The organism is Halomonas sp. YLGW01 (assembly GCF_014840935.1).
Lineage (GTDB): Bacteria > Pseudomonadota > Gammaproteobacteria > Pseudomonadales > Halomonadaceae > Onishia.
Genome location: NZ_CP062005.1, coordinates 450,923 through 506,776 on the forward strand (window position 1 = coordinate 450,923; position 55,854 = coordinate 506,776).

Here is a 55,854-nt window from a genome sequence, read left to right on the forward strand (position 1 = left end):
CACGGTCTGGATCTGCTTCTTCTCGTTGCCGAACACCTCGAGCTGGCGGCGCAGCGCCTGCTCGTCGTGGGGCCGGAAGGTGTCGATGGTGTGCTGGGCCTGCTCGCGGGTCACGTCCAGCGCGACAAGCACCTCCCGAGTCAGCTCCAGGCTCGCCGGCAGCAGCTCACGCACCAGGTGCTCGACGCCGGCGCGCATCAGCAGGTGCGCATGGTAGCGGTTGCGGGCCCGGGCATAGAGGCGCAGATGCGGGAACTGGCGCTGCACCTGGGCGACGATGCGCATCGAGGCCTCGGTGTCGCCCACCGCCACCACCATCACCCTTGCCTTGTCGGCGCCGGCGGCCTCGAGCAGGTCGATACGCGAGGCATCGCCATAGTAGACCTTGTTGCCGTAGCGGCGCACGAACTCGACCTGATCGGCATTGATGTCGAGCACCGTGTAGGGGATCTTCAGCCCCTGCAGGGCGCGGCCCATGATCTGGCCGAAGCGCCCGAAGCCGGCGATGATGATCTGCGGCGACTCGTCCACCGGTTGATCGAAGCTGGGTTTCTTGCGCTTGACCTTGAAAAGCGGCCGGATGCCGCGCACGTGGATAAGATACAGAAGCGGCGTGGCCGCCATCGACAGCGAGACCACCAGCACCAGCAGGTGAACCAGTTCGAGATCCAGCAGGGCGGCGCTGCCCGCCGCCGTGAGCAGCACGAAGCCGAACTCGCCGCCCTGGGAAAGCAGCATGGCAAGGGTGGTGGCTTCCTTCCAGCTGGTGCCATAGCGCTTCGCGGCTACAAGAATCGAGAGCCCCTTGGCCAGCAGCAGGGCGGCGGTCAGGCCGAGAATGATCAGCGGCATCTCGGCGAGCAGGCCGATCTGGGCGGTCATGCCCACCGCCATGAAGAAGAGCCCCAGCAGCAGGCCGCGGAAGGGCTCGATATCGGCCTCGATGTTGTGGCGATACTCGGAGTCGGCCAGCAGCACCCCGGCGATGAAGGCGCCCAGCGCCATCGACAACCCGGCCAGCGCCATCACCAGCGCCGCGCCGATCACCACCAGCAGCACCGTGCCCGCGAAGACCTCCCGGCTCTCGGTGCCGGCGGCAAAGCGAAACAGCGGACGCAGCAACAGTCGGCCGCCGATGATCAGCCCGGCGAAGGCGCCGATGGCGATGGCCATCTCGGTCAGCAGCGGCATGAGGCCCTGAGCCAGCAGCGAGCCGGCGCCGAGGATCGGGATCGCCGCCAGCACCGGGATCGCCGCCAGGTCCTGGAACAGCAGGAGCGAGAAGGCGTTGCGACCGTGGCGAGTCTGCAGCTCGTGACGCTCGCCGAGCAGCTGCAGCACCAGCGGCGTGGAGCACAGCCCCAGGCTGAAGCCGACCACCAGCGCCGTGATCGGCGGCAGGCCCAGCGCCCAGGCGAGGCCCGACAGCGCCAGGGTGGTGATGGCCACCTGCAGGCCGCCGAAGCGAAGGATGGACCGCTGCATCAGCTTGAGGCGCGAGGGCTTGAGCTCGAGACCGATCACGAACAGCAGGAAGACGATGCCCACCTGAGAGAACTGCAGCACCGCCTCGGCATCCGGCACCAGCGCCAGCGCCGAGGGACCGATCACCACGCCGGCGGCCAGGTAGCCGAGCACCTCGCCGAGCCCCAGTCGCTTGAAGAGCGGCACGATCAGCACCGCCGCGGCGAGAAAGATCAGTACGTTGAGCAACAGCTCGATGGCCACCGTGGTCTCCCTGTGAACGCACGGGCGCCGTCATGGCCCCCTGGTGGAGAGAATTCTACACGACTCGGCCGGATGGGCCTCGGGGACGGCGTACGGTAGGCTTGGCCTGCGGGCGTGTTGCCCGCGCCCCGCTCGATGCTTCTCCTTCGTTCACCGGATGCCTTGCCATGCAGCTCAACGCCGATTTCTCGAAGAACGTCGTGATCACGCCCGAGGACTACCGGTGGGTCGCCTCGCCGATCCCCGGCGTCGAACGAATGATGCTCGATCGCATCGGCGACGAGGTGGCGCGGGCCACCTCGCTGGTCCGCTATGCCCCGCACAGCCACTTCTCGCCCCACACCCATGGCGGCGGCGAGGAGATCCTGGTGCTCTCCGGCGAGTTCGGCGACGAGCATGGCCGCTACCCCGCCGGCTACTACCTGCGTAACCCCATCGGCAGCCGCCATGCGCCGCGGGTCGGGGCCCAGGGCGCCACCATCCTGGTCAAGCTTCACCAGTTCGATCCCGCCGACACCGCACAGCTCGCCTTCGATACCCGCGCGGCCCGCTGGTATCCCGGCCAGGTCGAGGGCCTGCAGGTGATGCCGCTGCACGATTTCGGCGGCGAGCATGTGGCGCTGGTGAAATGGGCGCCTCATACCCTGTTCAACGCGCACTCCCATTGGGGCGGTGAAGAGATCTTCGTGCTCGAAGGCACCTTCCATGACGAGCACGGCGCCTACCCTGCTGGCAGCTGGCTGCGCAGCCCTCATCTGAGTCGCCACGCGCCCTTCACCCAAGAAGAGGGGGCGCTGATCTACGTCAAGACGGGGCACCTGCCGCCTGCCGGCGGCTGAGATGTTCAGTGCTGCGCCGATGCCTTGCAGGCGAGCTCGACGCGATTCCTGCCGGCACGCTTGCCGACGTAAAGGGCCTGGTCCGCGCGCTTGATCAGGGCCTCCAGGTCGGTCTCCTCGGCGTGCGCTTCGGCGATGCCTATGGTGACGGTCTGGGGTCGCTCGTGTGTCGTGTCTTCCAGCGACAGCGCGGCGATCGTCTGGCGCAGTCGCTCCGCCACGCCTCGAGCCTCGTCGAGGCAGGTGTCCGGCAGGGCGACCACGAATTCCTCGCCGCCGAAGCGCCCGATCACATCCTTGGGACGCAGGGATTCCCGGCAGGCCGTGGCGATCTCGGTCAGTACCCGGTCCCCGTGACTGTGGCCCCAGGTATCGTTGACGGTCTTGAAATGATCCACATCGATCATGAAGAGGCTGAGCGGCGTCTTGTCCGATTGAGAGCGTTCCAGCAGGGCCTGGGCGCGCTTCATGAAGTGGCGCCGATTGTTAAGGCCCGTCAGGGCATCCCGCTCGGCGAGCCCACGCAGCTGTGCCTCCAGGGATTGTCGGTGAGCCACTTCCCTGAGCAGCCGGCGATTGTGGTCGCGCTCCTGGTGAAGCAGCGCAAACTGCTGGCGTTGCAGGGATTCCACTCGCAGCAAGGCAAAGAATCCCACCAGGTTGGCCATGATCAGCAACAGCGCCAGGCGGAGTATCTCTACCGGGTCAAGCGCCGCCGCTAGTGTTGCGGTGGTCAGGAAGCCAATGCTCAGGTAGAAGCTGGCGGCTGTCACGACCGTCAGCAGGTTGGGAATCAGGAGGTAGAACGCCATGATGGCCACGACCACCGCCACCATCTGAGTGGAGAGGGTCTCGGGGCGCAGGGGGACGATCAGGATGATGCCGGTTGCCAGCACCCAGAGCGGCAGGGCGTGCAACCAGACGTTCCGGGCATAGCCGCCCCAGCGCCCGATGGCGAAGGCCAGGAACAGGCAGAAGCTGACCACCAGGATGCGCATGGCGATCAGCAGATAGAACTCTCGGGTCAGGCCCAGATAGTTGTAATCCGAAACTGCGAACACGGCGAAGATCGTGGTCGCCAGGCTCAGCGCCAGACGGGATTCCAGTCGCACCCGCGACCTGATGGTCCGGCGATACATCCATTCCCTGCCGCGTTCGCAAAACTGCCCCGTGACCCGATGCACGCGGTAGGGCGTTCTTCGTGTCGCCAAGCTTTCATTCTCCCTGTGCGGAACGGAGACCTGCCGGGTGTCGCCCTGTCGTGGTGGGCCCTATGCCGGGCAGCGCAGCAGCCCGAGGCTCGGGCGCGACCGGGGGGGTGATGGCGTCATGGCGTCGCCGACGCTCAGGTCCTGGCGGGCATCCGTTGGAACCGGCACCCAGGCCGTCATGAGCCCTCGCTCCGGTTGCACCATCACACGATCCCGACCGTTACATGATGGAAATAATGATCCAGTTTCTACTCACATAGTACTATCTTCTGTCATATTCTGTGACATTTCATGCTACACGACAGCCTCGACTCCACCGCAGCCTGCCGGGCTGCCAGGTATATTCAAATGGACTTGAATAATCGAGCCCTGTTGCGTCAGGCCGGCCTGCTGGTGCTGCTGACCATCAGCCTGATGCTCGCCCTGATCGGGCTGCTGGAGGCCCTACTGCCATCTGCGCCCCTGCCGCCCCGGCTGCAGGCCTCTCTGGTCGGCAGCCTGTTGCTGTTGCTGGCCACCCTGGTGCTGGGCGTTCTCTGCGAGACCTCGGCCTGGCGGGGGAGATTGCGTTCGCCCTTGGCGCGAGGGGGCGGGGTGACGGCGCTGCTGCTCGGAGCGATGGCGCTGGCGTCCCTGCCAGTGCCCGGCGTCGCCGGCCAGGCCTCCCCGATCATCGGCCTCGGCGTCTTCCTGCTGGGCTCGGTGCTGCTGGGTGTCCCGGCCCGGGGCGCAGCGCTGCCGCCGCTGAGGCCCGCGACGCTGGTCGTCAGTGCAGTAGGCATCGGCTTCAGCATCGCCCTGTGGTGCCTGACACGCTGGTCGCTTCACCTGCAGCGAGGCGATGTCGCGGCGGAGTTTGCCGCCTTCACCGGATTGGTCGAGGTGCTGCCGGCCGGTATCGGCCTGTTGGGATTCGGCCTGACCTACCTGTGGATCGTCAGCCTGGCCCTGATGGACATCCGTGCCGCCCAGACCCGGGCGCTGGCCAATAGCGAACAGCGGTTTCGCTCGCTGTTTACTCAGAACCCCGATGCGGTGCTGTCGATGGATCTGGACGGCATTCATCGCAGCGTCAATCCCGCGACACAGGCCATCATCGGTGTCGAAGCCAAGGCAATCCTTGGCCGCTCTCTGGAGCAGGTGCTGAGCCCCGAGGCAGTGAGTCGGCAGGATCTTGCATGGGTGGCGACAGCCTTCGAGGCGGCGAAGAGCGGGCAGGTCCAGCATTACGCGCTTGATTTTCGCCCGCTCGGGCAGGCGAACAAATGCCTCGATGTCCGACTGCTGCCGATCGTCATCGAAGGCAAGGTAGAGGGGGTCTACGGCATCATCAAGGACGTTACCCAGCATCAGCGCGATCTGGAGCGTTTGCATGTGCTCGAGCGCAGTCTCGAGGCCAGCAGCAATGGCGTGATCATCTTCGAGGCTACTCGGGGCGGTTACTCGGTCGTCTACGTCAATCCGGCCTTCACCCGTGTCACCGGCTATCCCGCCGAGGAGGTGCTGGGGCGCAGCAGCACCTTCCTCGAGGGCCCGGAGACCGACCCGCACCAGGCGGTCCAGATCCAGGCCGCATTGGACAGGGGGGAAGGCCTGACGATCGTCATTCGACACTACCGGCGCGACGGGCGTCCGTTCTGGAACCAGCTGTTCATCTCCCCGGTACATGACGAGCGGGGCCAGGTGACGCACTTTATCGGCATCATGGACGACATTACCGAGCGCAAGGACCAGGAAGCGCGGCTCGCTCACCATGCCAACCACGATGCCCTGACGGGGCTCGCCAACCGGGCGCTGCTCCACGATCGGCTGCAGCAAGGTCTGGCCCTGGCTCGTCGTCATGGCCAGGTGTTGGCGGTGCTGTTCATCGATCTCGACGAATTCAAGCCGATAAACGACTCTCTGGGCCATGCGATTGGCGATCAGCTGCTGATCAGCGTGACCCGCTGTCTGAGCCGCGGATTGCGCCCAAGCGATACCCTGGCCCGGCTGGGTGGCGACGAGTTCGTGCTGCTGCTACCGGATCTGCACGAGCCAAGCGAGGCCAGTCGGGTGGCCGAACGACTGTTGCGGGCGCTCGAGGCGCCGCACCGGGTGCGTGGTCATGAGCTCTATCTCTCGGCGAGCATCGGCATCTCCGTCTGCGACGACGCCGGCGAAGCTCAGGTCGGCCAGCTCATCCAGCAGGCCGACATGGCCATGTACGAGGCCAAGCAGCAGGGGCGCAACACCTATCATCGCTTCAGCGCCGATCTCGACAGCCGCCTCTCCCAGCGCGTCATTCTGCGCAATGAGCTGCAGGAGGCCATCACCCAGGGCCAATTGACGCTGCACTATCAGCCGCTTCTGGATGCCGCGGGCCGAGTCCATGGGCTCGAGGCGCTGGTGCGCTGGCAGCACCCCACCAAGGGCGCCATCTCTCCTGGGGATTTCATCTATCTGGCCGAGGAGACAGGGCAGATCGTTCCGCTCAGCCAGTGGGTGATGGGGCAGGTCTGCCGCGATGCCCTGGAGCTGCTGGCGCGGGGGCTGTTGCCGGGACGGGTGGCCGTCAACCTGTCGACGCTGGAGTTTCACCGCGCCGATTTCCTGGCCGGTCTCAGGGCGACCCTCGAGGCCAGCGGGCTCTCTCCCGCGTATCTGGAGCTGGAGCTGACCGAGAACATGCTGATGCGCGACACCGAGGCCGCCAGCGAGCTGATGCATGCCCTGCACGAGCTCGGCGTGAGCACCGCGATCGACGACTTCGGCACCGGCTTCTCGAGCCTGAGCCACCTGCGCTACCTGCCCATGGACAAGATCAAGATCGATCGCAGCTTCATCTGCGACGTGACCGACAACACCAGGGATGCCGCGGTCTGCCAGAGCGTGATCACCCTGGCCAAGGAACTGGAGCTCAGGGTGGTCGCCGAAGGCATCGAGACCACCGCCCAGCACGACTACCTGGCGCGCCATGGCTGCGAGCTCTTCCAGGGCTACCTGCTGGCCAGGCCCATGCCCCTGGGACGGCTGATCCCCTGGCTGAGCGAGCGCCGGGTGCCTGCCTGAGCCGCCGCCCGGCACATGACAGGCGCGCAACAGTCTGATCCTCAAATAGAAAAACACCCGCCGAGGCGGGTGTTTTTTCTTGCGGCAAGGGGGCGTGCCCGAGAGGGGGTTAGTCCCAGCTCAGCGCGCCGCCGACCTGGTACTCGGTCACGCGGGTCTCGAAGAAGTTCTTCTCCTTGCGCAGGTCGATGATCTCGCTCATCCACGGGAAGGGGTTCTTGGCGCCCGGGAACTGCTCCTTGAGGCCGATCTGGGCCAGGCGACGGTTGCAGATGAAATGGAGGTACTCCTCCATGATCGCCGCGTTCATGCCCAGCACGCCGCGGGGCATGGTGTCCCGCGCGTAGGCGATCTCGAGCTCGGTGCCCTCGAGGATCATCTGAGTCACCTCGTCCTGGAACTCGGGCGTCCACAGGTGCGGGTTCTCGATCTTGATCTGGTTGATCATGTCCACGCCGAAGTTCAGGTGCATGGACTCGTCGCGCAGGATGTACTGGAACTGCTCGGCGACGCCGGTCATCTTGTTGCGCCGGCCCATCGACAGGATCTGGCTGAAGCCGCAGTAGAAGAAGATGCCTTCGGTCACGCAGTAGAAGGCGATCAGGTTGCGCAGCAGTTCCTGGTCGGTCTCCGGGGTGCCGGTCTGGAAGTCCGGGCGCGACAGGGACTGGGTGTGCTTGAGGCTCCAGGCCGACTTGGCGGCGACCGAGGGCACCTCGCGGTACATGTTGAAGACCTCGCCTTCGTCCATGCCCAGCGACTCCACACAGTACTGGTAGGCGTGGGTGTGGATCGCCTCCTCGAAGGCCTGGCGCAGCAGGTACTGGCGGCACTCGGGGTTGGTGATCAGGCGGTAGACGGCCAGCACCAGGTTGTTGGCGACCAGGGAGTCGGCGGTGGAGAAGTAGCCCAGGCTGCGCTCGACGATGCGACGCTCGTCGGCGGTCAGGCCATCCGCGCTCTTCCACAGCGCGATGTCGGCGTTCATGTTCACTTCCTGGGGCATCCAGTGGTTGGCGCTGCCGTCCAGGTACTTCTGCCAGGCCCACTCGTACTTGAAGGGCACCAACTGGTTGAGATCGGCGCGGGCATTGATCATGCGCTTCTGGTCGACCTCGATGCGCTTGGCGCCCATCTCGAGTTCCTCGAGGCCGGCGGCCACGTCGAGCTCCTCGAGGGACTGCTGGGCGCGGGCCAGGCGATCCTGTTCGACGGCCTGATACTGGCCGGCGCTTTCCGCGACCGCGTCAGGCGCGGGGGCGTCCGTGCCGGGCTTGGGCGCCGGTGCCGACTTGGCCTCGGTGGGCTGCTCGGCGACTGCGCTATTGTCGTCAATCGTGTCTTCGTGAAATTCGTCCCAGTTCAGCATGTCGTCTTCCTCGATGTGTCGTGGGGCCGGAAGGCGCCTTGGGCGCCTTCCGGGCTTGAAAGTGAATCGGCGCGTGGCGTCGCGGGGCGCGCCCTTACTGGCAGGCCTCACAGCCCAGGTCATCGATCTCGCCGGCGGAGGGGGCGCGGGAGCCGCTGCCGCTCTTGCCGGTCAGGAAGTCCTCGATGCCGCGAGCTTCCGGCTGAGCAGCCGGGGCCGGAGCCGCCTCGGGCTGCGGTGCCGGGGCGCTGCCGTTACCGACGGCGTTGAGGTTGCCGCGATCGACGGTGGACTTCTCGACCGAGGTGGCGCCCAGCGCACGGAGGTAGTAGGTGGTCTTGAGACCGCGGAACCAGGCCATGCGATAGGTCACGTCGAGCTTCTTGCCGGATACGCCCTGGATGTACAGGTTCAGCGACTGGGCCTGGTCGATCCACTTCTGGCGACGCGAGGCGGCTTCCACCAGCCACTTGGGCTCGACCTCGAAGGCGGTGGCGTACTTGGCCTTGAGATCGGCCGGCACGCGGTCGATCGGCTGCACGCTGCCGTCATAGTACTTGAGGTCGTTGATCATCACCTCGTCCCACAGGCCGCGCTCCTTGAGGTCGTTGACCATGTAGGAGTTGACCACCGTGAACTCGCCGGACAGGTTCGATTTCACGAACAGGTTCTGATACGTCGGCTCGATCGACTGCGACACGCCGCAGATGTTGGAGATGGTCGCGGTCGGGGCGATCGCCATCACGTTGGAGTTGCGCATGCCCTGATCGGCCAGCTTCTCGCGGATACGCTCCCAGTCCTGGGTCTGTGAGGTGTCGACCTCGATGTACTTCTCGCCGCGCTCGGCCTTGAGCTTCTCGATGGAATCGATCGGCAGGATGCCCTGGCTCCACAGCGAGCCTTCATAGCTCTGGTACTGACCGCGCTCGGCGGCGAGGTCACTGGAGGCCTCGATGGCGTGGTAGCTGACCAGCTCCATGGAACGGTCGGCGAAATCGACGGCTTCCTCGGAGGCGTAGGCGATGCCGTGGGCGTACAGGGCATCCTGGAAGCCCATGATGCCGAGGCCCACCGGGCGGTGCTTGAAGTTCGAGTTCTTGGCCTGCGGCACCGCGTAGTAGTTGATGTCGATGACGTTATCGAGCATCCGCACCGCGGTGCGCACGGTCTTCTTCAGCTTCTCGTTGTCGAGCTCGCCGTCGGTCATGTGCTGCGCGAGGTTGACCGAGCCCAGGTTGCACACCGCGATCTCGTCGACGCTGGTGTTCAGGGTGATCTCGGTGCACAGGTTGGAACTGTGCACCACGCCGGCATGCTGCTGCGGGCTGCGCAGGTTGCACGGATCCTTGAAGGTGATCCACGGGTGGCCTGTCTCGAACAGCATCGAGAGCATCTTGCGCCACAGGTCCTTGGCCTTGACCCGCTTGAAGAGCTTGAGCTGACCGTTGCGGGTCATCTCCTCGTATTCCTGGTAGCGCTTCTCGAAAGCCGCGCCGAACAGGTCGTGCAGGTCCGGGCAGGTGGCCGGCGAGAACAGCGTCCACTCCTGGTCGTCGAAGACCCGCTTCATGAACAGGTCCGGCACCCAGTTGGCGGTGTTCATGTCATGGGTACGGCGACGGTCGTCACCGGTGTTCTTGCGCAGCTCGAGGAATTCCTCGACGTCCAGGTGCCAGGATTCGAGGTAGGCACAGACGGCGCCCTTGCGCTTGCCGCCCTGGTTGACGGCCACGGCGGTGTCGTTGACCACCTTGAGGAAGGGCACGACGCCCTGGGACTTGCCGTTGGTGCCCTTGATGTAGGAGCCCAGCGCGCGCACCGGTGTCCAGTCGTTGCCGAGACCGCCGGCCCACTTGGAGAGCATGGCGTTGTCGCGGATGGCGCTGTAGATGCCGTCCAGGTTGTCGGGCACGGTGGTCAGGTAGCAGCTGGAGAGCTGGCTGCGCTGGGTGCCGGAGTTGAACAGGGTCGGCGTGGAGGCCATGTAGTCGAAGCTGGAGAGCAGCTCGTAGAACTCGATGGCCCGCGCCTCGCGGTCGTCCTCGTTGAGCGAAAGGCCCATGGCGACGCGCATGAACATCACCTGGGGCAGCTCGTAGCGCACCTCGTCACGGTGGATGAAGTAGCGGTCGTAGAGGGTCTGCAGGCCCAGATAGGTGAAGGCGTTGTCGCGGGTGTGATCCAGCGCCGCGGCCAGGCGCTCCAGGTCGAACTCGGCCAGCGCCTCGTCGAGCTGCTCGAATTCGATGCCCTTCTCGATGTAGGCCTTGAAGGCCGGCGCATAGAGCTCGGCCATGTCGCTGTAGGTGGCTTCCTCGGCCACGCCCAGGAAGGACAGCGCCTCGCGGCGGATGTTGTCCTGCAAAAGGCGAGCGGTGACGTAGGTGTAGCTCGGGTCCTTCTCGACCAGGGTGCGCGCGGTCATCGTCAGCGCCTGGGAGACACCGTCGGCGCTGACGCCGTCATAGAGGTTGCGCACCGAGTCATCGACGATCTTCTGCGGCTCGGTGTTGGGCAGATCCGAGCAGGCCTCATAGACCAGCGTCTCGATGCGGCCCAGGTCCAGCGGACGCAGGCTGCCATCGGGCAGGGTCACGTTGAGGCTCGGGTGGGGCTTCTGGATATCATCACCGGCGGCGGCGCGGGCGCGGGCATGCTCCTCGCGATAGAGCACGTAGGCACGGGCGACCTTCTGCTCGCCGGCGCGCATCAGCGCCAGTTCGACCTGGTCCTGGATATCTTCGATGTGCAGGGTGCCGCCATCGGGCATGCGACGCAGGAAGGCGTCGCAGATGGCGTCGGAGGCCTGGGTCACGAAATCGCGGATGCGCGAGGAGGCCTCGGCGTTGTCGCCTTCCACGGCGATGAACGCCTTGGACATGGCGACGGCGATCTTGCTGGCATCGAAGGAGGCGACATCGCCGTTGCGCTTGATCACCCGCAGTTGCTGGGGGGCGGTCACGTTGACGGACGAGTGGCCGGGGGAAAGCGTAGTATCCATGGCGCCGTGTCTTCCTAGCGGTGATTGATGGATGAGAGGAGCCCAAGGCGTTGCACGGGAGGTCGGGACAACGATCGAAACTGGGCGAAACCGAGGGCCACACTGCTTGGACAGCGTGGTTTGACACTGGTGCTCCGAGTTGCTAGGAGCACAGTATCTTGTGTCATTTGCGATATGCAGCACAAGATAGTGTGCCTGGGCGCATTCATCAAGTGGATAACCTGTGGGTATCTTGTGCCTGGCCTGGGGGTGAGACAGGGCCCGCGTGAAGCCCGCATGCCAGAGCGGTTGCGGGTGTTAGCATGAAGGCTTTCTCATAGTCGAATGCGCCGCATTTCTGACCATGACCAGCCTGGCTGGGGTATCATTCAGAGTGGTATATGCTATCGAATGATAGATGCGGTAACCGGATGTCAACGAGGAGCGAGCGAGAGCGTGTCAAGCAATGACCATGATCATGTGCTGATCATCGAGGACGACGAGCGGCTCGCGGACCTCACGCGAGACTATCTTGAGGCCAACGGCTTCGCTGTGACGGTGGAGGCCGATGGGGCTCGGGGGGTCGACAGGATCGTCGAGCTGCAGCCGGACCTGGTGATCCTCGATCTGATGCTGCCCGGCGAGGACGGCCTGTCGATCTGCCGCCGCGCCCGGCCGGACTACGATGGCCCGATCCTGATGCTGACGGCCCGCACCGATGACATGGATCAGGTGCTGGGGCTCGAGATGGGCGCCGACGATTACGTGCCCAAGCCGGTGCAGCCGCGGGTGCTGCTGGCCCGCATGCGGGCCCTGATGCGCCGGGCCGATGTCAGCGTGCCGGCCGGGGAGGGGCGCCTGAGCTTCACTGACCTGGAGATCGACAGCGCCACCCGTGAAGCCTGGCTCGACGGCGAGCGTATCGACCTGACCAGCGCCGAATTCGACCTGCTGTGGCTGCTGGCCAGCAATGCCGGCCGGGTGTTGACCCGTGAGGAGATCTTCTCGCAGCTGCGCGGGATCAAGTACGACGGCCAGGACCGTTCCATCGACGTGCGGGTCTCGCGCATCCGTCCCAAGGTCGGCGACGATCCCAACCAGCCGCACCGCATCAAGACCGTCCGCAGCAAGGGTTACCTGTTCGTCAAGGATAGTTGATGGTGTTCTCCCGCCTGTTGCCGCGGCCGCTGACCGACAGCGCCTTCCTGCGCGTCTACGTGTGGCTGGCGCTGGCGCTGGTGCTGACTTTCGCCCTGGCCCTGTCGACCTTTGCCCTGGTCGACAAGGTCCGCCACGATCACTACCGCGAGCAGCTGGCCGAGGCGCCGATGACGCTGTTGGCCGCCCAGCTCGGCGAGCTGCCGCCGTCGCGGCGGGACGCCTGGCTGGCGCGCATGAGCGAGCAGCTGGCGATGACGCTGAGTCTGCATGATCGCCGCAATTACCCGCTCAACTTCTTTCAGCGTGCCAGCCTCGAGACCGGCCGCACCCTGGTCGATGAGCGCGATGGCCAGGGCTGGCGGCTGTTTCGTCAGCTGCCCGGTGAGCCTTGGTTGTTGCGGGCCGAGCTCGACAGTCTCTCCGAGCATCAGCTGCTGGGCCTGGCCCGCCAGCTGGGGGAGTGGCTGGCCGAGGTCGAGGGGGCGGCGCGCCGTGAGCGGTTGGAGCGACTCCAGAGCCCGGTGATTCAGGCCCGCCTCACCGAGGCGCCTCCCGAGGACCTGCCGCCTGCCCAGCTGGACCGGCTGGGCGACACCGAGGTGGTGATTCGCCTGCTGCCCCAGCGCTGGGCCCTGTCGATGTACCTGCGCCTGCCCGCCGCCGACGGTCGCATCCAGTGGGTCGAGGTGGGACCGCTGGCGGCCTTCGAGCCGATGTCGATGGCGCTGTCGCTGTCGCTGCTGGTGGCCATGCTGGGCGTACTGGCGGCCATCATCTACCTGATCGTGCGGGGGGTGGAGTCGCGCATGGCACGCCTGGAGCAGGCCGCCACCCGTATTGCCTGTGGTCATCTGAACACCCGCGTCAAGGTCGAGAGTGGCGACTTCCTGGGACGGGTCGGCATGGCCTTCAACGGCATGGCATCGCAGGTGCAGTCGCTGCTGCGGGCGCAGCAGGAGATGATCCGAGCGGTCTCCCACGAGCTGCGCACCCCGGTGGCGCGGATTCGCTTCGCCGTACAGATGGTCGAGGACATGACCGACAGCGCACCGGTGAAGCGTCAGCTTTCCGGTATCGACGGCGACATCGAGGAGCTCGACGGCCTGATCGACGAGATCCTGACCTACGCCAAGCTCGGCAACGACCACGCCCAGGGCGTGCCGCAGGAGGCCGAGCGGGTCGACTGTCGGGAACTGGCCGATAACGTGGTCGAGGCCCTGGCGCCCCTGCATGCCAACCTGCGGTTTCGGGTGATGCCGGGCCCGCCGGTGGAGGTGGTGGCCGATCCTCGCTACCTGCAGCGGGCGCTGCAGAATCTGGTCGCCAACGCCTGCCGGCATGCCAATGGTGAGGTCCGGCTGACCCTTAGCGAGGACGGCCAGGTGGCCCGGCTGGACGTCGAGGATGACGGCCCCGGCGTGCCGGTCACCGAGCGTGAGGAGATCTTCAAGCCCTTCGCGCGGCTCGACGACAGCCGCACCCGGCGCTCCGGCGGCTATGGCCTGGGCCTGTCGATCGTTCACAAGGTGATGCTCTGGCACGGTGGCAGCGTGATGATCGATGACAGCCCCGATCTGGGCGGCGCGCGCTTCAGCCTGCTGCTGCCCCTCAAGCAGGCCGGCGTCACGCCGGCTTGATGCCCTCCAGCACCGCGAACGAGGTCTCCCGCGCGGTGCGCAGAAAGTCTTCCATCCAGGGCGCGTCGCGGCTGTCCTCGCGGATCGCCGCGAACAGCGTGCTCCACATGCCTTGTTCCCCCAGCGCCACGCCACGCACATAGTCCCGTTCCAGGTATTCGGTCAGCGCCCAGCTCGGCAGCGCGCAGACGCCTCGTCCGCTGGCGACCAGCTGCATCATCATGATGGTCAGCTCGGCGGTACGGATCTCCCGGGGGCGGATCCCGGCCGGATCGAGGAACTGGGTGAAGACATCCAGCCGCGCATGCTCCACCGGATAGGTGATAAGGGTCTCCTCGGCCAGCTCCTCGGGCCCGGCCCAGGCCTTGCCGGCCAGGTGGTGCTGCTTGGCCACCGCCAGCAGGCCCTCGTAGCGAAACAGCGGCTCGTAGTGCACCCCAGGCAGCGGCTGGGGATCGGCGGTGATCACCAGGTCGAGCTGCTCTCGGGCCAGCGCCGGCAGCGGATCGAAGTTGTGACCGCTGGGGATATCGACCTCGACCTCGGGCCAGTGATCGCGGAAGTGGTCGATGGTCGGCATCAGCCACTGGAAGCAGCTGTGACACTCGATGGCCATGTGCAGCCGGCCGCGCTCGTCGCCGGCTAGCCTCGCCAGGTCCCGCTCGGCCCGGCGGACCTCGGGCAGGGTCTGCTCGGCCAGCGCCAGCAGGCGCTGACCGGCACGGGTGAACTCCACCGGCCGGGTCTTGCGCAGGAACAGAGGGTTGCCCAGGCGCTCCTCGAGATCCTTGAGCTGATGGGACAGTGCCGACTGGGTCAGGTGAACGCGCTCGGCGGCCTCCACCAGCGAGCCGGCATCACGCAGGGCAATCAGGGTACGGAGGTGACGGAGTTCCAGCATTTGGTTGAGTGCTTTTCATGTTGTTGATTAGATAATTTAGTTTGATTCACTCGAAGTGGCCAGCGAGACTGCCGCTATCGCTTATGGCGAATTCATTGCCAAGTGTATCTCCTAATTACGCAAAGGAATAACCATGACGCTGGCTCACATCCTCGGCTACCCGCGCATCGGCGCCGACCGCGAACTGAAGACAGCCACCGAGGCCTACTGGAAGGGCGACATCGACCAGGCGGCGCTGGAGGCCGAGGGTCGGACTCTGCGGGCTCGCCACTGGCAGGATCAGCGGGCCGCCGGTCTCGATTTTGTCACCGTCGGCGACTTCGCCTTCTACGATCAGGTGCTCAACGTCTCCACGCTGCTCGGGGCGGTGCCCAAGCGCTTCGTCGAGGGCGACGTCGGGGCACCGGTCGACCTGGATACCTATTTTCGCATGGCCCGTGGCCGCGCTCCGAGCGGTACCCCGGCCGCCGCCTGCGAGATGACCAAGTACTTCGACACCAACTACCACTATCTGGTCCCGGAACTGCACGAAGGCCAGGCCTTCCGGCTTTCAAGCGAGCGGCTCTTCGACGAGGTCGAGGAGGCGAAGGCCGCCGGACATCGCGTCAAGGTCACCCTGACCGGCCCGCTGACCTGGCTGTGGCTTGGCAAGGAGAAGGGCGGTGGCGAGGAGAAGGGCGGTGGCGAGGACTTCTCGCGCCTCTCGCTGCTCGAGGCCATCCTGCCAGTCTACGGCCAGGTGCTCACGCGCCTCGCCGAGCAGGGGGTGGAATGGGTCCAGCTCGACGAGCCGGCGCTGGTCCAGGACCTGCCCCAGGTCTGGAAGGAGGCCTATGAGGCCGCCTACAACCGGCTGGCCAGCGCGCCGGTCAAACTCCTGCTGGCCACCTACTTCGGTGCCCTGGGCGACAACCTGCAGCTGGCCGTCGGGTTGCCGGTGGACGGCCTGCATATCGACGCGGTGCGCGTCCCCGAGCAGCTTGCCACGGTGATCGACCATCTGCCGAGCTACAAGGTGCTGTCGGTCGGGGCCATCGACGGGCGCAACATCTGGCGCGCCGATCTTGCCCTGCTGCGCGAACGGCTCGGTGAGGCGCGGCTGCGCCTCGGCGAGCGGCTGTGGCTGGCCCCGAGCTGCTCCCTGCTGCACGTGCCGGTGGATCTCTCGCGGGAGACCGGCGAGGGCGCGACCCTGGACCCCGAGCTTTGCGGCTGGCTGGCCTTTGCCCGCCAGAAGCTCGACGAGGTAGTGAGTCTCTCGCGCCTTATCGACCGGCGGGCGACGCCCGAGGATCAGGCACGCCTGGTCGAGGCAAGCGATGCCCTGGACGCCCGGCGCGCCTCGAGCCGCATCCATCGTACTAAGGTCACCGAGCGCCTCGCCGCCACCACCGCGGCCGATGCCGAGCGGGTGAGCCCCTACCCCGAGCGGGCGCGTCAGCAGGCCCGTCGCCTCAAGCTGCCGCTCTTTCCCACTACCACCATCGGTTCCTTCCCGCAGACCGGCGACATTCGCGCCTCTCGGCGCGCCTTCAAGTCAGGCGAGCTCACCCGCGAGGCCTATGAAGCGCGCATGCGCGAGGAAATCGCTCACGCCGTCGCCCGTCAGGAGGCGCTGGGCCTGGATGTGCCGGTGCACGGCGAGGCCGAGCGCAACGATATGGTCGAGTACTTCGGCGAACAGCTCGACGGCGTGGCCTTCTCGCGCTTCGGCTGGGTACAGAGCTACGGCTCGCGCTGCGTCAAGCCGCCGGTGATCTTCGGCGATATCACCCGCCCGGCCCCGATGACGGTGCGCTGGAGCGAGTATGCCCAGTCGCTCACCGACAAGCCGATGAAGGGTATGCTCACCGGGCCGGTGACCATCCTGCAGTGGTCCTTCGTGCGCGACGATCAGCCCAGGGCCACCACCTGCCGGCAGATCGCGCTGGCACTGCGCGACGAGGTCACGGACCTGGAGGCCGCCGGCATCGGCGTGATCCAGATCGACGAGCCGGCGCTGCGCGAGGGCCTGCCGCTGCGTCAGGGCGAGTGGCGGGGCTATCTCGACTGGGCGGTTGCGGCCTTCAAGCTCACGGCGGCCGGGGTGTGCGACGAGACCCAGATCCACACCCACATGTGCTACTCGGAGTTCAATGACATCATTGGTGCCATCGCCGCCCTGGATGCGGACGTGATCACCATCGAGACATCGCGCTCGGACATGGAACTGCTGGATGCCTTCCAGGACTTCGCCTATCCCAACGCGATCGGCCCGGGGGTCTACGATATCCACACCCCGAACCTTCCCGATGTCGAGGAGATGGTCGCGCTGATGGAGAAGGCCGCCGAGAAGATTCCTGCCGAGCGGCTGTGGGTGAACCCGGACTGCGGGCTCAAGACCCGGGGCTGGGCCGAGGTGGAGCCGGCGCTCATCCATATGGTCGAGGCGGCCAGGACGCTGCGTCGTCGCCATGGCTGAGCCGGCACGCAGGCCACCTTCCGTTATGGGTGGTCTGCCAGGCAGGCCATGCCACGAAGGGGCCGGCGCCAAGGGCGCCGGCCCCTGTTATGCTGAGGGATCGGGATTTCTTCAACCGACAAGGAGGTTGCATGCCCCTGTTCTCTCGCGCTTCGTCTTTCGGCCCTGCCGTCGTTCCCCGCCGGTGGCCGGGCGACATGTCGTCATCCTCTGGCCTGGCCGCCCTCGGGTTGAGCCTGCTGCTGGCCGGCTGCGCCGGCACCCCCACGTCCGCCCCGTCGAGCCCGGCCATCAGTGATGTCAGCCCCCATGCCGACGCCGACCGGGGCGAGGCGGCCAAGGCGCCGCTGATGCCATCGACCTTCTTCGCCGGCGATGCCGAGCGCTTCGAGGCCTGGCGCTGCACGCCGGCCCAGGATCTGGTCACGGCCTTCCCGGCAGGCGAGCTGCGGCTGTGGTCGGCCCATGAGGCCTACCGGCTTAAGGCGACGGCGGCCGCCTCCGGCAGTCACTACGTCGAGGATGACCTGAGCTTTCGGGAGCAGGGGGGCGAGGCGCTGGTGGAGAGCGATCGAGGGCGGCTCGAGTGCCAGCGGGATCAGACTCGGACGGCCCTGACCCGGGCGCAGCGGCCCGGGGTGATGTTCCATGGTCGCGGCAATGAGCCCGGCTGGACGGTGCGCCTGGCTCACGATGCGCCGCGCCTGTCGCTGCTGCTGGATTACGGCGAGCGGGAGATCGAGGCGCCGTACCGGATCACCTCGCTGGACAACGAGCGGGGCCGGGTGACGCTCGCCAGTGGCCGCGCCGACACGCCCTTCGACCTGACCCTCGAGGCGCGGGCCTGCTTCGACAGCATGAGCGGCGAGCCCTTCCCGGTGCGGGTGACGCTTGACGTCGATGGCAGGACCTATCGCGGCTGTGGTCAGGGCATCGCGCCCTGACCCGGGTCGAGGTGTCTGACGGCGGGAAGCTGTCGGGCGACCCCCAGCCTTCGGGTCGCCTGCCTTCCTTTCTATTTTGTCGCATGAAGGGCGCGGATTTTTGCGCTTTTCATGTGATCGTGTGCATCTAGAATGGCGGTCATTCGTTCACATCGACTCTGATAGCAGCCCCCTTACAAGGAGATGTCCATGACCGCTTCAACCAAGGTACTCGTCGTCACCTCATCCATCCTCGGCGAACACAGCCAGTCTCGTGCCCTGGCCGACCATCTCCGGGAGGGCCTCGCCGGCCGAGGAGATGTCACCGTCACCGAGCGCGACCTGATCGCCGACGAGCTGCCGCACCTGGGCAGCGACGAGCTGTCCAGCTGGGGCGTCGAGCCCGCCGAGCGCAGCGCCGAGCAGGCAAGGCTCGCCGGGCGCTCCGATGCCCTGATCGAGGAGCTGCTCGAGCACGACGTACTGGTGCTGGCGGTACCGCTCTATAACCTGGGGGTGCCCTCCCAGCTCAAGGCCTGGTTCGACCGCATTCTGCGTGCCGGCAAGACCTTCCGCTACACCGAGAAGGGGCCGCAGGGGCTGGTCGAGGGCAAGCGCGCCTTGATCCTGGCGACTCGCGGCGGCCAATACGTCGGCACCGAGATGGATTCCCAGACGCCGCATCTCATGTCGATGCTCGGCCTGATCGGCATCAGCGACGTGGACACGGTGTTCGCCGAAGGCCTGGCGATGGGCGAAAAGCACGCCGCCGCTACCCTGAAGGAAGCGCGTCAGGCCATCGATGGCTATCTCGAGCGGCTGTAATGCGTGGATGACGCCTTAGCCGCTTGATGAAGGTAGCGAAGAAACAACACGGCCCCGGTGATGACCGGGGCCGTGTTGTTTGCGTCAAGGCCATCGTGCGAGTCGGAGGCTTCAGCAGCGATGTCAGCAACCTCTCAACAGCTTCGCGCCTCGACTGTCAGGCGCTTGGCCACATGGTCACCGAGGCACAGCGGCGCCTGGTTCAGAGCGCGGCGGGCCAGCTGGCCAAGCGCCTCCTGGGTGCCGCGAGAGCCGGCGTCGAGCTGCTGGCTCGCCACCGGTTGCCAGTCGTTGCCCTCGCGCCTGGCGAGGGTGAAGCTGAAAGGGTGATAGCCGGGAAAGCCCAGGCGCAGATCGGTGGCGACCAGGGTGGTCTCACCGCCAAGCTCACGGCTTGCATAGCGAAGATAGGGCCCCGCGAACCAGGTCAGTCGCGCGCCGGCGGCGGTCGTCTGGGCGGCATCTTCAAGCGTTGCGCCGCGCCGGAAGGTCTCGAGCCTGGGCGGTGCATCGTCGAGCAGGCCGATCAGCGTCTCGTGGTAGGCCTCGCCGTCGACGATGGTGGCGCGCCACAGCAGGGTATTGAAGGGTGTGGGCTGGATCAGCCGCGGCGCGGCGTCGAGGCCGCGTTCGGCCAGCACCGGAGCCAGCCGGTGGTCCATCAGCGTCTTGGCGCCGAGGCCGAAGGCCAGGTAGGCGCAGGACAGGGCCAGGCCGAGGCGACTCGCCGTGACGACCCGGCCGCCGATCAGGCCGAACAGCGTCGCGACCAGCAGCGGCAGGGTATAGAGCGGGTCGATGATGAAGATCGAGGCCCAGCTGACCGGCGGCGTGGCAAGTGGCCACCAGAGCTGGGTGCCATAGGTGGTGAAGGCATCCAGCAGCGGGTGCGTCAGCAGGCAGAGAGTGAAGAATAACCACCAGTGGCCGGGCGAGATCGCCGCGCTGTGGCCACCTCGCCAGCGGGCGAGGCGTGCGGCCAGCGTCGCCAGCAGGGCGGCGAGCCCCGCTAGCACGAACAGCGAATGACTGAAGCCCCGGTGATAGGTGTAGTCGGCGACGGCATCGCCGTAGTCGATCAGCACGTCGAGATCGGGCAGCGTGCCGAGCACGGCACCGCCGATGACGGCCTTGCGACCGAGGCGACGACCGAGCACGGCGCCGCCGACCGCGCCGCCGAGCAGCAGTTGGGTGATGGAATCCATGCCGGAGCCCTCTTGAAGGAAGTTAAAGAGTCAACGCCTTGGAGGGCTCGACTGATAGGGGAGCGCTCAGCGCGCCCAGGGCGGCGCCGCGGCCAGCACGCGAGCCTGCACCGGGCAGTCGTCCCGATGCGCACCGGGCAGGTAGCCGGTGCTCATCAGGAACTCATTAACGATCTCCGGGCCGGTGAAGCGGAAGGTGCGCTTGAAGAGCCGTACCCAGTCGCCGTGGGGCCTGGGGTGGTGCGCCTCGAGCCAGGCCTGAAAGCTGCCATGTTCGCGCCTGAGCCGCTGGACCACCCGGGCGTTGTGGATGGCGGCCTCGACCTTCAGGCGGTTGCGGATGATGCGGGCATCGCTGAGCAGCCGCGCCCGGTCCTCGTCATCGAAGGCCGCGACCCGGTCGATGTCGAAGCCGCGAAAGGCCTCGAAGAAGGCCTCCCGCTTCTTGAGCACGGTCAGCCAGGACAGCCCGGCCTGGTTGATCTCCAGTACCAGCCGCTCGAGCAGGGTGGCATCGTTTACGACCGGAAAGCCGTAGTCGTGGTCGTGATAGGGCCCATGGAAGGGATGCCCGGGGGCCAGGTCGCAGTAGTGGCTCATGCTGTCGCTCTGGGGTGGCGGTGGGGTCACAGGATGACTGACAATCGTGTCGACAGCTTATACCCGAGGGGGGTCGTCATGACATCATCTTCTCTCCGACTGCACCTCGCCGGCGTGCTGCTGGCCGGTATCGCCCTGCCTGCCTGGGCCGAGACGCCCGTGGTGGACATCCACAAGGATCCGGCCTGCGGCTGCTGCACCGCCTGGGCCGAGCACCTGGAAGCCGCGGGCTTCGAGGTCCGGCAGCACGAGACGCGGGACATGCGCGAGCTCAAGGCCGCGCATGGCGTGTCGCCCCGGCTGGCCTCCTGCCACACCGCGGTCGTGGACGGCTATGTGATCGAGGGCCATGTTCCGGCGGCCGACATCCGTCGTCTGCTGGACGAGCGGCCGGAGCTTCAGGGCCTGGCGGTGCCGGGCATGCCCCACGGCTCCCCCGGCATGGAAACGGGGCGCCAGGACGACTATGCCGTGCTGGGCTTTCATGATGACGGCCGCGTGCCGTCGATCTTCACCAACTACAGTCATGATTGAACATCAGGAGTCTTCCCATGCAATACCTTCACACCATGGTCCGCGTCAGCGACCTCGATGCCTCGCTGCACTTCTACTGCGACCTGCTCGGCCTCACCGAGATCAGCCGCAAGGACAGCGAGAAGGGCCGCTTCACCCTGGTGTTCCTCGCCGCGCCGGGCGACGAGGCCCGTGCCCGCGAGGATCGCGCGCCGATGATCGAGCTGACCCACAATTGGGACCCGGAGGAGTACAGCGGCGGTCGCAACTTCGGGCACCTGGCCTATCGGGTCGATGACATCTACGCCCTGTGCGAACGGTTGAAGGCGGGTGGCGTGACCATCAATCGTCCGCCCCGCGACGGCCACATGGCCTTCGTGAAGAGCCCGGACGGCATCTCCGTCGAGCTCCTGCAGGCCGGTGATGCCCTCGCGCCCCAGGAGCCCTGGGCGTCGATGGAGAACACCGGCAGCTGGTGAGGTCGTGACCGGGGAAGATCATCCTCAGTCCGGGCGCATCGCCATGCGGCCGCTGCCGAGGAAGATCAGCGCCAGGCCGCCGGCCAGGAACAGTCCCTGCAGCTCCAGCGCCCAGCCGCCGCTGCCGCCCAGCGCGAACAGCTCCCCGGTGTGCACCAGCACGATGGCGACCAGCATGTTGCCGGCCATCAGGAGGCCGGCCAGGCGAGTCTGCCAGCCGACGATGGCCATCACCGGGGCGACGATCTCGCCGATCAGCACGCCATAGGCCAGGAAGCGCGGCAGTCCGTAGCCATCCAGCAGGCCGCTGATCCAGCTCATGGTCTCCGGGTGCGTCAGCTTGGCGAAGCCGTGCAGCAGTATCAGGCCGCCGACGGCGAGTCGCAGGATCAGCTTGCCGAGGGCGTCGTTGTGCAGGGCGTGCAGCATGGAGTCTCTCCTTGTGGGTCGGTCGTTCCTTGTGGGCCCGAGGGCCCTGTCATGCGCCGGATTCATGTCGTGCGCGCCTTGCGAGGCGGCCACGGCCAGTATACAAGAGTCCCTATGACGCGACCGCGATAGTCGTCCAACTCAACGAACGACCAGGCAGACGGAAAAAAGGAGTCAAGATGGGCAAGGGATGGTTCATGGGAGTCGTGCTGGCGGGCCTGCTGGCGGGATGCAGCGCGACCCCGCCGCTGGACTACAGCGGCGGGGATCGAGCGACGGCGCACGGCTCGCCGGTGATCGGGCCCCGTTGGACGCTGATCCTGATCGGCACCAGCAAGCGCTGGCGCCACGATCGCACACCCTATTTCGAGGTGGTGCCCCAGGGCGGCGAGTTGCGCCTGGTCGGCTTCGACGGCTGCAATCGCCTCAATGGTCTGGTGCGCCTGGAGAGCGGCGAGCGTTTCGCCGTCGATGACCTGGCCTCGACCCGCATGGCCTGCCCGCACCATGAGGATGCCGAGAAGGTCGGGGCCATCCTCGAGGGCTCCTATCGCTACCTGATCGACCATGACCGGCTGGTGCTGTTCGGCCGCGACAGCCGGGTGCTGGGCGGATTCCGCCGCGGCGGGCCCTGACGCGCGCCCTCCGACACCAAACGAACGACAACGCCGCCCCGAGGGGCGGCGTTGTCGTTGATGAGGGCATCATCGAAGGCCCAGGTATCGAAAGGCCAAAGCATCGGAAGGCCGAAGCATCGGAAGGCCGAAGCATCGCAAGGCTCAGGTCTCGACCAGTGCCGGGGCCGCTAGCTCAGCCGCGGCGCCGAGGGCTTTTCGGCCGGCACCGGGGCCGTTTGTTCGCCACGGCCCCGGGTGGCATCAAGCGCTCAAAGCGCGGCGATCTTGTCGCGCTGCTCGGCGAGCAGGGTGCGGGCGGCCTTGAAGTCGGCCAGCTTGTCGCGCTCCTTCTGCACCACGGCCTCCGGGGCCTTGGCGGTGAAGCTCTCGTTGGACAGCTTCTTCTCGGTCCCCATGATCAGCTTGTCCTGCTTCTCGATCTCCTTGGCAAGGCGCGTAAGTTCCACGTCCTTGTCGATCAGGTCGGCCATCGGCACCAGCACTTCCATCTCGCCGACCAGCTGGGTGGCGCAGAGCGGGGCGGCGGCCGGGTCGTCGAGCCAGGTCACGCTCTCAAGCTTGGCGAGCTTCGCAAGGAACAGGCGGTTGGCCTCCAGGCGCTCCCGATCGCCGGCGTCGCCCTTGGTCAGCAGCACCTCGAGGGCCTTGCCCGGCGCGATGTTCATCTCGGCGCGGATGTTGCGCACCGCGACGATCACGCCCTTCAGCCACTCGATGTCGCGGGTCGCCTGCTCGTCGATCTTCGCCTGCTCGGCCTCAGGCCAGGGCTGCGTCATGATCGAGGGCGAGGCCGCGGTGTCGATGCCAGCCAGCGGGGCCACTCTTTGCCAGATCTCCTCGGAGATGTAGGGCATCATCGGGTGCGCCAGGCGCAGGATGGCCTCGAGCACCCGCACCAGGGTGCGGCGGGTACCGCGCAGGGCGGCCTCACTGGCGGCCTCGTCCCACAGCACCGGCTTGGAGAGTTCCAGGTACCAGTCGCAGTACTCGTTCCACACGAAGTCGTAGAGCGCCTGGGAGGCGTGGTCGAAGCGGAATTCCTCCAGCGCCTTGGTGACCTGAGCCTCGGTCTGCTGCAGGCGCGAGATGATGAAGCGGTCGGCCAGCGACAGCTCGATCTCGGCCTGAGGGGCGAGCCCCGTGTCCTGATCCTCGGCGTTCATCAGCACGTAGCGCGAGGCGTTCCACAGCTTGTTGCAGAAGTTGCGGTAGCCGTCCAGGCGGCCCATGTCGAACTTGATGTCGCGCCCTGTGGTGGCCTGGGACAGGAAGGTGAAGCGCAGCGCATCGGTGCCGTGGGGCTCGATGCCCTCGCTGAATTCGGCGCGGGTGGCCTTGGCGATCGCCTTGGCCTTCTGCGGCTGCATCATGTTGCCGGTGCGCTTCTCGACCAGGTCGTCGAGGCTGATGCCGTCGATCAGGTCGATGGGATCCAGCACGTTGCCCTTGGACTTGGACATCTTCTGGCCTTGGGCGTCGCGTACCAGGCCGTGGACGTAGACCTTCTTGAAGGGCACCTCATCGGTGAACTTGAGCGTCATCATGATCATCCGGGCGACCCAGAAGAAGATGATGTCGAAGCCGGTGACCAAGACACTCGACGGGTGGAAGGTGGCCAGTTCCGGGGTCTGCTCGGGCCAGCCGAGGGTGCCGAAGGTCCACAGCCCTGAGCTGAACCAGGTGTCCAGTACGTCCTCGTCCTGATGAAGGGCGACGTCGGCGGAAAGGCCATGCTTCTCGCGGACCTCGGCCTCGGTGCGACCGACGTAGACGCGGCCTTCGGCGTCGTACCAGGCCGGAATGCGGTGACCCCACCACAGCTGGCGGGAGATGCACCAGTCCTGCAGGTCGCGCATCCAGGCGAAGTACATGTTCTCGTAGTTCTTGGGCACGAACTCGATGTCGCCGTTCTCGACCGCGGCGATGGCCGGCTTGGCCAGCTCCTCGACGGCGACGAACCACTGATCGGTGAGCAGCGGCTCGATGACATCGCCCGAGCGATCACCGTAGGGCAGGGTGTTGGTGACGGCCTCGACCTTCTCGAGCAGGCCGGCCGCGTCCATGTCGGCGACCAGCGCCTCGCGGGCCGCGAAGCGGTCGAGCCCGGCATAGGCGGCCGGCAGGCTAGCGTCCTCGTCCGGCTGCGGACGGCCTTGCAGGTCGAAGATCTCGGCGCGATCGCGGATCTTGGCGTCCTGCGTCATCACGTTGATCAGCAGATGCCCCTGGCGCTTGCCGACCTCGTAGTCGTTGAAGTCGTGAGCCGGGGTGATCTTCACGCAGCCCGAGCCCTTGTCCATGTCGGCATGCTCGTCGGCCACAATCGGGATGCGACGGCCCACCAGCGGCAGTTCGATGAACTTGCCGATCAGCGAGGCAAAGCGCGGATCCTTGGGGTTGACCGCCACACCGGTGTCGCCGAGGAGGGTTTCGGGGCGGGTGGTAGCAACGATCAGGTGATCCTTACCCTCGTCGGTGGTTATGCCATCGGCGAGCGGGTAACGGAAGTGCCAGAACTGGCCCTGCTGCTCCTTGTTCTCGACCTCGAGATCGGAGATCGCCGTGTGCAGGGTCGGGTCCCAGTTGACCAGGCGCTTGCCGCGATAGATCAGGTTCTCTTCATAGAGCCGTACGAAGACTTCCTGCACCGCCTGATAGAAGCCGTCGTCCATGGTGAAGCGCTCGCGGCTCCAGTCGACGCTGGCGCCCATGCGGCGCAGCTGGCGAGTAATGTGGCCGCCGGATTCCTGCTTCCACTCCCAGATCTTGTCGGTGAAGTCCTCGCGGCCCAGGTCGTGACGGGTCTGGCCGGTCTCGGCGGCGAGCTTGCGTTCCACCAGCATTTGGGTGGCGATGCCGGCGTGGTCGGTGCCTACCTGCCACAGGGTGTTGTTGCCCTGCATCCGCTTCCAGCGCGTCAGGGTATCCATGATGGTGTCCTGGAAGGCGTGGCCCATGTGCAGGCTGCCGGTCACGTTGGGCGGCGGAATCATGATCGAGAAGGGCTGGCCCTCACCGCTGGGAGCGAAGCGGTTGTCGGCTTCCCAGCGCTCGTACCAGCGGGTTTCGATCTGTTCGGGTTGGTAGGTCTTGTCCATTGCAAACTCTGCCTGAAGAAGTGCTGCCTGAATGAGGAGCGACGCCGGACCGCGCTCGATCGGCGTGGAAAGCGCGAAAAATGGGCCCGATTATAGCCTGCCGGGGCCGTCGCGTCATGACCGTCGGCCGGTGGTCCGGTGCTCCGATGGCTGGGGAAGGTCGACCGGAGTGACGGCGGCCGAGGCGTCGTCAGTGGGCGCTATCGGTCGTGCTGGGCGGGCAGGTGATGGGGGGTGACCGGGTAGCCGCGCTGCTTGTAGGTGCGCCAGCACTCGCGCTTGGCGGTGAGCACGTCCTGATGCTGGTTGATGATCTCGGCGACCCGGGAGAAACGCGAGAACCACTCGGGGATCTCCGGGTGCAGGTTGAGCATCGCCATGTCGGGGTCCATCTCCCGGGCCGGGTCCGGTGGACCCTGCCAGCCGATGGTCACCGGTACCGTGGCCGCCATCTCGCTGCCGATCACCGCATGGGGCAAATAGCTCTCGGGCTTGAAGGTCCACAGCCGCTCGTCGATGAGTGTGGCCATGGCCTCGTCTTCGGCGTGCAGGTGCAGCCGGAAGCCCTTGCGATGGATGGTCTCGGCGAGCCGGCAGGCGAAGCCGAGCCGGGCGTCGAGGGTGGTGTCGGGGAGAATATAGAAATCGATCTGGGTCATGGGATCTCGGGCCGGCCTGTCGGCGACATGAGTGCGTCCGGTGGCAAGCCTTCGCGATGGCGCGGTGAATCCATCCCTGGACGCTACCTTTGCCATCCATGGCAAAGGACCCTCGCTTCGTCTTGCCACCGGCGCATCATTGCCTGGGCCTGGAAGGAAGTGATCAGGCCAGGCGGGTCATCCAGCCGCGCGTATCCTCGCGACGACCGTACTGCAGGTCGAGCAGCTGACTGCGCAGGCGCTTGGCGACCGGGTTACCGTTGTCGCCGGCCAGGCGGATGGGGCCGTCCTCGGTGACCAGCTCGCCCACCGGGGTGATCACCGCGGCGGTGCCGCAGGCGAAGACCTCGGTGATCTCGCCGGAGGCCGCGCCCTCGCGCCACTCGTCGATGCTGATGGCGCGCTCTTCCGGGGTCAGGCCCTCGTCGGCGGCCATCTCGAGGATGGAGCCGCGAGTCACGCCCTCGAGGATGGTGTCGGTGAGACGCGGAGTGACGATGCGGCCGTCCTTGTAGACGAAGAACAGGTTCATGCCGCCGAGCTCTTCGATCCACTTGTTTTCGATGGCGTCGAGGAAGGCGACCTGGCTGCAGTGGTTGTCCGCGGCCTCCTTCTGGGCGGCCAGCGAGGCGGCGTAGTTGCCGCCGCACTTGGCGAAGCCGGTGCCGCCGGGGGCGGCGCGCTTGTAGTGGGAGGACAGCCAGATCGACACCGGTGCCACGCCGCCCTTGAAGTAGGCGGCGGCGGGGGAGGCGATCACGTAGTAATCGACCTCCTTGGAGGGCCGCACGCCGAGGAAGCTCTCGCTGGCGATCATGAAGGGGCGCAGGTAGAGGCTCGACTCCTCACCCTCGTGGGCCGGCGTCGGCACCCAGTCGCTGTCCAGCGCGAGCAGGGCCTTCAGCGAGCCGATGAAGGTCTCGTCGTCGAGCTCCGGCAGCGCCAGGCGACGAGCGCTGCGACGGAAGCGCTCGGCGTTCTTCTCCGGGCGGAAGGTCCATACCGAGCCGTCGGCATGGCGGTAGGCCTTGATGCCTTCGAAGATTTCCTGGGCGTAGTGCAGCACGGCGGCGGCCGGATCGAGGGTCAGGGGGCCGTAGGGACGTACCTCCTGGCCATGCCAGCCGGCGTCTTCGGTCCAGCGCACGTGCGCCATGTGATCGGAGAAGTACTGACCGAACCCGGGGCTCTCGAGAATGGTGTCGCGGATCTGGGGAGCCGTGGGGTGGGCGGTCGGCCGAACGTCGAAGCCTGAAGGGGTCACAGGAGGGTCTCCATAGCAGCAGTAGGCACGCGGGGCCTGATCGTGTTCGAGGAACGGGGTTCCATCACATAAGACAGCGGGCCGGGAGGTCCCGGCCCGCGATGCCTAAACGCTAGCACGCCGCTTGGGCGATGCGAAGCCTCACTCGCCGCCGGCGACGGCCTCGGCCAGTTCGGTCTCGCGGTCGAGCAGGTACTGGGTCAGCAGACCCACCGGGCGGCCGCTGGCGCCTTTCTGCTTGCCGGACTCCCAGGCGGTGCCGGCGATGTCCAGGTGCGCCCAGGGGAACTTGTCCGCGAAGCGCGACAGGAAGCAGGCGGCGGTGATGGTGCCCGCCGGACGCCCGCCGATGTTGGCCAGGTCGGCGAAGTTGGAGTCGAGCTGCTCCTGGTACTCGTCCCACAGCGGCAGGTGCCAGGCGCGGTCCCAGGCGGTCTCGCCGGCGTCCAGCACGTCCAGCGCCAGGTCATCGTCGTTGGACAACAGGCCGGTGGCATGGTGGCCAAGCCCGATGATGACGGCCCCGGTGAGGGTGGCGATGTCGAGCACGCTGGCCGGCTCGAAGCGCTCGGCGTAGGTCAGCGCGTCGCACAGCACCAGGCGGCCCTCGGCGTCGGTGTTGAGCACCTCGACGGTCAGCCCCTTGAGGGTCTTGATGATGTCGCCAGGCTTGGTGGCGCGGCCATCGGGCATGTTCTCGGCGGCGGCGACGATCGCCACCAGGTTGATCTTGGGCTTGATGGCAAGCGTCGACTTGACGGTGCCGAACACGCTGGCCGCGCCGCACATGTCGAACTTCATCTCGTCCATGCCCGCACCGGGCTTCAGCGAGATGCCGCCGGTATCGAAGGTGATGCCCTTGCCGATCAGCACATGGGGTGCCTCGTCCGGGTCATCGGCGCCCTGGTATTTCATCACGATCAGCCGCGAGGGCTCCTCGCTGCCACGGCCCACGGAGAGCAGCGAGTGGGCGCCCAGCGCCTCCAGGGCCTCCTCGTCGAGGATCTCGGTGGCAAGCGCGCCATCGGAGCCTGCCGCCAGCTGCTCGGCCTGCTCGGCGAGATAGCGCGGCGTGCAGACGTTGGCCGGCAGGTTGCCGAGGGTACGGGTGTAGTTCATGCCCTCGCCGACGGCGGCGCCGATGCGGGCGCCTTCCTTGGCCTTGGCCGCGTCGTCGCTTTCGCTGACCAGCAGGGTCACCTGCTCCAGGCGCGGGGCCGGGGCGGGCTCGGACTTGAACTCGGTGAAGCGGTAGACGCTGCGGCTGGCGGCCTCGCTGATCATGCGCGCCTTCCACTGGGTGTCACGATCCGGCACCGGCACGTCGGTCAGGGCCACGCTGGCCTCGCTGGCCGGCAGGTCGGCCAGCGCCGCGAAGGTGGCGTCCAGCGCCTTGCGGAAGCTGCCTTCGTTGCACTTGTCGCGCTCACCGAGGCCCACCAAGAGCAGCCTATCGGCATTGAGGCCGGGAGCGAAGGGAATCATCTGCACGCGGCCGAGATCGGCGCTGAAGTCGCCGCGCTCGATCAGCTGGCCGATCAGGCGCTCGCTGGCATCGTTGAGCTTGGCGGCCGCCGGGAGCAGGTCGCCGTCCTTGAACACCGGAAGGGCGATGCAGGCCGTTTCGGCCTTGGCCGGGTTGGCCGTCTGAACAGGGAATTCCATGGCGTCTCCACAAGACAAGCGAAGGGGGATTCTGGATAATGCCGGCACGGCCGGGTGCGCCGTGGCCGACGTCCCAGTGTACGCAAAGCGCTGGCGCATTGCATGGGGCGCGGTATGGGATACCCGGGCCCGCCGGGCGGGAGGCCGGCGACAGCACAGGGCAAGCGTCGCCAGCCGAGGCGGCCTGCCGGAAGACACGGGAGACCGTCTTGATCATTTTTCGTTACCTGACCCGCGAGATCCTGCAGACCATGGCCGCGGTGGCCGGGGTGTTGCTGCTGGTGATCATGGGCAGTCGCTTCATTCGCTACTTCACCAATGCCGCCGACGGCGAGATTCCAGCAAGCATCCTCGGCACCCTGATGCTCTATCACCTGCCGGGTTTCCTCGAGCTGATCCTGCCGCTGGCCTTCTTCCTCGGCATCCTGCTGGCCTACGGGCAGCTCTACCTGAACAGCGAGATCACCGTGCTGGTGGCCTGTGGCATGAGCCCCAACCGGCTGTTGCAGGTCAGCCTGCTGCCGGCCGCCCTGGTGGCGGTGATGGTGGGCGTGTGCAGCCTGTGGCTGACGCCTGCGGGCGCCGATCACAACGAGACGCTGATCGAGGAGCAGAAGAGCCGGCTCGACTTCAGTGCCCTGGCCCCGGGGCGCTTCCAGGACTTTGGCAATGGCCGTACCGCCTATACCGAGGCCTTCAACGAGGATCAGACCCGCATGCAGGAGGTGTTCATCAGCGAGCGACAGCGCCGCAGCGACGGCACCCCCGGCAACGTGGTGACCCGGGCCGCCGAAGGCTACCAGGCCCGCGACGAGGAGACCGACAGCCGCTTCCTGGTGCTCAGCGACGGCCTGCGCTACAGCGTCGATCCCGGCAACCCGGTGGCCGAACGGCTGGCCTTCGAGACCTACGCGGTGCGCCTGGCATCGGACCGGGCGGCCCGCGCCGATGACGACCCGGAACTCGCCAGCACGCCCGAGCTGCTGGCCCTGGGCACGGCACCGGCCATGGCACAGCTGCAGTGGCGGTTGTCGATGCCGCTGATGGTGCTGGTACTGACCCTGATCGCCCAGCCGCTGTCGAAGGTCAATCCGCGCCAGGGCCGCTTCGGCAAGCTGCTGCCGGCGATCTTTCTGCATATCGCCTACCTGAGCCTGTTGCTGACCGCCCAGGACGCCATCGCCCAGGGCAGCCTGCCGATGGCTGTGGGCATGTGGCCGATCCATCTGGCCTTCCTGCTGATCGGCCTGTGGCTGCTGCGTCGCTCGCGTCTGGCGGGGGTGAACTGATGCTGCTCGATCGTCTCGACCGCTACATCGCCCGCAACGTGCTGGCGGCGATCCTGGTGGTGCAGGTGGTGCTGCTGGGCCTCGACCTGGTGATCACCTACATCAACGATCTGGGCGATGTCGAGGGCGGCTACGGTGCCTTCGACGTGCTGCTGTACCTGATCATGCGCCTGCCGTTCCGCTTCTATCAGTATGCCCCGGTGGGGGTGCTGATCGGCTCGCTGATCGGGCTCGGCAGCATGGCCACCAGCAACGAGCTGACCGTGATGCGCGCCGCCGGGCGTTCCCTGACCCGCATCCTGTGGGGGGTGATGAAGCCGGTGATCCTGATCGTGATGATCCTGCTGGTGATCGCCGAGTTCGTCAGTCCCCGCACCGAGCAGTTCGCCAACGCCTGGCGCCTTGAACAGATGCAGGGCGAGGGCGCCCTGGTCACCGAGCGGGGCGGCTGGCAGCGCGAGGGCGACAGCGTCTATCGCTTCGGCGCCATCCGCGCCGACGACACCGTGCTCGACCTGACCCGCTACCGCTTCGAGGACCGGGAGCTGATCGCGGCGCTGCATGCCAGCCAGGCGGTCTGGGAAACCGATCACTGGGTGCTGCGCAACGTGGACGTCACCCGCTTCTTCGCCGAGCGCACCGAGGTCGAACACCATGATCGCCTGGCCTGGGAGACCGACCTGACCCCGGATCAGCTCAACCGGCTGCTGCGCGACGTCGACAGCCAGGCGCCCAGTGAGTTGTGGGCCTATGCTCGCTATCTCGAGCGCCAGGGCCAGCAGGCCACCGAGCCGCTGTTGTATTTCTGGCAGAAGCTGATGCTGCCGCTGACGCTGGGCTCGCTGGTGCTGATCGCGGCTTCCTTCGTGTTCGGCCCGCTGCGCAGCGTGGCCGCGGGTACCCGCGTCTTCTACGGGGTGATCACCGGGCTCTCCTTCAAGTACCTGCAGGACCTGCTGGCGCCGGCCTCGACGGTCTTCGGCTTCTCGCCGGTCTGGGCGGTGCTGGGGCCGACGCTTCTGTGTACGTTGCTGGGCCTCTACCTGTTGAGGCGCAGTGGCTGACTGAGCCATCGAGCGGAGCGCGACGCTTTGCTCGTGGTCGAAGGCGTTAACACCCGTCCTTGTCCAGGGCCAACGCCAGGCCTGCCGGTCGCGTGATCCGTCATCCGCCAATCAGGAGTTTCGATGCGCAAGCGCTTTTCCGATCTCGATCAGACCTGGCCCGCGGGCCTCGGCCGCCGGCTCGGTGCGATGATCTACGACGGCCTGATCCTGATGGCGATCTGGATGCTGCTGGGCTTCGTGGCCGTGGCCATGAACGGCGGCGAGGCCAACACCTCGCCGCTGTTCCATAGCCTGCTGTTCGTCGCCACCTTCGCCTTCTTCGCCTTCTTCTGGATGCGCGGCGGCATGACGCTGGGCATGCAGGCCTGGCGGCTGCGGGTTCAGACGCCTGACGGTCAGGCCCTGAGCCTGCCCCAGTGCCTGATGCGCTTCCTCGTGGCTGGGCTCTCCTTCGCGGCCCTGGGCCTTGGCTACTGGTGGATCCTCTTCGACGGCGAGCGGCGTGGCTGGTCGGATATCGCCTCGCATTCCCGGGTGGTGGTGCTGCCCAAGCCGGACAGATAGGCCTGGCGCCGGACCTGAAACGCGCTTGGTGGCACGACACACCGTCGGCGGCAGGCGAGCGCTCGGCGACAATCGCCGCCATGGCCTTGCAAGTCTCTATGCGAATCATTTACATTCATCACATCGGCGATAGCGAGGTGATGTATGTACGTATGTCTGTGCAAGGGCGTGTCCGACCGCGCGATCCGGGAAGCCGTCAGCGACGGTGCCCGCAGCTGGCGCGAGGTGCGCGAGCGCACCGAGTGCGCGACCCAGTGCGGCAAGTGCGCCTGCATGGCCAAGACCCTCACCCGCGAGGCGATCGCCGAGGAAATGATGACCGCCGATCTGGCCTACGCCGTTTAAGCGGGGTGCCGTCGGCGTCTCTGTGTGCCTCGCCCCCTGTGTGCCATCGCACGCCGCCCCAGGACGCGCCTTCTCGCCGCTGGGTGCTCTTCTCAGTTGGCAGTCATTTCCCTTTAACATCCTGTCCTGATTCGACTTTCTTAAGATGCTGGGGGATACTTCGAGCATCGCGGGGCAGCCTCCACTGTCCCTATTGTTTCGCGTCCGCCCCGGCGGACCCGGTTTCGGGAGACGTCCTCATGAAAGGCGATGCCAAGGTCATCCAGTACCTCAATACCGTGCTCGGCAATGAGCTGGTGGCCATCAACCAGTACTACCTGCATGCCAAGATGTATCAGGACTGGGGCCTGGCGGCGCTGGGCAAGTGGGAGTACGAGGAATCCATCGAGGAGATGAAGCACGCCGATACCCTGATCGAGCGCATCCTCTTCCTCGAGGGCCTGCCCAACCTGCAGGACTACGGCAAGCTGCTGATCGGCGAAAACACCCGCGAGATGCTCGAGTGCGATCTCAAGCTCGAGCACAAGGCGCATGCCGACCTCAAAGACGCCATCGCTCACTGCGAGCAGGTCCGCGACTACACCAGTCGTGACCTGTTCCAGAAGATCCTCGACGACGAGGAGGAGCATATCGATCACCTCGAGACCGAGCTTGGCCTGATCGATGCGGTGGGCATTCAGAATTACCTGCAGAAGCAGATGCAGACGCCCTGAAGACAGGGCGCGATGGCTGACGCGAGGCTCGAGGTTCATGAGGCACGCGCCAGCCATCGGCTGCATGAGCGGCTGCATGACCGGCCGTGCAAGTTGCCGCATGACCTCCACATAATCTCCGCATAACCACAGAAGGCGCCCTAAGGGGCGCCTTCTGCGTGTCGGGCTGTTGTACGGGCCGTCTTCAGTCGAAGGCCTTCTCCAGGGCGAAGCGGGGCACCGGCTCGCCCTGCACCTCCACGTTCTCGCAGAACATGGAAAGCGGCCTGACCCAGAGGCCGTAGTCGCCGTAGAGGGCGCGGTAGACCACCAGGGCCTCCTCGGTCTCGCTGTGCTGTGCCACGCCCATCACCTCGTAGCGGGCGCCCTTGTAATGGACATAGATGCCCGGCACCGGGCGGGGAGTATCATGCGCGATCATCGGAAGGCTCCTGAGCGGCGGTAGTCGGGGGGCGGGCATCGGCCTGGGCGCGGGCGGCCTTGCGCGCCAGGCGTTCCATCACCCGGGCGGCGGCGGCGAAGCCGAAGGCGCCGGTGACGAAGGTGGCGGCGCCAAAGCCGCTGGCGCAGTCCAGGCGGGTGCTCTCGCCGTCACTTGGCTTGGTATGACAGACCTCGCCGTCGGCGCCGGGATAGACCAGCTGTTCGTCGGAATACACGCATTCGACGCTGAAACGGCGCTTGGGATTACGGGAGAACCCGTAATCGCGGCGCAGTCGGGCGCGCACCTTGGCAAGCAAAGGATCATGCTCGGTGCGGGTCAGGTCGGCGATGCGGATGCGGGTCGGGTCGAGCTGGCCGCCGGCGGCGCCGGTCACGGTCAGACCGAGCTTGCGTCGCTTGCACCAGGCGATCAGCGCCGCCTTGGCGATCACGCTGTCGATGGCATCGACCACATGATCGGCATCGGCGGGAATCCGCTCGGCCAGGTTGGTGGGGGTGACGAAGGCGCTGTCGGCGATCACCTCGATGCCTGGCGAGATCGCCCGGCAGCGCTCGGCCAGCACCTCGACCTTGGGTCGGCCGATGGTGCCGTCCAGGGCATGCAGCTGGCGGTTGACGTTGGACACGCAGACATCGTCGAGATCGATCAGGGTCAGCTTGCCGATGCCGGCCCGGGCCAGGGCCTCCACCGTCCAGCTGCCCACGCCGCCGACGCCCACCACCACCACATGGGCGAGGCGAAAGTGGGCGGCGGCGCGCTGGCCGTAGAGGCGCCGGATGCCACCGAAGCGGAAGTCGTAGTCGGCATCAGGAAGGGACGGGTCGGTATCGGTCATGGGCTCGACATCGTGGCTTAGATCGTGGACGGGTCGGTCGTGGACGGTTCGGTCGTGGCCTCTTCGAGGCGGTAGCCGGCGCGCGGCAGATGGGCGTTCCAGCCGAAGCGGTCGAACAGCTGTGTCATGTCCTCCTCGAGGCCGGCATTCACGATCAGGCGTTCGCCGCTCACCGGGTGATCGAAGCCCAGCTCCACCGCCGCCAGCAAGAGCCGGGACGTGTCCAGGTTCTCGCTGAAGAAGCGGTTGTGGTTGCCCTTGCCGTGCCTGGCATCGCCGATGATCGGGTAGCCGCGCCGCGACAGGTGGCGGCGGATCTGGTGGCGGCGCCCGGTCAGCGGCCTTGCCTCCATCAGCGAGTAGCGGCTGCTGGGGTAACGGTCGACCCGCACCGGCAGCTCGACGCTATCCAGGCGCCGCACCTCGGTGGCCGCCGCCATCGCCGGCATCTCGGCCTTCGGCCGGCGGCCATCTTCCTCGCGCAGGGCGTAGTCGAGGCGCTCGGCCTCGGGGCCCTGGCCGCGCACCACCGCCAGGTAGCGCTTGCTGACCCGTTGCTCGGCGAAGGCCTCGCCGAGGGTGCGGGCGATCTGGGATGACAGCGCGAAGACCAGCACCCCGGAGGTCGGCCGGTCCAGGCGATGTACCGGATAGACGTGGCGCCCCAGCTGGTCGCGCAGCAGCTGCAGCGCGAAGCGGGTCTCGCCACGGGCAAGCGCCGTGCGATGCACCAGCAGCCCCGAGGGCTTGGCGATCACGACCAGGGTATCGTCCTGATAGAGGATGGGAAGCGGTGCGGACATGAAACGACTGCGGCTGAAAAGGGGGTTCATTGTCGCCGCTCGGCGCGGGGATGTCATCCGCCCCGGCGGGACATCCCCGCAGGCCGCTGGCCGTGTCGATGGCGTGGGGCGCCTGTTGGGCGTTTTCCGGCGCCCCCCTCTGCGTTGCCCGCGGGGATTATGGCAAGCTGGCGGCAAGTTCCCCGATACGTTTTCAGCAAAGACGAGACGACCATGCGCGACACTTCCCGTCCACACCTGGTGGTGCTGACTGGCGCCGGCATCAGCGCCGAGAGCGGCATTCGCACCTTTCGTGCAAGCGATGGCCTCTGGGAGGAGCATCCCATCGAGGCGGTGGCCACCCCGGAGGGCTTCGCCCGCGACCCGGCCCGGGTGCTGCGCTTCTACGACGAGCGCCGGGAGCAGGTGCGTGGCGCCATGCCCAACGCCGCCCACCGGGCGCTGGCCGAGCTGGAAGGGGCGGGGTTTCGGGTCAGTATCGTCACCCAGAACATCGATGACTTGCACGAGCGGGCCGGCTCCCGTGACGTCCTGCACCTGCATGGCGAGATCCTGATGGCCCGCTCCTCGGTGGACGAGCGGCTACGCTACCCGCTGCGCGAGGGCGGCATTCGCCTGGGCGATGTCTGTGACAAGGGCAGCCAGCTGCGCCCGGACGTGGTCTGGTTCGGCGAGGCGGTGCCGCGCTACGCCGAGGCCTGCGACCTGGTCGCCGAGGCGGACATGTTGTTGGTGGTGGGCACTTCCCTTGCCGTGATGCCGGCGGCCCTGCTCCTCGATCAGGTGCCCCTGGACGCCGAGGCGGTGCTGGTCGACCCCGAGGCGGATGCCCTGGCGCCGCCCGGGGTCGCGCGGCTCGCCCTGCCGGCGGGGCAGGGCGTACCGCAGCTAGTGAGGCACTGGCTGGCCAGCGGCCGGCTGGCGCTGCCCGAGCCCTTCTCTGCCGCCCTGCTCGAGACCTAACGCGCGACGATCAGGCATAGACAGGCGATGGCAGGTGAGGAAGGAAAGGCATAAGCGCCTTCATTCGTTAGTGCGCATACGGCATGATAGTCGACCCGCTCGATGTTGATCTCACCGGGCGGAAATCAAGAGCCGTCTCAACGGCCTGACGGTCAGGCTCCGGCTTGGCCACTTTTCATGACGCAACGCCAAGGACACCTCATGCACGTCTTCGAACGCCTCAATCGCCTCTTCCCCGTGTGGGCGATCCTCTTCGCCCTCGCCGCCGCCTGGCAGCCCACCTGGTTCACCGGCCTGGCGGGTCAGATCAAGCTGCTGCTCGCGCTGATCATGTTCGCCATGGGCCTGACCCTGTCGCGTCAGGATTTTCTCGGCGTGCTGCGAGCCCCCAAGCCGGTGGCGGTGGGCATCGTGCTGCAGTTCACCCTGATGCCGCTGGCGGCGCTGGCCGTCTCGAGGCTGCTGGGTCTTGACCCGGCGCTGACCGTCGGCATGGTGCTGGTCGGCGCCACCGCCGGCGGCACCGCCTCCAACGTCATGGCCTGGCTGGCCGGCGGCCACGTGGCGCTGTCGGTGTCGATGACGCTGGTCTCCACGCTGGTCTCGGTGGCTGCCACGCCGCTGCTGACCTGGCTCCTGGTCGGCGAGAGCATCGCCGTGCCGGTGGCCGGGATGTTTTTGAGCATCGCCCAGCTGGTGATCGCGCCGATCGCCTTGGGTGTAGTGGTGCACCATCTGCTCGGCGAGCGGGTGCGCCGCGTCGAGCCGCTGCTGGCGACGCTGGCCATGGCGGCCATCGTGCTGATCATCGCCATCGTGGTGGGCCTCAACGCCGAACGGCTGCTGACGCTCGGGCCGCTGGTGGCGCTGGCGGTGGTGCTGCACAACGGCATCGGCCTGGCCGGCGGCTACGGCTTGGCGCGGCTGATGGGCTTCGAGGAGCGTATCAGCCGCACCGTGGCCATCGAGGTCGGGATGCAGAACTCCGGCCTCGCGGTGGCGCTGGCCAGCCAGTTCTTCTCGGCAAGCGCGGCGCTGCCGGGCGCGCTTTTCTCGGTGTGGCACAACGTCTCCGGCTCGCTCCTGGCCGGCTACTGGAAGCGTCGTCCGGCCAAACAGCAGGAGGCGCCGGCCACCGCGCTGCGCTGAGGAGAAGGCGCCGTCGTGCCAGGCCGTGCATGATAGAATGCGCGGCCTATCAAGCGACGACCCCGAGTCTCATTACGCCATGAATGACACCACCGAGCCGGTGGGCGCACCCGCCGGCCCTGGCTCCTCCGCCGACGAGGCGGCCGATATTCCCGCCGACCCCGCGACCGGTCGGCCGCGACCGCCGCGGCGCGAGTTCAAGGCGCGAGGCAGCACCGTGACCCGCTGCGAGACCTGCCGCCTGCCGGCGCTGAACTGCCTGTGTCCCTATCGGGCCGAGGCGGAGAGCCTTTCACGCTTCTGGTTGATCACCCATCCGCTCGAGCATCTCAAGCCGACCAATACCGGGCGGCTGATCGCCGATGTGCTGCCGAGTACCGAGGTCTTCACCTGGTATCGCACCGAGCCGGACGCGCGGCTGCTCGAACTGCTCGCGGATGAGCGCTTCGCGCCCTTCGTGATCTTTCCCGATGATCAGCCGGACTACGCCGACCGGGTGGTGGGTATGGATGCGGTGCATGATGCCAAGGATCCCGCCACGGGAGCGGGCGCCAGGATACCGGTGTTCATCATCCTCGATGGCACCTGGCGCCAGGCGCGGCGCATCTTCCGTCGCAGCCCCTACCTCGACCGGCTGCCGGTGTTACCGCTGGCGACAGAGCGGGAGACTCGCTACCGGCTGCGCAAGCCTGCGTCCAAGGCGCACCTGTGCACCGCCGAGGTGGCCGTGGAGCTGCTGCGCCAGGCCGGCGATCAGGATGCCGGCGGCGTGCTTGATGACTACTTCGATGCCTTCAACGACAGCTATGGTGCCAGCCGGAGCCACCGCCGACTGGAGGCGCCGACGCCGGCGATGACGCGTCTGCTGGCGCGGCGAAAGGAGTAGGCGAGAGACATAGAGGCTCTGGCTCAGTGCCTCCGGATGGCGACGACGGTGGGTATTGTCCTGTCAGCGGTGCTGCCTGGCCTTAACCAGTTCATCGATCACGCCCTCGCTGCCGGGAGCGAGGCCCAGCGGCTGGGTCTTGCCGCAGCTGAGGCAATGGCAACGCCGCTGCTCGTAGAGCGGGGTGAAGCGCTTCCAGGTGTCAGGCGCTCGCGTGACCTCCAGGGCGCCGCAGTCGCACATCAGGATGAGGCTTTCATGGGGTCCCGCACCTAGCAACACCGCTTGCATGTGATCTCCCTTTCCTTGGGGTAGTCCGCGGCCGGCAGAGCCGGTGAACAAAAGAAGCCCTGAGCCCGATCACACCCCAGCTGGCACAGTCTGCGTGCCTGCTGGCGGGTCTCCCTCCCTTACGCCGTCACATCAGGCTCAAATTCATGACCCGCCTCGATCAGGCAGGCCATCAAGTTAGGGCGTGTAGGAAGTATCGGGATAGTAGGCGACAGAGTCGATGGCATGCTCATTCCTTGAGCGCACCATCCATCAATAACGACAAATGATCACAGTTACCGTTCAGTTGTAGCACTATAAGCGGCGGGCAACAAACAGCGGCCGTAGGGCACCGCCGGAAAAATTCTCCGGCTTTGTGACGGTTGGCGACCTGCAGGTGAGTTGAGAGAGGTGGGAGCAGTGAAAGAGAGGCCCGACGCTATCCTCAAGGCATCGAGCCTTGCCATGAGTCTCAGCTAGATCGCATCGGTGCGCCCCTCATGCCAGTTTGAACGACCAGCCTCTCATTAGCCGGTTGGGGCATTCCATGGACAGTCTGGCGGGTGTAGACCTCTAGGAGCGGACCAGTAAGGTCGCCTTCACTCCTTACGCATGGCCAGTATCCAGTCGACCAGTTGCCTGGCCTCTTCCTCGCTGACTTCCGGACGCACGCCGGGTTCGGGCATGATCGCCGATCCCCAGTGTTCTTCGCCTCCCGAGAGCACGACCTGAACCAGGTAATCATGCATTTCCCCGGAATATTTCTGGGCGATGCTGCTGAAGGCTGGCGCCCGGGGCGTCATGTCATCCTGGCCGTGGCAGCTCAGGCATTGCTTTTCCTTGGCAAGCTCCAGCATGTCGGCAGATGTCGCGGTTGGCATCAGGAAAAGACAGCTGAGTGCCATGGATACCATGAGGGTTTTCATCTTGCCGCTCCCTTGGTGGCTGCGTTGTCATGCTTCATGTTTGGCCTGACGGCCATTGGGCTGAACCCTGCCTTCTGTGATGCAGGCGATCTCTTAGCTAACCCTAGGTCGGCCATTTCACTCCCACCATCAACAGGTTTCGGGGTTTTGCAGGCCGGTCACCGCTAGGTCAAAGGTGTGAGCGGCTCAGTCCAAGAGGAGGGGCAGGGAGAAACACCAGCGGCCAGCTATAGGGCTGGCCGCTGGGGGCATTCGTGTCGTGAAACGCGAGGCTGGGTTAGCCCATCAGCTGGCCGGCGATGCGCAGCCCGGCGATCCAGGTGCCGGCGGCGGAGCCAATGGTGGCGAGCAGGAACACCAGCAGGGTGCGGGAGACGCGGTTCTTCCACCAGCCCTTCGGGGTGGCGACGTCATGGCGCAGGGTCGAGAAGTCGCGAACCTTGGGCTTGCGCATGGCGAGCTCGACCCCAGCGGCCACGAAGCCGGCGCCGATGGTGGGATTGAGGGAGGTCAGCGGGGCGGCAAAGAAGGTGGCGATCACCGTGATCGGGTGGCCCAGCGCGATGGCGGCCCCCAGCCCGGAGAGCACGCCGTTGATCAGGAACCATTCGCCGACCAGTTGCCAGCCGAGTCCGGTGTCCTTCGAGAACCCCACCGCGAAGCCGGTCAGCACCAGGGCAGTGATCGCCCAGGGCAGCAGCTTCCAGACCCTCGAGCGCGGCGGGGTGGCTTCGAGGCTCTCACGCTCGGTGCCGGGGTCGGCTGGTAGTGCCTCTTCCAGGTGCTCGGCCATGCCCTTGAGATGGCCGGCGCCGATGATCACCAGCACGTTGCGATACCGCCCGGGCGCCTGCTCCTCGAGCCGCAGCGCCATATAGCGGTCGCGCTCGCTGATCAGCGGTTCATAGAGGCGCTCTGACTGCTCGGCGAACTCGTTGAAGGTGGACTCCAGGACATCGCCCTCCTTGAGGCGCTCGATGTCGGCGGCAGAGACCTCCTGGCGTGAGATCACGCTGCCCAAGAGCCCCGAGAACAGCCCGAAACGCTGCCACCAGGGCACGTTGGCGTAGATACGCTTGAGGGTCACCCCCACTTCCCGGTCGATCAGCAGCAGCGGCAGCTTTGCGTTGTCGGTCTCCTCCAGGGCGGCACGCATCTCGGCGCCGGGCTCGATGCCCGACTGCTCGGCGACCCGCTGCTGGAAGGCGCCCAGCGCCAGGCTGGCGGCGACCATGCCGGCCTTGCCCTGACGGAAGATCTGGAACAGGTCCTGGTTGGCCAGGGCGTCCGGTTCCACCAGGCTGTGGTGGCGCGACGGGCACAGTTCGATGGCCACGGCGTCGAAGTCGCCGGAACGGATCAGGTCGCGGACCTCGGCGGCGCTCTCGGCGGAGACGTGGGCGGTGCCGAGCAGGGTGTAGCGGGTATCGCCGCGCACGATCACCCGCCGCGGGCCTTGGCCGGCGGCCTGGTCGGGAACCTGGGCGGCGGGGGCGGTGATGTCCTGGGAGTCGGTCATGAACACTCGCTAGAGGGTGAAGAAGGATCGATTATCCACGATGCCGACGGTCAGGCCAAACGGCCGGGCCCGGCGGCGACGGGCAGAGCCTGCCGCGCTCAGCGGCGCCAGAAGGCCGGGGTGAAGAGCACCAGCACGGTGAAGATCTCCAGGCGGCCGAGCAGCATCGACACCACCAGGATCCACTTGGCGGCCTCGGGCATGTCGCCGTAGTGGCTGGCCACGTCGCCGAGCCCCGGGCCCAGGTTGTTGATGGTCGCCGCCACCGCGGACCAGGCCGTGACCTGGTCCAGGCCGGTGGCCATCACGCCGATCAGCATCAGGAAGAACAGCAGCACATAGACCGAGAAGAAGCCCCACACTGCCTGGGCGATGCTATCCGGCACGCTGACCTTGCCGATCTTCACCGAGATCACCGCATTGGGGTGGATCAGGCGCAGTATCTCGCGCAGCCCCTGCTTCATGATCAAGATGATGCGGATGACCTTGATGCCGCCGCCGGTGGAGCCGGAGCAGCCGCCGACGAAGGCGGCGACAAACAGCAGGAAGGGCAGGGCGCCGGGCCAGGCGGAGAAGTCGGCAACGCCGAAGCCTGCCGTGGTGGCGATGGAGACCACCTCGAAGAGGCCGTGACGCAGCCCGAGGATATCGCTGTAGGTGCCGGTCAGCCACAGCGAGGTCACCGCGATCACGGTAAGCCCCAAGAGGAACAGCAGCAGGAAGCGAGCCTCCGGGTCGTCCAGGTACTGGCTCAGGCGCTTCTCCCGCCAGGCGGCGAAGTGCAGGCTGTAGCTCATCGCCGAGATCAGCATGAAGAAGATGCAGATCAGCTCGATGGTGGCGCTGTCGAAGTGCCCGATGCTGGCGTCATAGGTCGAGAAGCCGCCGATCGCCACGGTGGAGAAGCTATGGCCGAGGGCGTCGAACCAGTTCATCCCGGCCAGCCAGTAGGCGGCGAAACAGGTCAGGGTCAGGGTGGCATAGATGTACCACAGGGCCTTGGCGGTCTCGGTGATGCGCGGCGTCAGCTTGGAGTCCTTGAGCGGGCCCGGGATCTCGGTGCGATAGAGCTGCATGCCACCGATGCCCAGCGTCGGCAGGATGGCCACCGCCAGTACTACGATCCCCATGCCGCCGAGCCATTGCAGCTGCTGGCGGTAGTAGCGAACCGCCTCCGGCAGGAAGTCGATGCCGGTGATCACGGTGGCGCCGGTGGTGGTCAGCCCCGAGAAGGACTCGAACACCGCGTCGGTCAGCGAGAGCGCATGGATGCCGTCGAGCATCAGCGGCAGGGCGCCGAACAGCCCGAGCACCGTCCAGAACAGCGCCGCGATCAGGAAGCCGTCCCGGGTGCGCAGTTCCTTGCGGGCGCGGCGGTTGGGCCAGTAGAGCAGTGCGCCGGTGGCCACGGTGATGCCCATGGCGATGGCGAAGGCGCTCCACATCCCGTCGGCGAATAGCCACGAGATCAGGATCGGGGGCAGCAGGGTCAGGCTGAACAGCATCAGCAGCAGCCCCAGGATGCGCAGGATCATGCGCAGGCTCATGGCGCGACCGTCCTTGTCAGTGGTAACGACATTGGAAATGACATTGCCAATGTCGGTGGAAACCGCGGGGCGATGGCATGCTGGTGGTCCCGCCCCATCAGAAGAAGGTCAGGCCGACCTGGAACAGGCGCTCCACATCGCGGATGCGGCGCTTGTCGATCACGAACAGGATGACATGATCGCCGGATTCCACCACCACGTCATCGTGGGCGATCAGCACCTCCTTGCCGCGCACGATGGCACCGATGGTGGTGCCGCTGGGCAGGTCGATGTGATCGATGGTGCGGCCCACCACCTTCGAGGAGTGGGCGTCGCCGTGGGCGATGGCCTCGATGGCCTCGGCGGCGCCGCGGCGCAGCGAGTGGACATTGACGATGTCGCCCCGGCGCACGTGGGTTAGCAGGCCGCCGATGGTGGCCTGCTGCGGCGAGATGGCGATGTCGATCTCGCCGCCCTGCACCAGGTCCACATAGGCGGCGTTGTTGATCAGCGTCAGCACCTTCTTGGCGCCCAGCCGCTTGGCCAGCATAGACGACATGATGTTGACTTCGTCGTCGTTGGTGAGGGCGCAGAAGATGTCGCAGTCCTCGATGTTTTCCTCGAGCAGCAGCCGCTTGCTGGTGGCGCTGCCGTGCAGCACCACGGTGCGGTCGAGCCGTTCGGAGAGGGTCGTGCAGCGCTCCAGGCTATGCTCGATGATCTTGACCTGGTGGCTGTGCTCGAGGGTCTCGGCCAGGCGCTCGCCGATATGGCCACCGCCGGCGATCACCACCCGGCGGAAGTCGCGGTCCAGACGGCGCAGCTCGCTCATCACCGCGCGGATGTCGCGGCGGGCGGCGATGAAGAACACCTCGTCGTCGGCCTCGATGACGGTGTCGCCACGGGGAATGATCGGCCGGTTGCGGCGATAGATGGCCGCGACCCGGGTATCGACCTGGGGCATATGGCGGCGCAGGAAGCCGAGCTCCTGGCCGACCAGCGGGCCGCCGTAGAAGGCCTTGACCGCGACGAGCTGCACCATGCCGCTGGCGAACTCCAGCACCTGCAGGGCGCCGGGGTACTCGATCAGCCGGCGGATATGGTCGGTGACCACCTGCTCGGGGCTGATCAACACGTCGATGGGCACGGCGTCGTGGGCGAACAGCCCCTTGCGGGTCAGGTAGGCGGTGGCCCGCACCCGGGCGATCTTGGTCGGGGTGCGAAACAGGGTGTGGGCCACCTGGCAGGCGATCATGTTGACTTCGTCGGAGTTGGTCACCGCGATCAGCATGTCCGCGTCTTCGCAGCCGGCCTGGCGCAGCACCATGGGGTAGGAGGCCGCGCCGGACACGGTGCGAATGTCCAGGCGACTGTGCAGCTCGCGCAGGCGCTCGCCGTCGGTATCCACCACGGTGATGTCGTTTTCTTCATGGGCCAGGTGCTCGGCCAAGGTGCCGCCGACCTGGCCAGCACCCAGGATGATGATCTTCATGAACGCGTCCGCAGGCTGATGGACCGACGGCCTTCATCGGGCGCCGGCAGGCGGTGGCTAGCATAAACTACTCGTCCGGCGGGTGACAGGGCGGGGGTGGCCCGCCGCCGGGCCGGGCATCGCAGGCGCCGCGGCATCGCATCACTCGAGAGTGAAACCGACCTTGACGGTGACCTGCCAGTGGGCGACGCGACCGTCCTCGATATGGCCGCGGGTCTCGACCACCTCGAACCAGCGCATGCCGTGCAGGCTCTGGTGGGCGCGTTCGATGGCCTGGTTCACCGCATCCTCGATGCTCTCGGTGGATGAGCCGGTCAGTTCGATATGCTTGTAGACGTGGGACATAGGGCACTCCTTGGCCGTGGACACGGGGCCGGTCGGCACCGGCCCCTGTGGCCAGTATAGGCCTTATGCCCGGCGCGTCAGCCGGGCATAGAAGAAGCCGTCGTGCCCGTGCTCGCGCGGCAGCAGCTGGCGCCCGGGGCCGGCGGCGCGTCCCCAGGGCAGATCCTCGGGCGTGCTGACCACGGCATCCGGGGTGCGCTTGAGGAAGGCGGCGACCTGCTCGGCATTCTCCTCGGGCAGCACCGAGCAGGTGGCGTAGACCAGCGTGCCGCCAGGCGAGAGGGTCTGCCACAGGTTGTCGAGCAGCCGCGCCTGCAGCGCGGCGAGCCGGCCGATGTCCTCGGGCCGACGCAGCCGCTTGATGTCCGGGTGGCGACGAATCACGCCGCTACCGGAGCAGGGGGCATCGAGCAGGATGGCATCGAAGGGCGTGCCGTCCCACCAGTCCTGCGCGCTGGCATCGGCGGCGCTGACCTCTGCGCTGAGGCCGAGGCGCGTGAGGGTGTCATTGACGCGGCCAAGGCGCTCGGCGTCGCTGTCCAGGGCCCGCAGCGAGACCTCGAAGGCCTCGAGCAGGTGGGCGGTCTTGCCGCCGGGAGCGCAGCAGGCGTCCAGTACCCGGGCGCCGGGGCGTGGCGCCAGGGTCGGGCCGAGCAGCTCGACGGCGAGCTGGGCGGCCTCGTCCTGCACGCTCACCTCCCCCTCGGCGAAGCCGGGCAGGGCGCCGACGTCGCAGGGGGTTTCCAGGGTCAGGCCGTCCGGGGCATGCTCGCAGATCCGGGCCTCGATACCGGCCTCGCGCAGGCGTTCCACGTAGGCCTCGCGGCTGATCCGGCGCCGGTTGACGCGCAGCGTCATCGGCCCCGGCTGGTTGTTGGCGATGGCGATCTCGCGCCAGTCGTCGGGCCAGGCCTGGCGGAGTGCCTTGAGCCACCACACCGGATGCAACAGGGCCACCGCCGGCTCGCGGTCGACCTTGGCCTGCATCTCGCTGGCCTCGCGCTGCAGACGGCGCAGGCAGCCATTGAGCACCCGGGTCGCCCAGGCCTTGTTAAGCAGGCGGGCGGCGCCGGCGGTCTCGCCCACCGCGGCATGGGCCGGGATACGCATGTACAGGAGCTGGTAGATGCCCACCAGTAGCAGGGCCTGGATGTCGGTGTCGCGGGCCTTGAAGGGGCTCTTCAACAGGCTACCGGCCAGCGCCTCGAGGCGGGGCAGGGTGCGGCAGACCCCGTAGCAGATCTCGCGCAGCAGCGCCCGGTCGCGGGGCGCCACTCGGCTGTCGTCGAGGCTGGCAAGCGATCCTCGGGCCGTCAGGATCGGCACCAGCGCGCGGGCCGCTTCGGCGCGCACGCCCTGGCCACCCTGGCTGTCGGCGGGCGCCTGGCGAGGGCTCTTGGCGGGGCGGCGCTTATTAGCGTGCGGCTTGTTCGCGTTAGATTTGGCGTCGTGGCGGCGGTTGTCCTTGGCCTGACTCATGAGGAGATCTCCTGTGACGGGGCGGCATTGCCAAGGCGGATGCCCGGTGCGAAGCGCTCGCCCCGGGCGTTGAGCAGGTCGCGGGCGGCCAGCGGCTTGCCGCCGGGCAGCTGGGCGCGGGTGATGCGCAGTATCTCCTCGCCGCCGGCACCGCAGGCCACGCGCAGGGCGTCGCCAGCGGCGGGCAGCAGGGTGCCGGGAGCGGCGGCGGGATCCCCGGCTTCTCGCGCCCCGACCTCGGCCAGCCACAGCCGCAGCGGCTCGCCGGCGAGTCGCGTCCATGCCACCGGCCAGGGATTGAAGGCGCGTACCTTGGCGGCCAGCGCCGCGGCCGGGGCGGTGAAGTCGAGCTCGCCCTCGGCCTTGGAGAGCTTGGCGGCGTAGGTCACGCCGGCCTCCGGCTGTGGCGTAGCGGCGAGACCGGGGCCCGATAGGGCCGTCAGGGCCGTGACGATGGCCTCGCCGCCCAGCACCGCCAGGCGGTCGTGCAGCTCGCCACCGGTGGTTGAAGCGTCGAGCGGCGTGCGACGCTCGAGCAGCATGGCGCCGGTATCGAGACCGGCATCCATCTGCATGATGGTCACGCCGCTCTCGGCGTCGCCGGCCTCGAGGGCGCGCTGGATCGGGGCGGCACCACGCCAGCGCGGCAGCAGCGAGGCATGCACGTTGAGACAGCCCATCGGTGGCATATCGAGCACCGCCTGGGGCAGCAGCAGGCCGTAGGCCACCACCACCATGATATCGGCATCGATGGCGGCGAGTTCTGCCTGGGCCTCTGCGTCCTTGAGCGAGACGGGCTGATGGACCGGAAGGTCATGCGCAAGCGCCCGTGCCTTGACGGGGCTCGGGGTGAGCTTGCGGCCGCGCCCGGCGGGACGGTCGGGCTGGGTATAGACGGCCACCACCTGATGCTCGCTTGAGAGCAGAGCATCGAGGCTGGCCGCGGCGAAGTCGGGGGTGCCGGCGAAGATCACGCGCAGGGGTCGGGTCATGAAGGGCCTTGCTGGGTCAAAACGGTCAGAGTGGGCGACATCATAGCGTAACGCCGCCGACAACGACGAAGGCCGGCCACGTCGCGACGACGGGGCCGGCCTTCGGGAGGCCAGGGCGTGGCCTGTGTCCCGGGTGGCCGGGGGTCAGGCGGGCTGCATCTGGCGATGGCGCTTCTGCATCTTCTTCATTACCCGGTCGCGCTTGAGCGGCGACAGGTAATCGACGAACAGCCGCCCTTCCAGGTGGTCGTACTCGTGCTGAATGCAGTGGGCGAGCAGGCCGTCGGCCTCGAGCTCGTAGGCGCCGCCGTCGCGATCCAGCGCCTTGAGGCGGACGCGCAGGGCACGGGGGACCTCGGCATAGTACTCGGGGATCGACAGGCAGCCTTCCTGCATCGGCTCGCGCTCGTCATCCAGCGGCGTGTACTCGGGGTTGATCAGCACCAGCGGCTCGTTGCGGCTCTCGCTGACGTCCATCACGATGACGCGGCGATGCACGTCGACCTGACTGGCGGCCAGGCCGATGCCCTGAGCGTCGTACATGGTCTCGAGCATGTCGTCGACCAGTTGACGAACCCCGTCGTCGACGGTGTCGACCGCCACCGCCTGGGTGCGCAGGCGCTCGTCGGGGAATTCGAGGATGGGTAACTTGGCCATGACGTTGAAATCACCGTAAGCGGAATTCTGGAATAGTCGTCATATTGTAGTGGGCGGGCTCGGCGAACGGAACCGCCAGCCACATTATGACCGTGATAGGCCCCCTTTATATCCCCTTGCGCGAGGAGGATCGCCCGGGATGGCGAACGTGGCTGCGGGGCAACGGCGAGGATACACTGACGGTGTCGACAACGAAGGTGATGCCCGGCCGCGTGCCGAGGATGAAGGAGCAGGGAATGACACGAACATGGGAGCGGCTTGGGCGCATCCTCAAGCACCAAGCAGGGAAGCTGGGATCGAGGCCCGGAGTGATGCCGGGAGTGAAGCGTGAACGCATGCCGTCGCTGTATCGCGGGCAGGCACTGGCATCGACAAGCCCAGGTGGCCGGCGCCTCGGCATGGGGCGCTGGCTGCTGATCCTCGGGCTGCTTGCCCCGGGGCTGGCACAGGCGCAGGTCGACATGCTGCGCGACGACGCACCGCAGCGCTATACCGTGGTCCGGGGCGATACCCTGTGGGATATCTCCGGGCGCTTCCTGACCCATCCCTGGCAGTGGCCGCAGGTGTGGCGGCTCAATCCGCAGATCGACAACCCGCACCTGATCTACCCGGGCGACGTGGTCGTGATTCGCGACTGCAATGGCCGGCCCTGCCTGGGGCTCGAGCGTGGTCAGAATGTCGTCAAGCTGTCTCCCGAGATGCGGCGCATCCCCCGCCGCGAGGCCATCCCGCCGCTGCCGCGGGAGGTGGTCGAGCACTTCCTGACCCGGCATCGCATCGTCGATGCCTCGCTGAACCTGGCCGAACAGCCCTATGTGGTGGCCGGTGCCGACTCACGCCTGGTCAGTGGCGCCGGTGACAGTGTCTTCGTGCGCGGGGCCCTGACGCCCGGGCGCCGCTACGGTATCTACCGGCCCGGTGAGGTGTATCGTGATGCCGAGGGAGCCTTCCTCGGCCAGGAACTGTTAAGCGTCGGCGAGGGCCGTCTGGAAAGCCGCGAGGGCGAGCTCGGCACCCTGAAGCTGTTGGCCTCCCGCGAGGAGATCCGCGACGGGGATCTGGTGATGCCACTTGAGTCTCGGGCGCTGGTGGGCGAGTTCCAGCCACGCCCGCCCGAGCAGTCGGTGGAAGGGCATATCCTCGCCGTGCCCGGCGGAGTGCGCTTCATCGGTCGGCTGCACGTCGTGGCGCTGGATGCCGGTACCCGTGAGGGTGTCATGCCAGGCCATGTCCTGGCCGTCGAGCAGCAGGGCGAGCTGGTACGTGATCCGCGAACCGAGCAGCCGGTGCGTCTGCCGGGTGTCGATGCCGGCCTGGTGATGGTCTTTCGCAGCTACGAGCGGGTCAGCTATGGCCTGGTGATGCATGCCAACCGCACTCTGGCGGTGGGGGACCGGGTGCATACGCCGTCGTCCGAGACCCTGTATTCCTTGAGGTAGGGTCGAGGTGACAAGCGCAGGCCGCAGGACGCGGCCTGCCGCTCATGACCTCATGCATTAACGCACGCATGCTCTTGCTCACGCACTCGCCCACGCATTCACGTCAACAGGGAGGACGGCGCGATGACGGCCAAGGACTGGCTGGTGCTGTCACTGCTGCCGGAGCTCGGGCCTCGGCGCATCCAGGTCCTGCGCGAGCGCGCCCCGGAATATCTCGAGAGCTGGCTCTCGCTGCTGCCGCGTCCCGCCGCCACGGCGCTGAGACTGTGGCTCGATCATCCTAACCGCAGCCCCCTGGCCCCGGCGCTGAGCGCGCTCGAGGCCTGGCTCGCCGCCTCCGACCGCCACGCCCTCCTGCATCCCGATCACCCGCATTGGCCTCGCCTGCTCGATGAGTTGCCCGATCCGCCGCCGGTGCTGTGGGCCTGGGGCGATCTGGCCGCCCTGACGCCGCCGGCGCTGGCCATCGTCGGCTCCCGACGACCGACCCGCGACGGGCTGGTGAGCGCCGCCGAGTTTGGCCGCGACCTCGCGACCGCGGGCTATGGCATCATCAGTGGCCTGGCGCTGGGCATCGATGCGGCCGCCCAGCGCGCGGCCCTGGATGCCGGGGGGCGGAGCGTAGCGGTCCTCGGCTGTGGGGTCGATGTGGTCTATCCGCCGCGCCATGAGGCTCTGCACTGCCGCCTGCAGGGCCCGGGTGGGTTACTGCTCTCGGAGCACCCGCCGGGCACCGCGGCGCGTCCAGCCTTCTTCCCGCGGCGCAACCGCATCGTCACCGGGCTTTCGCTCGGGGTGCTGGTGGTCGAGGCCGCCGAGAAGAGCGGTTCGCTGGTCAGCGCGCGACTTGCCATGGAGCAGAACCGCGAGGTCTTCGCCCTGCCGGGCTCGATCCACAACCCTCAGGCCCGGGGCTGTCTGGGGCTGATCCGTCAGGGCGCGACTCTGGTGACCGGCCTTGAGGATATCCTCGAGGAGTTGCCGCCCTGGGCCGGGGCGGCCTTCGTCAAGGCGCCCGACATTGTGTCCAACATTGAGTCCGACATGGCACCTGGCCATGTCGCCGCGAGGCCTTCTCGGGGGGCGGATCCCGCGCCTTTGACCCAGGCCACCCCTCAAGACCCGCTGCTTGCACTGCTCAGCGAGCGGCCTACGCCGCTGGATACCCTGATCGATCTCACCGGCCACGACGTCGGGAGCTGTCAGCGGCGGCTGCTGGAGCTCGAGATCGAGGGGCTGGCCACCCAGGCCGTGGGAGGCTGGGTGCGCCTGCCCGGGGCTCGCTGAGCGGCCCCTCGGACGCGGGCGCGCATGATAGACTTGGCGTCAGTTGCTTCCGATGCCCAGTTGTTTTCGATGCAGAGAATCGCCGATGACCGACACTCCCGCACTCGACGCCGCACTGAATGCTGCCGTGGATGCCCTGCACGCCGGTGGCGTGATTGCCTACCCGACCGAAGCGGTCTGGGGATTGGGCTGTGACCCCGACAACGAGCAGGCGCTGACGGCGCTGTTGCGCCTCAAGGAACGGGACCCGGCCAAGGGCCTGATCCTGATCGCCGGCCACATCGGTCAGCTCGCGCCCTGGCTCGAGGGCCTGCCCGCCGATCTGCATGCGCCACTGGTGGCCAGCTGGCCGGGGCCCAATACCTGGCTGGTGCCGGACAATGGCCGCGCGCACCCCTTGCTGCGCGGCGCGCATCAGAGCGTGGCGCTGCGGGTCAGCGATCATCCGCTGGTGGCCAGGTTGTGTGAGGCCTACGGTGGCCCGATCGTCTCGACCTCGGCCAATCGCGCCGGCGAGCCGCCGGCGCTGAGCGCCGCGGCCGTGCGCGATGCCCTGGGCGACGGAGTCGCGGCGGTGCTCGAGGGGCCGCTTGGCGATCACCCGAAGCCGAGCACGATCCGTGACCTGGTCAGCGGCCGGGTGCTGCGAGACTGACCGCCGCGCCCACCTGCGGCGATGCATCGCTGCATCAGTGACCCACATTCCCATTTCGAAGCTGTGACTGGAGGCCGTGTGGCACACGCCCATCTCGATGCCGTCAAGACCTACCTGCTCGACCTGCAGGATCGCCTCTGTGTGGCGCTGGCCGCCGAAGACGGCGTCGCCGACTTTCATGAAGACGCCTGGGAGCGCCCCGCCGGCGGCGGTGGCCGTTCGCGGGTGATCGAGAACGGCGCCGTCTTCGAGAAGGGCGGCGTCAACTTCTCCCATGTGTATGGCGCCGAGCTGCCGGCCTCGGCCAGCGCGGCGCGTCCGGAACTCGCCGGTCGCAGCTTCCATGCGGTCGGCGTGTCCTGGGTGCTGCATCCGACGAACCCCCATGTGCCGACCAGCCACGGCAATGTGCGCTTCTTCATCGCCGAGAAGGAGGGCGAGGCGCCGGTGTGGTGGTTCGGGGGCGGCTATGATCTGACGCCCTTCTATCCGGTATTCGAGGACGTGGTGCACTGGCACCGGGTGGCGCAGGACGCCTGCGCCCCCTTCGGCGAGCATGTCTATGCCCGCTACAAGGCCTGGTGCGACGACTACTTCTATCTCAAGCACCGCGACGAGACCCGCGGCGTGGGCGGGCTCTTCTTCGATGACCTCAACCAGGGCGGCTTCGAGGACGCCTTCGCCTTTCAGCAGGCCGTGGGGGACAGCTTCCTCGACGCCTACCTGCCGATTGTCAGGCGCCGCCGCGACGACGCCTATGGTGAGCGGGAGCGCAACTTCCAGCTCTACCGGCGCGGGCGCTACGTGGAGTTCAACCTGGTCTGGGACCGCGGCACCCTGTTCGGCCTGCAGAGCGGCGGGCGCACCGAGTCGATCCTGATGTCGATGCCGCCGGCGGCGCACTGGCACTATGGCTGGACCCCGGAGCCCGACAGTCCCGAAGAGGTGCTGTACCGGGACTACCTGCGGCCCAGGGACTGGCTCGCCGAAGCCGATGGCCAGACACAAGGCCGCGCCCAGGCGGAGGGACAGTCATGAGCGATCGCTACTGCGTATTCGGCCACCCCATCGGCCATTCCAAGTCGCCGCAGATCCACACGGCCTTTGCCGTCCAGAGCGGCGATGACATGGAATACACCGCCATCGAGGCACCTCGTGACGACTTCGCCGGCGCCTGGCGCGACTTCGTGGCGGCGGGCGGCCGCGGCGCCAATGTCACCGTGCCCTTCAAGGAAGAAGCCTTTCGCCTCTGTGAGGTGCTGAGCCCCCGAGCCCGGCGCGCCGGCGCGGTGAACACCCTGGTGCTCGGCAAGGACGGGCGCACCTTCGGCGATACCACCGATGGCATCGGTCTGGTACGCGACCTCAAGCATCACGGCGTCACGCTCGAAGGCGCCCGGGTGCTGGTGCTGGGCGCCGGCGGCGCGGTGCGCGGGGTGATCGAGCCGCTGTTGGCCGAGGGGCCCTGTGAGCTGATGATCGCCAACCGCACCGCCGAGAAGGCGACTGGCCTGGCCGCGGACTTCGCCGCGCTGAATGATGGCCGGACTCGCCTGCACGGCGGCGGCTTCGATGCCGTGGCGGGGTCCTTCGATGTGGTGATCAACGGCACCAGCGCGAGCCTAGGCGGCGACCTGCCGCCGCTGCCGGACGATCTGTTCGCGCCTGGTGCCACCGCCTACGACATGATGTACGGCGCCAAGCCAACGGTCTTCCTTAACTGGGCGGTCGAGCGCGGGGCGCGTGGCGTGGATGGCCTTGGGATGCTCGTCGAGCAGGCCGCCGAGTCCTTCTATCAGTGGCGCCAGCGTCGTCCCGATACGGCGCCGGTGCGTGACCTGCTGCGTCAGGCGCTGGCCGCCAGCGGTTAGGCCGTCTCTTCAGCCGCCCTCTTCAGCCCTTCTCTTCAAACCCTTTTTTCAAACCCAGGCCACCAACCAAAAACCCGCCGGTCGCAAGACCGGCGGGTTTTTGATGGGGCATGTGCGAGGGCTACTCAGATGGTGCTTCGCTCGCCTCGGCGAGCCCTCAGCGCTTCTTGACGTAAAGCCCCGTCATGGTCATACCAAGCCCCAGCACCGACAGCGCGAGGCCGCCGTTCACCAGCCAGGGCGCGCGTTCGAGCCAGGACACGAAGGGCTGCGGCGTGTCGCGGCAGGTGCCGGCGAGGTAATCCCAGTGACCGCCGTCGAGCAGGCAGCCGCGCACATCGCCGAGTTCCATGAAGTAGACCCCGAGCAGCAGCACGATCGGCAGGATCAGCAGCACGAGGCCGATCCGCATCAGTCTGGCGCGCATTAGGAAGCGGCGCGTCATCTAGGATCGGCCGCAGCTGGGCGTCTTGCCGGCCCGACGGGCCTGTTCAAAGCGGGGCACGGCCTCGTTCATGCTGGCCTTGAGGCCCGCGATGCGCTGGCTGTTGCTGGGGTGCGTGGACATCCAGGCGGGTGGCTGGCTGCCGCCCGCCTGGCTCATCTTCTCCCACAGGGTCACGCTGGCGCGGGGATCGAAGCCGGCATCGGCCATCAGCTGAATGCCCAGGGTATCGGCCTCGCTTTCATGACTGCGCGAGAAGGGCAGCAGGATGCCGAACTGGGCACCGGCGCCGAGCGCGCCCATCAGGGTATCGCCCTGGGGGCCCTGGAGCCCGGCGGCGGTCTGGATCACCGACAGGCCGAGCTGGGTGGCCTGCTGGGTCGAGACGCGCTCGTTGGCATGGCGCGCCAGTACGTGGGATACCTCGTGGCCGATCACCGCGGCCAGCTGATCCTGGGTGCTGGCGATGTCCAGAAGGCCGGTGTTGACGCCGATATAGCCGCCCGGCAGGGCGAAGGCGTTGGCCGAGGGGTCGTCGAAGACCTTGACCTGCCAGCTGGGTGCCAGGTCCGAGGACGGCAGTTCGGCGACGATCGCATTCGACACGCACTGCACGTAGCTAAGCGTGGCGCCACCCACCGTCGGCAGCTCCTGCTGGTACTGCTCGAAGGTCTGCGCGCCCATCTGGTTGAGCTGCTGATCGGACACCAGCGTCAGCTGCTGTCTCCCCGTGGGCGAGCTCGAGCAGGCGGCCAGGGCCAGGCTCAGGGCCCCCACGGCCATTCCTTGTATCCAACGCATGCTGGGATCCTCCTTAGGCCGGCAGCGGAAGGTCGCTTTACGGCGTGTCACGGTTTGCCACAAGATACTCCGATCGCCTGCGCGGGAAAACCGCGACGACAGACACGAAGGAGAAGGTACATGGATGAGGCCTTGAGCCGCCGCCTGCTTGAGCTGATGGAACGGGTGGAGCCCTGGCTGCCGCCCGCCGCCAGCGAGGTCGATTGGCAGCATGACATCGCCGCCCTGTGGCAGCGTCATGCACTGGGCGGGCAGCTGACGCCGGTCCCACCTCGAGACGCCCTTGGCCTGAATGACCTGCTGGGCATCGAGCGACAGAAGCGCGCGCTCATCGACAATACCCGCGCCTTCCTGCGTGGCTATCCCGCCAACCATGCTTTGCTGTGGGGCGCGCGAGGCAGTGGCAAGTCGTCGCTGGTCCGGGCCCTGCTCAATGGACTGGCCCCCGAGGGGCTGCGCCTGGTGCAGGTGGACCGGCACGACCTGGCCGGGCTGCCGCGTCTGGTGGCCTTGCTGCGCAACGAGCCCCATCGTTTCGTGGTGTATTGCGACGACCTGTCCTTCGAGGGCCACGACGATGCCTACAAGGCGCTTAAGAGCGTGCTCGACGGCGCCATCACCGGCCCGCCCGACAACGTGCTGCTCTACGCCACCTCCAACCGGCGCCATCTGCTGCCGGAGTCCATGAGCGACAATCAGGCCACCCGGGTGGTGGACGATGAGCTGCATCATGGGGACGCCGTCGAAGAGAAGATCTCGCTCTCCGATCGCTTCGGCCTCTGGCTGGCCTTCCATCCCTTCAGTCAGGACGGCTACCTGGCGACCTGTCGGCACTGGGTCAGCCACCTCGGGACCGCCGAGGACTGGTCGTCCGATGCCCAGGCCGAGGCGGTGCGTTACGCCACCCTGCGCGGCGGACGCAGCGGCCGCATCGCCTGGCAGTTTGCCTGCCAGTGGGTGGGGCGGCGCCGCCTGGAAGCCGAGGCCTGAGTTTGGACCTGAGCCTAGGCCTGAGCCGAGTTCTTATCTGGGCCTTAGTCTGCGGCAGACTCAGTAGCTGGCTCGCGAGCCGCGAGCCGCCTTATCCCGCGCCGCTCTGAGGCAACATGCCCTGGGACATCAGAGCGCCGCCCTCTCCGACATCCAGCTTGAGGCGTGGCATCAAGAGGCCGGCGGGCAGCGTCATACCGAGCCCGCTCAGGCTGCCCGGAGTGATCGAGAGCTCGCTGCCGGCGGGCAGGTTGCCGGTGCTGGCCATCTGCTGAGCCATGGCGACCAGCGGGTCGAGCTGGCTGCTGTCGGCCTTGAGCAGGTCGAACGACAGTGGCAGTCGCAGGTCGGCCTCGTCCCCAGAGCTCAGGCTCACATCCTGATCGTAGCGGCCGCTGATGGCGTCCAGGCCCGGCATGTCGAGAGTCCAGCCGAAGCCGGCCATCTGCACCGGGGGAAGGCCGGCGG

The 55,854-nt window shown here is 67.1% G+C and carries 51 protein-coding genes (2 of these 51 only partly in view); 24 read left to right on the forward strand and 27 right to left on the reverse strand.

Annotated features, from left to right (window positions below):
• Positions 1-1,728: the 5' portion of a monovalent cation:proton antiporter-2 (CPA2) family protein gene (locus IEJ03_RS02180; RefSeq protein ID WP_192036094.1), read on the reverse strand. The gene continues 93 nt to the left of window position 1, outside the view; the window shows 1,728 of its 1,821 coding nt (coding positions 1-1,728); its start codon is at positions 1,726-1,728; its stop codon lies beyond the left edge, outside the window.
• A 167-nt stretch (positions 1,729-1,895) separates the two neighbouring features.
• Between IEJ03_RS02180 and IEJ03_RS02185 the strand changes: the two genes are divergently transcribed.
• Complete coding sequence (locus tag IEJ03_RS02185; protein WP_192036095.1) at positions 1,896-2,567, forward strand: cupin domain-containing protein; 672 nt, start codon at positions 1,896-1,898, stop codon at positions 2,565-2,567.
• Positions 2,568-2,572: 5 nt separating this feature from the next.
• Here the strand turns inward: IEJ03_RS02185 and IEJ03_RS02190 are convergent, their stop codons facing one another.
• Positions 2,573-3,778 carry a GGDEF domain-containing protein gene (locus IEJ03_RS02190; protein ID WP_192036096.1) on the reverse strand — a complete coding sequence of 402 codons (1,206 nt, stop codon included), beginning with the start codon at positions 3,776-3,778 and terminating at the stop codon, positions 2,573-2,575.
• 348 nt (positions 3,779-4,126) lie between these two features.
• Here IEJ03_RS02190 and IEJ03_RS02195 point away from each other — a divergent pair, with 348 nt between their 5' ends.
• Complete coding sequence (locus IEJ03_RS02195; RefSeq protein WP_192036097.1) at positions 4,127-6,826, forward strand: bifunctional diguanylate cyclase/phosphodiesterase; 2,700 nt, start codon at positions 4,127-4,129, stop codon at positions 6,824-6,826.
• Positions 6,827-6,935: 109 nt separating this feature from the next.
• Here IEJ03_RS02195 and IEJ03_RS02200 read toward each other — a convergent pair whose 3' ends face one another.
• Positions 6,936-8,195 carry a ribonucleotide-diphosphate reductase subunit beta gene (locus tag IEJ03_RS02200; protein ID WP_192036098.1) on the reverse strand — a complete coding sequence of 420 codons (1,260 nt, stop codon included), beginning with the start codon at positions 8,193-8,195 and terminating at the stop codon, positions 6,936-6,938.
• Between the two features lie 94 nt (positions 8,196-8,289).
• Positions 8,290-11,196 (reverse strand): ribonucleoside-diphosphate reductase subunit alpha, encoded by a 2,907-nt coding sequence (locus tag IEJ03_RS02205; RefSeq protein ID WP_192036099.1) that lies wholly within the window; start codon positions 11,194-11,196, stop codon positions 8,290-8,292.
• Between the two features lie 390 nt (positions 11,197-11,586).
• Here IEJ03_RS02205 and IEJ03_RS02210 point away from each other — a divergent pair, with 390 nt between their 5' ends.
• Both IEJ03_RS02210 and IEJ03_RS02215 read left to right on the forward strand, forming a co-directional pair.
• On the forward strand, positions 11,587-12,333 hold the full coding sequence (locus IEJ03_RS02210) for a winged helix-turn-helix domain-containing protein (protein ID WP_192036100.1): 747 nt from the start codon (positions 11,587-11,589) through the stop codon (positions 12,331-12,333).
• Positions 12,333-13,973 (forward strand): ATP-binding protein, encoded by a 1,641-nt coding sequence (locus IEJ03_RS02215; protein ID WP_192036101.1) that lies wholly within the window; start codon positions 12,333-12,335, stop codon positions 13,971-13,973. Before IEJ03_RS02210 ends, IEJ03_RS02215 begins: the two co-directional genes overlap by 1 nt.
• Here IEJ03_RS02215 and IEJ03_RS02220 read toward each other — a convergent pair.
• The gene (locus IEJ03_RS02220) at positions 13,960-14,874 is read right to left on the reverse strand and encodes a LysR family transcriptional regulator (protein ID WP_192036102.1); all 915 of its coding nucleotides are present in this window, start codon (positions 14,872-14,874) and stop codon (positions 13,960-13,962) included. The genes IEJ03_RS02215 and IEJ03_RS02220 overlap by 14 nt on opposite strands.
• Before the next feature lie 133 nt (positions 14,875-15,007).
• Between IEJ03_RS02220 and metE the strand changes: the two genes are divergently transcribed.
• From metE to IEJ03_RS02235, 3 genes are all read left to right on the forward strand, one after another.
• On the forward strand, positions 15,008-17,335 hold the full coding sequence (gene metE, locus IEJ03_RS02225) for a 5-methyltetrahydropteroyltriglutamate--homocysteine S-methyltransferase (protein ID WP_192036103.1): 2,328 nt from the start codon (positions 15,008-15,010) through the stop codon (positions 17,333-17,335).
• A gap of 197 nt (positions 17,336-17,532) precedes the next feature.
• Positions 17,533-18,279, forward strand: a complete 747-nt coding sequence (locus IEJ03_RS02230; protein WP_192036104.1) for a C-type lysozyme, inhibitor — start codon at positions 17,533-17,535, stop codon at positions 18,277-18,279.
• 183 nt (positions 18,280-18,462) lie between these two features.
• Positions 18,463-19,083, forward strand: coding sequence for an NAD(P)H-dependent oxidoreductase (locus IEJ03_RS02235; RefSeq protein WP_192036105.1), 621 nt, complete (start codon positions 18,463-18,465; stop codon positions 19,081-19,083).
• A gap of 134 nt (positions 19,084-19,217) precedes the next feature.
• Here IEJ03_RS02235 and IEJ03_RS02240 read toward each other — a convergent pair whose 3' ends face one another.
• Entirely contained in the window at positions 19,218-20,288 is a 1,071-nt protein-coding gene (locus IEJ03_RS02240) for a metal-dependent hydrolase (RefSeq protein WP_192036106.1), read from the reverse strand.
• Between the two features lie 66 nt (positions 20,289-20,354).
• Positions 20,355-20,888: a DNA-3-methyladenine glycosylase I gene (locus tag IEJ03_RS02245; RefSeq protein WP_192036107.1), complete on the reverse strand. Its 534-nt coding sequence runs from the start codon at positions 20,886-20,888 to the stop codon at positions 20,355-20,357.
• Positions 20,889-20,966: 78 nt separating this feature from the next.
• Here IEJ03_RS02245 and IEJ03_RS02250 point away from each other — a divergent pair, with 78 nt between their 5' ends.
• Both IEJ03_RS02250 and gloA read left to right on the forward strand, forming a co-directional pair.
• Positions 20,967-21,422 (forward strand): DUF411 domain-containing protein, encoded by a 456-nt coding sequence (locus tag IEJ03_RS02250; RefSeq protein ID WP_192036108.1) that lies wholly within the window; start codon positions 20,967-20,969, stop codon positions 21,420-21,422.
• 17 nt (positions 21,423-21,439) lie between these two features.
• Positions 21,440-21,880, forward strand: coding sequence for a lactoylglutathione lyase (gloA, locus tag IEJ03_RS02255; RefSeq protein WP_192036109.1), 441 nt, complete (start codon positions 21,440-21,442; stop codon positions 21,878-21,880).
• A 24-nt stretch (positions 21,881-21,904) separates the two neighbouring features.
• On the opposite strand, the gene IEJ03_RS02260 is transcribed toward gloA, so the two are convergent.
• Positions 21,905-22,309: a DoxX family protein gene (locus IEJ03_RS02260; RefSeq protein WP_192036110.1), complete on the reverse strand. Its 405-nt coding sequence runs from the start codon at positions 22,307-22,309 to the stop codon at positions 21,905-21,907.
• Positions 22,310-22,488: 179 nt separating this feature from the next.
• On the opposite strand from IEJ03_RS02260, the gene IEJ03_RS02265 reads away from it, so the two are divergent.
• On the forward strand, positions 22,489-22,944 hold the full coding sequence (locus IEJ03_RS02265) for an META domain-containing protein (RefSeq protein WP_192036111.1): 456 nt from the start codon (positions 22,489-22,491) through the stop codon (positions 22,942-22,944).
• 251 nt (positions 22,945-23,195) lie between these two features.
• Here the strand turns inward: IEJ03_RS02265 and IEJ03_RS02270 are convergent, their stop codons facing one another.
• The 4 genes from IEJ03_RS02270 to IEJ03_RS02285 form a co-directional block, all read right to left on the reverse strand.
• Positions 23,196-26,045 (reverse strand): valine--tRNA ligase, encoded by a 2,850-nt coding sequence (locus IEJ03_RS02270; RefSeq protein ID WP_192036112.1) that lies wholly within the window; start codon positions 26,043-26,045, stop codon positions 23,196-23,198.
• A gap of 200 nt (positions 26,046-26,245) precedes the next feature.
• Positions 26,246-26,704 (reverse strand): DNA polymerase III subunit chi, encoded by a 459-nt coding sequence (locus IEJ03_RS02275; RefSeq protein ID WP_192036113.1) that lies wholly within the window; start codon positions 26,702-26,704, stop codon positions 26,246-26,248.
• Between the two features lie 163 nt (positions 26,705-26,867).
• The gene (locus IEJ03_RS02280) at positions 26,868-27,968 is read right to left on the reverse strand and encodes a branched-chain amino acid aminotransferase (protein WP_192036114.1); all 1,101 of its coding nucleotides are present in this window, start codon (positions 27,966-27,968) and stop codon (positions 26,868-26,870) included.
• Positions 27,969-28,109: 141 nt separating this feature from the next.
• The gene (locus IEJ03_RS02285; RefSeq protein WP_192036115.1) at positions 28,110-29,633 is read right to left on the reverse strand and encodes a leucyl aminopeptidase; all 1,524 of its coding nucleotides are present in this window, start codon (positions 29,631-29,633) and stop codon (positions 28,110-28,112) included.
• 209 nt (positions 29,634-29,842) lie between these two features.
• On the opposite strand from IEJ03_RS02285, the gene lptF reads away from it, so the two are divergent.
• The 5 genes from lptF (at position 29,843) to bfr (ending at position 33,611) form a co-directional block, all read left to right on the forward strand.
• The gene (gene lptF, locus IEJ03_RS02290) at positions 29,843-30,922 is read left to right on the forward strand and encodes an LPS export ABC transporter permease LptF (RefSeq protein ID WP_192036116.1); all 1,080 of its coding nucleotides are present in this window, start codon (positions 29,843-29,845) and stop codon (positions 30,920-30,922) included.
• Entirely contained in the window at positions 30,922-31,986 is a 1,065-nt protein-coding gene (gene lptG, locus IEJ03_RS02295; RefSeq protein WP_192036117.1) for an LPS export ABC transporter permease LptG, read from the forward strand. The genes lptF and lptG overlap by 1 nt, the downstream gene beginning before the upstream one ends.
• Positions 31,987-32,109: 123 nt before the next feature.
• Complete coding sequence (locus tag IEJ03_RS02300) at positions 32,110-32,553, forward strand: RDD family protein (RefSeq protein WP_192036118.1); 444 nt, start codon at positions 32,110-32,112, stop codon at positions 32,551-32,553.
• A gap of 144 nt (positions 32,554-32,697) precedes the next feature.
• Positions 32,698-32,898, forward strand: coding sequence for a (2Fe-2S)-binding protein (locus IEJ03_RS02305; protein ID WP_192036119.1), 201 nt, complete (start codon positions 32,698-32,700; stop codon positions 32,896-32,898).
• Between the two features lie 239 nt (positions 32,899-33,137).
• Positions 33,138-33,611, forward strand: coding sequence for a bacterioferritin (gene bfr / locus IEJ03_RS02310; RefSeq protein WP_192036120.1), 474 nt, complete (start codon positions 33,138-33,140; stop codon positions 33,609-33,611).
• 184 nt (positions 33,612-33,795) lie between these two features.
• Here the strand turns inward: bfr and IEJ03_RS02315 are convergent, their stop codons facing one another.
• From IEJ03_RS02315 to IEJ03_RS02325, 3 genes are read right to left on the reverse strand one after another with little or no spacing between them, the layout of a single operon-like run.
• Complete coding sequence (locus IEJ03_RS02315) at positions 33,796-34,032, reverse strand: DUF1653 domain-containing protein (protein WP_192036121.1); 237 nt, start codon at positions 34,030-34,032, stop codon at positions 33,796-33,798.
• A complete protein-coding gene (gene tcdA, locus IEJ03_RS02320) occupies positions 34,019-34,891 on the reverse strand; it encodes a tRNA cyclic N6-threonylcarbamoyladenosine(37) synthase TcdA (protein WP_192036122.1) in 873 nt (290 codons plus the stop codon). The genes IEJ03_RS02315 and tcdA overlap by 14 nt, the downstream gene beginning before the upstream one ends.
• A 17-nt stretch (positions 34,892-34,908) precedes the next feature.
• On the reverse strand, positions 34,909-35,694 hold the full coding sequence (locus tag IEJ03_RS02325; protein ID WP_192036123.1) for a pseudouridine synthase: 786 nt from the start codon (positions 35,692-35,694) through the stop codon (positions 34,909-34,911).
• A gap of 213 nt (positions 35,695-35,907) precedes the next feature.
• Between IEJ03_RS02325 and IEJ03_RS02330 the strand changes: the two genes are divergently transcribed.
• From IEJ03_RS02330 to IEJ03_RS02340, 3 genes are all read left to right on the forward strand, one after another.
• Entirely contained in the window at positions 35,908-36,657 is a 750-nt protein-coding gene (locus tag IEJ03_RS02330; protein ID WP_192036124.1) for an NAD-dependent deacylase, read from the forward strand.
• A 201-nt stretch (positions 36,658-36,858) separates the two neighbouring features.
• Complete coding sequence (locus tag IEJ03_RS02335) at positions 36,859-37,806, forward strand: bile acid:sodium symporter family protein (RefSeq protein ID WP_192036125.1); 948 nt, start codon at positions 36,859-36,861, stop codon at positions 37,804-37,806.
• Between the two features lie 79 nt (positions 37,807-37,885).
• The gene (locus IEJ03_RS02340; RefSeq protein WP_192036126.1) at positions 37,886-38,692 is read left to right on the forward strand and encodes a tRNA-uridine aminocarboxypropyltransferase; all 807 of its coding nucleotides are present in this window, start codon (positions 37,886-37,888) and stop codon (positions 38,690-38,692) included.
• A 63-nt stretch (positions 38,693-38,755) separates the two neighbouring features.
• Here the strand turns inward: IEJ03_RS02340 and IEJ03_RS02345 are convergent, their stop codons facing one another.
• The 9 genes from IEJ03_RS02345 to def form a co-directional block, all read right to left on the reverse strand.
• On the reverse strand, positions 38,756-38,983 hold the full coding sequence (locus IEJ03_RS02345) for a hypothetical protein (protein WP_192036127.1): 228 nt from the start codon (positions 38,981-38,983) through the stop codon (positions 38,756-38,758).
• A gap of 578 nt (positions 38,984-39,561) precedes the next feature.
• Positions 39,562-39,888 carry a c-type cytochrome gene (locus tag IEJ03_RS02350; protein WP_192036128.1) on the reverse strand — a complete coding sequence of 109 codons (327 nt, stop codon included), beginning with the start codon at positions 39,886-39,888 and terminating at the stop codon, positions 39,562-39,564.
• Positions 39,889-40,165: 277 nt separating this feature from the next.
• Positions 40,166-41,407: a TraB/GumN family protein gene (locus tag IEJ03_RS02355; RefSeq protein WP_192036129.1), complete on the reverse strand. Its 1,242-nt coding sequence runs from the start codon at positions 41,405-41,407 to the stop codon at positions 40,166-40,168.
• A gap of 98 nt (positions 41,408-41,505) precedes the next feature.
• A complete protein-coding gene (locus IEJ03_RS02360) occupies positions 41,506-42,954 on the reverse strand; it encodes a TrkH family potassium uptake protein (protein WP_192036130.1) in 1,449 nt (482 codons plus the stop codon).
• 97 nt (positions 42,955-43,051) lie between these two features.
• A complete protein-coding gene (gene trkA, locus IEJ03_RS02365) occupies positions 43,052-44,425 on the reverse strand; it encodes a Trk system potassium transporter TrkA (RefSeq protein ID WP_192036131.1) in 1,374 nt (457 codons plus the stop codon).
• Positions 44,426-44,566: 141 nt separating this feature from the next.
• Positions 44,567-44,770, reverse strand: a complete 204-nt coding sequence (locus IEJ03_RS02370; protein ID WP_192036132.1) for a dodecin — start codon at positions 44,768-44,770, stop codon at positions 44,567-44,569.
• A 63-nt stretch (positions 44,771-44,833) separates the two neighbouring features.
• Positions 44,834-46,249 (reverse strand): 16S rRNA (cytosine(967)-C(5))-methyltransferase RsmB, encoded by a 1,416-nt coding sequence (gene rsmB / locus IEJ03_RS02375; RefSeq protein ID WP_192036133.1) that lies wholly within the window; start codon positions 46,247-46,249, stop codon positions 44,834-44,836.
• Positions 46,246-47,241 (reverse strand): methionyl-tRNA formyltransferase, encoded by a 996-nt coding sequence (gene fmt / locus IEJ03_RS02380; RefSeq protein ID WP_192036134.1) that lies wholly within the window; start codon positions 47,239-47,241, stop codon positions 46,246-46,248. The genes rsmB and fmt overlap by 4 nt, the downstream gene beginning before the upstream one ends.
• Before the next feature lie 144 nt (positions 47,242-47,385).
• Entirely contained in the window at positions 47,386-47,898 is a 513-nt protein-coding gene (gene def / locus IEJ03_RS02385) for a peptide deformylase (protein WP_192036135.1), read from the reverse strand.
• A 236-nt stretch (positions 47,899-48,134) separates the two neighbouring features.
• Here def and IEJ03_RS02390 point away from each other — a divergent pair, with 236 nt between their 5' ends.
• The 5 genes from IEJ03_RS02390 (at position 48,135) to aroE (ending at position 53,150) form a co-directional block, all read left to right on the forward strand.
• The gene (locus IEJ03_RS02390) at positions 48,135-49,337 is read left to right on the forward strand and encodes a LysM domain-containing protein (RefSeq protein WP_242458023.1); all 1,203 of its coding nucleotides are present in this window, start codon (positions 48,135-48,137) and stop codon (positions 49,335-49,337) included.
• A 123-nt stretch (positions 49,338-49,460) separates the two neighbouring features.
• A complete protein-coding gene (gene dprA / locus IEJ03_RS02395) occupies positions 49,461-50,624 on the forward strand; it encodes a DNA-processing protein DprA (RefSeq protein ID WP_192036136.1) in 1,164 nt (387 codons plus the stop codon).
• Positions 50,625-50,709: 85 nt separating this feature from the next.
• On the forward strand, positions 50,710-51,279 hold the full coding sequence (locus IEJ03_RS02400) for a Sua5/YciO/YrdC/YwlC family protein (protein WP_192036137.1): 570 nt from the start codon (positions 50,710-50,712) through the stop codon (positions 51,277-51,279).
• A gap of 78 nt (positions 51,280-51,357) precedes the next feature.
• The gene (gene hemF, locus IEJ03_RS02405) at positions 51,358-52,317 is read left to right on the forward strand and encodes an oxygen-dependent coproporphyrinogen oxidase (RefSeq protein ID WP_192036138.1); all 960 of its coding nucleotides are present in this window, start codon (positions 51,358-51,360) and stop codon (positions 52,315-52,317) included.
• A complete protein-coding gene (gene aroE, locus IEJ03_RS02410) occupies positions 52,314-53,150 on the forward strand; it encodes a shikimate dehydrogenase (RefSeq protein ID WP_192036139.1) in 837 nt (278 codons plus the stop codon). The genes hemF and aroE overlap by 4 nt, the downstream gene beginning before the upstream one ends.
• Before the next feature lie 157 nt (positions 53,151-53,307).
• Here the strand turns inward: aroE and IEJ03_RS02415 are convergent, their stop codons facing one another.
• Together IEJ03_RS02415 and IEJ03_RS02420 are read right to left on the reverse strand one after the other, a co-directional pair.
• Positions 53,308-53,577, reverse strand: coding sequence for a hypothetical protein (locus IEJ03_RS02415; RefSeq protein WP_347400988.1), 270 nt, complete (start codon positions 53,575-53,577; stop codon positions 53,308-53,310).
• An 18-nt stretch (positions 53,578-53,595) separates the two neighbouring features.
• Positions 53,596-54,396 (reverse strand): M48 family metallopeptidase, encoded by an 801-nt coding sequence (locus IEJ03_RS02420; RefSeq protein ID WP_192036140.1) that lies wholly within the window; start codon positions 54,394-54,396, stop codon positions 53,596-53,598.
• 120 nt (positions 54,397-54,516) lie between these two features.
• On the opposite strand from IEJ03_RS02420, the gene IEJ03_RS02425 reads away from it, so the two are divergent.
• Positions 54,517-55,386 (forward strand): ATP-binding protein, encoded by an 870-nt coding sequence (locus IEJ03_RS02425; protein ID WP_192036141.1) that lies wholly within the window; start codon positions 54,517-54,519, stop codon positions 55,384-55,386.
• A 91-nt stretch (positions 55,387-55,477) separates the two neighbouring features.
• Here IEJ03_RS02425 and IEJ03_RS02430 read toward each other — a convergent pair whose 3' ends face one another.
• Positions 55,478-55,854, reverse strand: partial view of a hypothetical protein gene (locus tag IEJ03_RS02430; RefSeq protein WP_192037144.1) — the 3' portion only. It continues 211 nt past the right edge of the window; only the last 377 of its 588 coding nucleotides appear in the window; its start codon lies off the right edge, out of view; its stop codon occupies positions 55,478-55,480.

Excerpts from the sequence above, each read along its gene's own strand:
- IEJ03_RS02185 (WP_192036095.1), top strand. The coding sequence starts at position 1,896 with ATGCAGCTCAACGCCGATTTCTCGAAGAACGTCGTGATCACGCCCGAG.
- IEJ03_RS02195 (WP_192036097.1), top strand. The coding sequence starts at position 4,127 with ATGGACTTGAATAATCGAGCCCTGTTGCGTCAGGCCGGCCTGCTGGTG.
- IEJ03_RS02200 (WP_192036098.1), bottom strand. The coding sequence starts at position 8,195 with ATGCTGAACTGGGACGAATTTCACGAAGACACGATTGACGACAATAGC.
- IEJ03_RS02205 (WP_192036099.1), bottom strand. The coding sequence starts at position 11,196 with ATGGATACTACGCTTTCCCCCGGCCACTCGTCCGTCAACGTGACCGCC.
- IEJ03_RS02210 (WP_192036100.1), top strand. The coding sequence starts at position 11,587 with ATGATAGATGCGGTAACCGGATGTCAACGAGGAGCGAGCGAGAGCGTG.
- IEJ03_RS02215 (WP_192036101.1), top strand. The coding sequence starts at position 12,333 with ATGGTGTTCTCCCGCCTGTTGCCGCGGCCGCTGACCGACAGCGCCTTC.
- IEJ03_RS02220 (WP_192036102.1), bottom strand. The coding sequence starts at position 14,874 with ATGCTGGAACTCCGTCACCTCCGTACCCTGATTGCCCTGCGTGATGCC.
- metE (WP_192036103.1), top strand. The coding sequence starts at position 15,008 with ATGACGCTGGCTCACATCCTCGGCTACCCGCGCATCGGCGCCGACCGC.
- IEJ03_RS02230 (WP_192036104.1), top strand. The coding sequence starts at position 17,533 with ATGTCGTCATCCTCTGGCCTGGCCGCCCTCGGGTTGAGCCTGCTGCTG.
- IEJ03_RS02235 (WP_192036105.1), top strand. The coding sequence starts at position 18,463 with ATGTCCATGACCGCTTCAACCAAGGTACTCGTCGTCACCTCATCCATC.
- IEJ03_RS02240 (WP_192036106.1), bottom strand. The coding sequence starts at position 20,288 with ATGGATTCCATCACCCAACTGCTGCTCGGCGGCGCGGTCGGCGGCGCC.
- IEJ03_RS02245 (WP_192036107.1), bottom strand. The coding sequence starts at position 20,888 with ATGAGCCACTACTGCGACCTGGCCCCCGGGCATCCCTTCCATGGGCCC.
- IEJ03_RS02250 (WP_192036108.1), top strand. The coding sequence starts at position 20,967 with ATGACATCATCTTCTCTCCGACTGCACCTCGCCGGCGTGCTGCTGGCC.
- gloA (WP_192036109.1), top strand. The coding sequence starts at position 21,440 with ATGCAATACCTTCACACCATGGTCCGCGTCAGCGACCTCGATGCCTCG.
- IEJ03_RS02260 (WP_192036110.1), bottom strand. The coding sequence starts at position 22,309 with ATGCTGCACGCCCTGCACAACGACGCCCTCGGCAAGCTGATCCTGCGA.
- IEJ03_RS02265 (WP_192036111.1), top strand. The coding sequence starts at position 22,489 with ATGGGCAAGGGATGGTTCATGGGAGTCGTGCTGGCGGGCCTGCTGGCG.
- IEJ03_RS02270 (WP_192036112.1), bottom strand. The coding sequence starts at position 26,045 with ATGGACAAGACCTACCAACCCGAACAGATCGAAACCCGCTGGTACGAG.
- IEJ03_RS02275 (WP_192036113.1), bottom strand. The coding sequence starts at position 26,704 with ATGACCCAGATCGATTTCTATATTCTCCCCGACACCACCCTCGACGCC.
- IEJ03_RS02285 (WP_192036115.1), bottom strand. The coding sequence starts at position 29,633 with ATGGAATTCCCTGTTCAGACGGCCAACCCGGCCAAGGCCGAAACGGCC.
- lptG (WP_192036117.1), top strand. The coding sequence starts at position 30,922 with ATGCTGCTCGATCGTCTCGACCGCTACATCGCCCGCAACGTGCTGGCG.
- IEJ03_RS02300 (WP_192036118.1), top strand. The coding sequence starts at position 32,110 with ATGCGCAAGCGCTTTTCCGATCTCGATCAGACCTGGCCCGCGGGCCTC.
- IEJ03_RS02305 (WP_192036119.1), top strand. The coding sequence starts at position 32,698 with ATGTACGTATGTCTGTGCAAGGGCGTGTCCGACCGCGCGATCCGGGAA.
- bfr (WP_192036120.1), top strand. The coding sequence starts at position 33,138 with ATGAAAGGCGATGCCAAGGTCATCCAGTACCTCAATACCGTGCTCGGC.
- IEJ03_RS02315 (WP_192036121.1), bottom strand. The coding sequence starts at position 34,032 with ATGATCGCGCATGATACTCCCCGCCCGGTGCCGGGCATCTATGTCCAT.
- tcdA (WP_192036122.1), bottom strand. The coding sequence starts at position 34,891 with ATGACCGATACCGACCCGTCCCTTCCTGATGCCGACTACGACTTCCGC.
- IEJ03_RS02325 (WP_192036123.1), bottom strand. The coding sequence starts at position 35,694 with ATGTCCGCACCGCTTCCCATCCTCTATCAGGACGATACCCTGGTCGTG.
- IEJ03_RS02330 (WP_192036124.1), top strand. The coding sequence starts at position 35,908 with ATGCGCGACACTTCCCGTCCACACCTGGTGGTGCTGACTGGCGCCGGC.
- IEJ03_RS02335 (WP_192036125.1), top strand. The coding sequence starts at position 36,859 with ATGCACGTCTTCGAACGCCTCAATCGCCTCTTCCCCGTGTGGGCGATC.
- IEJ03_RS02340 (WP_192036126.1), top strand. The coding sequence starts at position 37,886 with ATGAATGACACCACCGAGCCGGTGGGCGCACCCGCCGGCCCTGGCTCC.
- IEJ03_RS02345 (WP_192036127.1), bottom strand. The coding sequence starts at position 38,983 with ATGCAAGCGGTGTTGCTAGGTGCGGGACCCCATGAAAGCCTCATCCTG.
- IEJ03_RS02350 (WP_192036128.1), bottom strand. The coding sequence starts at position 39,888 with ATGAAAACCCTCATGGTATCCATGGCACTCAGCTGTCTTTTCCTGATG.
- IEJ03_RS02355 (WP_192036129.1), bottom strand. The coding sequence starts at position 41,407 with ATGACCGACTCCCAGGACATCACCGCCCCCGCCGCCCAGGTTCCCGAC.
- IEJ03_RS02360 (WP_192036130.1), bottom strand. The coding sequence starts at position 42,954 with ATGAGCCTGCGCATGATCCTGCGCATCCTGGGGCTGCTGCTGATGCTG.
- trkA (WP_192036131.1), bottom strand. The coding sequence starts at position 44,425 with ATGAAGATCATCATCCTGGGTGCTGGCCAGGTCGGCGGCACCTTGGCC.
- IEJ03_RS02370 (WP_192036132.1), bottom strand. The coding sequence starts at position 44,770 with ATGTCCCACGTCTACAAGCATATCGAACTGACCGGCTCATCCACCGAG.
- rsmB (WP_192036133.1), bottom strand. The coding sequence starts at position 46,249 with ATGAGTCAGGCCAAGGACAACCGCCGCCACGACGCCAAATCTAACGCG.
- fmt (WP_192036134.1), bottom strand. The coding sequence starts at position 47,241 with ATGACCCGACCCCTGCGCGTGATCTTCGCCGGCACCCCCGACTTCGCC.
- def (WP_192036135.1), bottom strand. The coding sequence starts at position 47,898 with ATGGCCAAGTTACCCATCCTCGAATTCCCCGACGAGCGCCTGCGCACC.
- IEJ03_RS02390 (WP_242458023.1), top strand. The coding sequence starts at position 48,135 with ATGACACGAACATGGGAGCGGCTTGGGCGCATCCTCAAGCACCAAGCA.
- dprA (WP_192036136.1), top strand. The coding sequence starts at position 49,461 with ATGACGGCCAAGGACTGGCTGGTGCTGTCACTGCTGCCGGAGCTCGGG.
- IEJ03_RS02400 (WP_192036137.1), top strand. The coding sequence starts at position 50,710 with ATGACCGACACTCCCGCACTCGACGCCGCACTGAATGCTGCCGTGGAT.
- aroE (WP_192036139.1), top strand. The coding sequence starts at position 52,314 with ATGAGCGATCGCTACTGCGTATTCGGCCACCCCATCGGCCATTCCAAG.
- IEJ03_RS02415 (WP_347400988.1), bottom strand. The coding sequence starts at position 53,577 with ATGCGCGCCAGACTGATGCGGATCGGCCTCGTGCTGCTGATCCTGCCG.
- IEJ03_RS02420 (WP_192036140.1), bottom strand. The coding sequence starts at position 54,396 with ATGCGTTGGATACAAGGAATGGCCGTGGGGGCCCTGAGCCTGGCCCTG.
- IEJ03_RS02425 (WP_192036141.1), top strand. The coding sequence starts at position 54,517 with ATGGATGAGGCCTTGAGCCGCCGCCTGCTTGAGCTGATGGAACGGGTG.